Here is a 57,671-nt window from a genome sequence, read left to right on the forward strand (position 1 = left end):
GGTAGGTGATGGTGTTGAACGGCACCAGCGGGTTGGGGTACGTCGCCACCACCTCGAGCACGTCGTAGCCGGCGGTCGAACCGCTGCCCATCCGGACGCCGACCAGATACCGCCCGGGTACGTCGGGACGTAGCCGCACCGTCGCCTGCCGGCCGGAGCCGTTGGTGGCGCCCAGCCGGGCCTTGCTCAACAGCGGGCGGCTGAGCAGGGTCCAGCGGACGGCCGAGCTCGACGACGCCGACCGCCCGGTGCCGGCCGGCCGCGAGCGGGACGTGTCGAGGGTGAGGGTGGCCCCGACGTGCACCCGCTCGTCCTGGACCCGCGCGGCAACCACCGGTCGACGGCCGTCCAGCTGGAACGTGCGGGCGACCACCCCGACCCGGCCGTCTCGGGTCAGCACCCGGACCCAGACTCGGTTCGAGCCCTGGCGCAGCGACCCGAGCTGGGCCAGGTTCCAGCGCACGGTCCGCGCGGTCCCGTCGCGGTCCGGGACCGTGACGGAGGCGCCGTTCACGGTGGCGGCGCTCGTCTGGATTCCGGTGGCCGGCAGCCGCAGCCGGGCGACCGCCGCCGGAGCGTCGCCGTGGCCAACCGTCACCGATCCCGAGAGCACGCCCGATGCGCGGTAGCCGAGATAGAAGGTGCGCGCGGCCACCGCGGGCCGCGCCCGGCCGCGAATGGATGCCTCCACCCAGAGCTGGTTCTCCCCCAGCTTCAGCGCTGCCGCCCGGTCGAGGACGTACGTTCCCCGCCGGCCGGTGACGGGGTGTCCGTTCAGCCGGACCACCAGCGACGTGACGTGGCCGTCCACCCGGACCCGGACCGGCAGCCGAACCGCGCGGGCCTGGCGCTTGGTCGGCCGGACGATCGCCGCCTCGTCGGCGAACCCGTCGATCCGGACCAGCCGATCCCGGCTGGACGTCGCCGGTGCGGACGGTGTCGCCGGTGCGGACGGTGTCGCCGGTGCTGCGGGAGCCGCGGGAGCGGACACCGCGAGCGGCGGCGCGCCGAGCGCGGGCAGGAAGCCGGCGACCAGGGCCGCGACCACCACCGCGGCCGACCGCCGACGGCGCCCACCCGCGCGGCGGGTGTCCGGAGTGGGATGAACCGGTCGACGCATGACAGCTCCTCACCCGATCGCCATGGTCTGCCCGTCGCCGCGGTGACGCTGCTCACGCCCGGCACGACCGGCACGACCGCGATGATCGAATCGGATCCAGCTGACGAGCACCTGACGGCGCCGTCTCCGGACGCTGACGGTTTGCTGATGGGCGCCCCGCCCCGATCTCGGATCCCCTCTGCGACCTCGGATCCCATCTGCGACGTCGGATCCCCTCTACGACCTCGGATCCCCTGTGCGACGTCGGATCCCCTGTGCGACGTCGGATCCGCTGTAGGGGATCCGATTCGGTCCAGGGGATCCGAGATCGGAGCGTGGGATCCGAGATCGAGGCCGGGAGATTCGAGATCGGCGCCCGGCGGCCTAGGGTGGCCCGGTGACGACGGTCGGGCGCGCGGTGGCGGCGACGCTGTTGCTGGCGACACTGACCGCCTGCGACGCGACGGCGGCCGGCCCGACACCGACGAGCGAGCCCACCGTCGGATCCCGGAGCAGCTACGTCCCCGGTGACCCGACCGCGTCGCCCACGGTTTCGGAGCCGCAGACGACGTCGGCGCGGCCCGATCCGACCCCGACCCGCTCGACCACGCCCACCCCCGCCCCGACCGCGACGAGGACGCCGACGCCGGTCACGCGGCCGGTGATCGTCATCGATCCAGGTCACAGCGGTCGCTCGATCCGCAGCCGCACGACCAACGGCCTGCTGGATTTCGACTACCCGAACCAGCCAGAGATGACCGAGGTCTTCGATATCAGCAGCTGCGTGGCAGACGGGCTGCGGGCGGACGGCTACCGGGTGATCCTGACCAAGCGGCGGGCCAGCGACAGCGTCAGCCTGACCGAGCGGGCCGAGATCGCGAACCGGGCAAAGGCGGACCTCGCGATCAGCGTGCACGACGACCACGGCCAGGGCCCGGCGTTCCAGGCGACGTACAGCCAGCGCGGGGTGTCGAGCAACGGGCACTATCCGACCATGTATCGCGGCACCGGAGCCCGACGTACGGTCTTCGACCAGCCGAAGGTCGCGAAGGCGAGCGACCGAGCCGCGAAGATCATCGCCCGGGAGCGCGCCGCGGCCCAGGGTCGCCCGGTCGGCGTACGCCAGAACTCGTTCGACGGCCGCGCTCCGCTCGAGCCGGGCAACCTGGCCCTCGTCGAGCTCCTCGCCGACGTGCCCTGGGTCTACAACGAGATGGGCGCGCTGACCGGGGGTAGCACCACGAAGCGGCTGAGTCTGGCCGCCGAGACCGGCTATGCCAAGGGCCTGCTGGACGGCGTCGAGGCGGCCGTCCCGATCCCGGGCCGGTCCGGTTCGACCTCCGCCGCCGATATTCGCTCCTGCCTGACCGCCCGCCGCTGACTCGGCGGGGCCGCGGGCTCGGCCGACCCACTATCAACCGGCTCGCCGGCTGTCGCCGAGCAGACAGCTCACCTGTGCTCCACAGCACACTCCGAGCACGCCCGTCCGAGGAGATTTGGGCGCGAAAGTTCGTCCTGCATCTTGGTTGGGAGGCCGACATGGACGACATCGCGGGGACCGAATGTCAGACGGCGACGGAGGGGTACGAAGCACCGGCCGAGTGCGACTGGGACGCCTTGGTCGCGGAGTTCCAGCCCTTGATCAGCTCGGTCTGCCGCCACTTCAGGCTCGGACCCGAGGATTCCGCCGACATCAGCCAGGAGGTGTGGCTGAAGGCGTTCACCCACATCCACACGCTGCGTGATCCTCACGCGCTGCCGGGCTGGCTCAAGACGACGGCATACCACGCCGCCTGCTCGCTCGTGGACCACAAGCGCCGGACGACCCTGCTCGCGGATCCGGACGTGCTGGAGACCTCGAGCTGGACGGCCGTCGACGCGGAGGTGGACGCGGACCTGTTGCACCACGAGCGGGTTGCTGCCGTGCGGACCGGCCTGGCCGAGCTGCCGGAGCGCAGCCAGGAACTGGTCAGCCTGCTGGTCGCCGATCCGCCGATCCGGTACGAGGAGATCAGCGTGCTGATGGACATGCCGGTCGGCAGCATCGGTCCGACCCGTGCCCGATGCCTGTCCAAGCTGGCCGGTACGGCGCCTGTCCGGGCGCTGCTGGAGAGTGCGGCCTGAGCGGTGCGTGACTGCCCCGATCGGACGCATCCGATGCTGGTAGGCGGATCCCGGTTCACACCTCTCGATCGCCCAGAAACGGAATCAAGGCACGGATGAAGTCACGGTCGGCGGAGCGCGCCGCGTCACGGTACGCAACGTCGAACTCGTCCAGAGCAGCGTGTACCACTTGACGAAGGGTGCTTCGCGCGAAATCGATGCTCCCATAATGTTCGAAGAGCCGAAAGACCCAATTGACGTCCTGCTCGGTGCGCTGCTCGCGTGAGACGGAGAAGACGGAGCCGAGCTTTTCGCGCTCATCGGCTGAGCATTCGCGCAGGGCGTGGACCAGCATGAGCGTTCGCTTGCCCTCCCAGATATCGCCGAGAATCTCCTTGCCGTACTGATTCCGATCGCCGACGAGGTTCAGAACGTCGTCCTGGATCTGGAATGCAGCACCGAGCAGAAAACCGAATAGGTTGAAGCGGTCCGCATCGATGGTTCCAGCCGTGCCGATCAGCGCCCCGATCCGGCAAGGGTGGATCGATGTATACCAGCAGGTCTTCTTCAGTACCAACCGCAGGTAGTCGTCCTCGGTCAGGTCGAACACGTTGTCGCGCGTCCAGCCGAGCTCGAGCGCCTGACCCTCGACCGATTGCAGCACTAGGTGCTGCGCCTCGTGGAAGATTCGGTAGGCGAGATCTGCTCCCAGGACAGGAATATTCTCGGTCAGCGAACTGATGCTGATGGCATTCATGGCGTCGCCGACATTCAGTGCGATCGGGACGCCTTCCTCGACGTACAGCGTGCCGCGGTTGCGCCGGTACAGGCTCCCGTCCTCGATGTCGTCGTGGACAAGGAAAGCGTTGTGCAGCAGCTCGATCGCCGTTGCCGACGGCAACGCTTGCTCGATCGAACCACCAAAGGCACGACAGGTAGCGATGCACAACGCCGGCCGCAAGCCCTTGCCTACATGAGAAAGCTGGCTTGAGATCAGGTCGTACAGGTAGCGTCGTGGCTCGCGGGTGGGAAGCTGTCCGAGCAGAGCTCGATAGGTCACGTCCCGGTACTGCGCGAGCTGCCGCTCGACCGCCGGGGTATCGGCATGAACAGTCACGTCAGGGCTCGACGAATCGCACGCTGCCCGGCGCGATGCGTGACACTTGCGGCTTCGGCAGGTCCCGGCCCGTTGACGAGAGTGCTTCGAGGGTGGACGTCGCAAGCGACGACACCGGGCTGCCGGTTGCACGAGTTAACGCGGCGAACGCTCGAAGCAGATCGAACGACGGCGCTCCCGGTTCGGACGTCAATCGTTGCAGCAGGTCGGACCGGCTCTCACCCGTTCTGAGATAGGTCAGCAGATCCTCCACGTGGGTAGCGGAACTGACTGCGTTGACGATCGAATCCTCGAGCGCCCTCGATCCCGAATAGAGGGCAGCAAGGGCAGATAGGCCGAGTCGGACCCCGGTGTCGTCCCACGGTAGACCCCGCAGGTAACGCGCTCGATCGTTGGCGCGCCAGGGCTCCAGCAGTTCCGGCTCGTGAAGGTTCCAGAGCCGGCACGGCGACGCGTCCGACCCGGAGTGCTCGAGAATGCCGTTGACCGCGCGTCGGGCCGCCTCGTTCGCAGCCTCCATCGTGGCGAGATCAGTGACTGTCTGCACATAGTCGGCGGCCAGAAACAAATTGGGGATCGCCGTCACTGGTTGTGGCCGGAGCCGCCACGTATCGACCAGGTTGACGAACATCGGCTCGGCATTGCTCTTGAGCAGTGGATCGACGTCGAGATCCAAATACCAATGAACCAGGTCTTGGTAGTCGAGAACCCTCGCACCCTGCACGTTCAGACTACGCGCTAGTTGGTCCCAGACCTCGTCCCGGATCTCGGCTCGGGTGCACTCCCGGGCCGGCTTCCCGTTCAAGCCGGGCGCATCCCAGTCAGAGATGACAACCGAGATCACACCACGGATGTTTCCGTCGCCGAACCGGCTGAGGTCCACATCGGACCAGAACTGTGCCTGCGAAACTGATGTCAGGGCCCACGGTGAGTCGACGTAGAGCTGGTGCCCGCGGCCGATCGGGACATCGACATCAAGGTAGAACTGGATGCCGTTCATCCAGGCCGTGTTCTTGCTGAGCTGGAAGATGTCGGCCAGCCGCGGATCGGCGCGCACCACCTGGTCGGTGACGATCGTCGCCATGACATCAATCGGCAGCGCCGACACGTAGTAGTCGGCATGAAGCTCGGTGATCACGCCATCGTGCTCGACGGTCACGCCGCCGACGACGCCACCGTCCATCTCGATCGAGTGCACACGGGTGTTGAGCTGGTAATCCACGCCTCGCTCGCGGAGATATGCAAGCCAGGGGTCGATCCACACATCGTTGGTCGGGCCGTTCAGCACGCGGTCGGTGCTGATGGCGGGCTCCGACAGGTTGAACAGGAGCTGGACACCCAGGTCACCGATGGTCTTGGTGCTCGCGACCCTCGCCTGGGCTGCAACGAGCGAGCGGGTGGGTCCGATACCGAAGAACTTCTGATACGCCTCGGATCGATCCGCTGCACCGATGAAGTCCCACCAGCCGATCTTCTCGTACTCATCGAGACGGCGTTCGGAGCAACTGGTGAGGATCTGCCAAATGCGTTCGCCGAAGAAGGCAAAGTCCTCGGGCGAGATCCCGAGCTCGGTACCGTACAAAGACTCGAGATCGGTGACCAGGGTGAACAGTTCGGGCACGGTCGACGGCGTCGTCGTCGGCAGTTTCAGTGCGCGCCGCCCGAACCGCGCGAAGATGGTTCCGGTGGTGTCCACCAGGTTCTCTGCGACGGAGCGCGAGCCTCGATACGGCGTCCGCGCCATCGTGTCGATGATGTGCTTGTAGAAGCGCGGAAAGAAGCGGAAGCCGTGCTCACCGGGCAGATCTCGTCGCGTCGGCGCGGTGAGCCTGCCGAGATAAACCGCGCCGACGTTCTGTACGGGAACGGTGCTCGGGACGACCACGCTGCGCGCCTTGCCACCCGGCACGTCCCGCCGCTCCAGGACGCGAACCGAAAACCCGCGCTCGACCAACTCGTGCGCGGCACTCATACCACCGATCCCGCCGCCGAGCACGATCACCGTCTTAGGCACCGCGAACTCCCGCGCTCAATGGACTGCGTACAGATCGTAGGCGTAGAGGTACTCGTACAGTCGTGCCTCGCCGATACCAAGGCACTGCAGACGGTTGAGCCAGCCATACCTCGGCTCGGAACTCACCATCCTGATCGCGGACCGCACCGGCAGCGTCGGACGCCATTTCCTGACCGGAAGCCACGACCGCCAGTCTTCTCCGAAGTCGACCGTCGCAGAGGCGTGCTCCGCGATCAAGATTCGATCATGCGTCTCGATCGTCACGGTGACGGTCAGGATGCCGATACCATCCGGACGGACAGCGGTCTGATGCACCCCTCCTGGAACGACGCTGGCATGGAGCGCGGGTCCATCCACGGTCCCGCTCACCGGGGGCCAGTTGATGATGAAACCGGCCGGTGTCTCGCCGAAGAGCTCCGGTTCTCTCGCGAGCTCAACCCTCACGTGTGCCAGATGCTCCAGCCTGGCCGCGAACTCGGGCCGCCGTTCGGCTGTGCGCTCGGCCGGTCGGCTCGCAGGTACTGCCGCGCTCTCTTGGCTGAGGCGAAACCTAGTGGGAAATGCGCTGGCGGTTTCCGGATCCGGGGCACGGCGGCCATTGCACGACACGATCGGCATATACTCCACAGAATCCCCCGACCAGAATGTCGGAAACGTGGCGCGGAAGTATTGTGTCTGCTGCTGGAAGTCGTTGGCGACCAAAAGTGCGGAGATCGACTGGCCGACCTGCCCATCGACGCGGTAGCGCACGCTCACCGCATTGGACGGATTGGCGGGACGGACGCCCACCGTCACCGAAACACCCTGGCGTTGCTCCAGTGTCCCATCCGGTGCCGGCGCGTCCGGCGTCGCGTACCAAATCTTCAGCCCGTTGTGGGTAAGTCGGACCATGCCAACAATCCTCGTCGACGTCAGTTCCTGAACGCCATCGTCACGATGGCGGCTCGGTCCTTGATGCGGAGAGCGAAACGTTCTACGACGGCGAAGATGTAGTGCCCTCTCGCATCCACCTGCCTGAATTCGGGCGTGGCTTCAACTACCATAGCAATGTCTATGGGGCCGCCTGCCAGTGACAACAGAAGCCCCCGCAAGGGCCATTGCTGCGCCGTCTCGGGCCCCACCCCGACAGGAGCTATGTCGATGGCGCTGGAGTGAAGTATCTCGCGTCCGATCAGCGGCTCGATCCGGTCACGTGGAAACGCCCCGCTATTGAGTGGCGTATTGACGGCCACGAACGGCCCGCGCCCGAAGATACAGACATGTGGCGCGACGTATCCGTTTCGGTCGAGGGTCGCGATCGCATTGACGATCGTCGTCGTCAGCTCTCGGTCCGACATTCCACCCACCGGCCGCGGAGCGAGCGACAGGTTCCCGTCGTAATCAGCCAGATCGTCGGCCGTCACGACTTCAGCGCCCTCAAGCAGCCCTAGTGCGCCCGGATTCCGCGCCAGCAGACTTGCCTTCTGACGTACGGGAACCACACCCGTGGCCGGAGGCTCTACGCCGCTCAACGACAACCATCGCGAATTTGAGTACGCGACATCTGGGCGAAAGGGCATATCTACTGTCCACTCCCTTTCGATCGCACTCTGTTGGGCAAGATAGCGATCCAACCTGGCGCTTGGCGCGGGCTGAGGGCCTCCCCGCGGATACTGCCCATTGAAGATGTACCAATCCTCGAGTTGAGCCACCTGCGTAGCCCTTCGCCGGAATTCCAACAAGGCACTCGACAGATCCTCCTCTATGACCTGCTGGCGGGTGAGATCGACGGTCATCGAAATCTCGAGCACAGACGCGGTCGCTCGATCGTCAAGCGTGCCGCTAGAATCCAATACCTCGCTTGGGACCACCAGGGTGCTCGGTGGAAGCGGCCCGTAGACGGGAAGGAACGAACCGGCCACTCGTGCACTCTGCCAGGCTCGCAGCACTTCTTGGCGGACCCGATTCCACTGCGCCTCGGTCCAGCCGACTTGGGCGTTTCGATCGTCCATCATTCACCTCTGCCGAGAAGAGTCGAGTAGGGCTCGTTGATATTCGAAGAATCAGGCTGAGTCAGCAACTTCTTTGCCTCGATTAGGTCAGGTGCATCGTGTCCCTCGGTAAACCATCCGTAGATGGGAGCCAGCAGTTCACGCGCCTCGCGCTCGCGGCCTTGGGTTAGCCACAGCCGGCATAGGAAGACGGCAGCGCGCAGTTCGAGCGATCGCGCACCCTGGCGGCGCGCAACGTCCAGTGCTCGACGGTAGCTGCCTTCTGCCGAACGGATTCCTTCTGGATTCACTGCTTTCGATGCGGCTAGTAGGCCTTGGCCGCGCAGGCGGTGGATCTCGGCCTCCCAGACGCGTTCGCCGGTGCGGTCGGCGGCCGCTTCGGCGTCGTCGAGGAGCGCCAACGCGTCGCTGACGGCATCCGAATGCAGGCATGCCTCGGCGATCAGGCAGAGCCAGTACGGCCTGACCAGCTCGGCGCCAGTCGCGAGCTGGTCGGCCAGTCCGCGGCGCAACTGTGCTAGCCCCTCGTCGAGCCGCCCCTCTCGGGTGAGCACCCAGCCCTTGAAGATGGCGGCCATCGCGCCGGTGAACGCCAGCCCATGCTGATCGGAGAGGGTGTAGGCCTCGTCGGCCAGCGAGCGAGTCGCCGCCGCGTCACCTCGATACTGGCGCATGAAGGCAGCTACGTCGAGACCGAAGGCGACGCTGTAGGGGTGCTCGACCCGCGTCCGAAGTGTCGCGAGGGTTGCCTGGGTGAGTCGCAGCGACTGGTCGGGGTAGCCGATCATCCATAGCACCTGCGCGAGTGCACCGCTCGCGGAGGTCCCCAAGTTGTCGCCGTAGATAAAGGCGTGGGAGCCATAGCGGTCGTGGTCATAAAGCTCGATGACCCGCTCGAGGTGGATCCGCGCGTGCTCGAACTGGCCCAGAAAGAAGCGCGACCAGCCAGCTTCCATGTTGCCTTGTAGTAGCAGCCAGTCGTCGTTGGCAGTGGCGCCGAGCTGGAGGACCTGTTCGCCCAAGGTGAGGGCGCTCGTGTGCTGGGCACGCACGATGTAGTAGCTCCACAACCCGTGCAGGACGGGCGCCAGCTGCGGCGTATCGCCGAGTTCTCGGCAGAGTTCTCGCGCGCGCTGATAACAGGCCTCGACCTCCGGCGCGGCATATCCCCGGAGTGCCATATAGGCCGGGCCCAGCGCCAGGCGGAACTGCAGCTCCACCCCGGACCGCTGCGGGCCATCCGGTAGCTCGGCGAGCAGGTCGAGGCCGGTCGTCAGGTGCGCGATCGCCTCGACGTAGGCCGATGCACGCGATGCACGTTCGCCGGCGTGCAGCCAGCACGGCACCGACTCGGCAACCATGCCGGCCTGCGTGTAGTGACGGGCCAGCAGCTCGGGCGCGGTGTCGACCGAACCCGGGAACTGTTCGGACAAGGCCTGCGCGATGTGCCGGTGATACTGCCGCCGTGTCGATCGCAGCAGAGAGGTATAGGCCGCATCCTGGATCAGGGCGTGCTTGAAGGTGTAGGTCTCGCCGTGCTGATCGCGGTCGACGAACAGCACCCCGGCGTCGACCAGCCGCGCCAGGTTCTGGCTCAACGCTCCGGAGTCCATACTCACGGTTTCCTCGGAAACCGCGGCAAGCAGTTCGTACGAGAAGTGCCGGCCGATGACCGCCCCCAGCTGCGCGACACCTTTGGCGTCGCCCAGTCGATCGAGTCGTGCCGTCAGCGAGTCGGCCAGCGTTGCCGGGATGGCCAGCTCCGGCAACGGGCGAGCCGAACGGCGTTGTCCGTTCCCACGGATGAGGCCCTGCTCGACCAGCAGCTTGGTCAACTCTTCGAGGTAGAGCGGCACTCCATCAGCCTTGCCCACCAGCTGACCAAGCTGCTCCGCGGGCACCGGCATGCCGGCGACCTCCGTAACGATCCTCGCCGACGCGTCGGTGCCAAGGCGGTTGAGGTTCAACCGCCCGAACCGCGGGTCGGACCAGGGAGGCACAAACTCCGGGCGGAAGCTGAACACCACCAGCTGACGAGTCTGCGGCACGCGTTCGATCAATTGCGTCAGGACATCCATCGACGAGGGATCTGCCCAGTGCAGGTCCTCGACCACCACGAGAACGGGCTGATGTGCGGCGCGGATCAGGATCATCCTGACCAACGCCTCGATCGTCAACTGCCGCTGGCGCTCCGCCGGCGCCTCGGGCTGAACGTATCGAGCCTCGAACGGCACTCCCAACAACGTAGCCAGAATCGGCACCACGCTCGGCGCCTCGAAACCGTACTGGGCCAGCAGGCCGTCGAGCTTGTCGAGACGCTGGTCGACGCTGTCGTCCGGCCCGAACTCCAAGAAGCGCTCCAGGAGCTGGATGATCGGGTAGAACGCCGTGTTCGCAAAGTAGGGCGAGCAGGCCAGGCGGATGAGGTACGCGTCCGGCGACTGCGCCACGTGCTGCTGCAGTGCCCAGATCAGGCGGGACTTCCCGATGCCCGGCTCGCCCGCCACCAGCGCGACGCCGCCACGACCCGCCCGGGCATTCGCCCAACGCTCGGTCAGATCTCCGAGCTCCCCGTCGCGCCCTTGCATCGGGGAAAGTCCGCGCTGCGCAGCCACGTCGAGCCGAGAGCGCGCGCCACTCTCGTGCATCACCTGATAGACGGCCATCGGCTGTGAGAGGCCACGGATGGACCGAAAGCCCAGTTCGCGGCAGTCGAAGTAGCCGGCGATCAGTCCATACGTCGCTGCGCTGATCACGACCGCGTCCGGCGCGGCCAGCCCCTGCAATCGTGCGGCGACACTCGGCGTCACACCGAAAGCCGCCAAGCCCTCCAACCCCTGGTCGGCGCGCACCGCACCGGCGACGACCACGCCAGTATCGATGCCGACCCGGACGTGGAGGGACGGGTCGCGTTCACTCTGAATCTGCCCGTTGAGCCTGCCGATGGCCTCGACGATCCCCAGTCCGCTGCGAACAGCTCGTTGGACGTCATCCTCGTGCGCGGACGGAAATCCGAAATACACCATGATCCCGTCGCCCGGCAGATTCTGGACGTGCCCCTCGAAGCGACGGACAACGGACGTGCAGGCGCGCCGATAAGCCTCCATAGTTTCCTGGAGTTCTTCCGGATCCAGCCGCTCGGCGAGCTCGACAGACTTGACGATGTCGCAGAACAGGCAGGTGATCTGCCGCCTCTCAGCCGCAGCGCGCGACGCGGCAGGCGGGTGCTTCGCCGCCGTCTCCGCCGGCGCGAAGGGAGACCCACATTCGCAGCAATACTTGGCCGCCGCGGGATTCTCGCCGTCACAGCTTGGGCAACGCTTCATTCCCACCTCCCCCCGTTTCGCCGGATTGACCGGTGGTCGTTACTCAAGGTGCACCGACCGGGAACATGAGCAGCGCGCGCAAGCCGAGAGGCTCGGTAGCCTCGAGTAGCGTGCGGTAAAGGCCCGGTTGCGCGTCGCCGGGCACGTCGAGGCCGATCACGAGGTTCAACACGCCACCAGCCGGAACGTGAACTCGTCCGGGGAGGAGCCGCAGGCAGCTTGCCGGAATCACGCCGTCGGGATCGGCGACGAGATCGCTCCACCCGAAACCGATCTGAGCGAGTTCGGGTCCGTCGTTCCGCAGACCAGTGCGAATCTCTGCCGTGCTGCCGGGAGGCACACTGCGTACCGCTCGCAGCACGGGCAACGGTACCGTCTCCGACGGGCTGCGCCCAGCAGCATGGTCCAGCCACGGGCTGTTTCGTGGCGCTGCCGATCCGGCAATCTCTCGAGAGGGCGGTGCGATGAGGTCGAGCACCGCGTTACGCAGCCCGACGAACTCGGACTCCAGTCTGCGGGTCATCTCGGAGGTGGCAACACCCCCACGATGCGCTGACCACCCCTGACTGGCGGCGTTGATATTTGCAAGTGCGCCGTTCGCAATTTCGTCTCGCAAAATAGACGCAGCCCGCTCTGCGAGTGCGCGCCGGCCGCTATCGAGCCCTGCTGCCTGTGATCCGGCGTTCATCTCAGCTCCCGTGAAAGGCAGCAAATTCACTACGAAACTACCGAACCACTCGATTGTGTTCAAGACCAAGAAACGCGTCACGCTGCGTGATCAACATGTGGTTTGTTCTCGACAACTGAAACAGTTTCGCTGGGTAGTTTTTGCGGCGTCGACGAAGGCTCAGGCGCTCGCCCTACGGGCCAGTCCGTCCCGGTCGCGGATCACGATCGCCCGGGCGTCGAGCTGGATCAGGCCCCGGCCCGCGAAGTCCTGCAGCACCCGGTTGACTGCGGCCCGGGAGCCGCCAACCATCTGCGCCAGCTCGGTCTGGGTCAGTCCCAGCTCGACCTCGTGGCGGCCACCGGGCCGCTCCCGGTCGTGCTGCAGCAGCAGCTTCGCCAGCCGGGCGCCGAGATCGAGGTAGACCAGGTCAGTGGCCCGGTCGGTCACCTGACGGACCAGGCGGCCCATCGAGACCAGCAGCGCGTCGAGCAACTCGGGACTGTGCTGCATCAGCTCCAGCAGCTGCGGCCGGCTGACCAGGATGGCCGTCGACGGTGCGAGGGCGACGACCGACGCGGAGCGCGGGCCCTGGTCGATCACGGCGAGCTGCCCGACCTCGGCGTACGGGGTCAGGGTCGCGAGCACCATCTCGTCGCCGCGGACAGTCGTGGCGGTGACCTTCACCTGACCTTCGGCGACGACGGCCAAGTAGTCGCCGGAGTCGCCCTGATACCAGAGGAACTGACCACGACGATAGCTGCGTGATCGGCACGCGGCGCCCAGTTCGGCGAGCTCGCCGGCGCCGAGTCCACCGAAGATCGCCGTCTGTCCCAGTGCGACGGCGATACTGTTCGGGTGCACGGGACGAAGGCTAGTCTCGGGCGGGCGCACTAGGATCACAGGCATGGTCACCGGTGCCGAGTTGAGCTTGCCGACGCATCTGGCCGACGCCACCATTGACGACTCGAGCCTGCGACGGTTCCTGTTCGGACTGCCGGGGGTGGACCCGGTCGGTATCGAGCAGCGGGCGGCGACGCTGGCGACCCGGTCGATCAAGAAGGCGTCCAAGCTGGCGGCAATCGACCTGGCCATCTCGATGGTGGACCTGACCACGCTAGAGGGCGCCGACACCCCGGGCAAGGTCCGCAACCTGTGCCGCAAGGCGCTGCTGCCCGATCCGGACCGCCCCGACACCCCACGAACGGCCGCCGTCTGCGTCTATCCCGACCTGGCCGGAGTGGCGGTGGCCGAGCTGGCGGGGTCCGGGGTGAAGGTCGCCTCGGTCGCCACCGCGTTCCCGTCCGGCCGGGCCAGCCTGGAGGTGAAGCTGGCCGACGTCCGGCTGGCCGTGGATTCCGGAGCCGACGAGGTGGACATGGTGATCGACCGGGGCGCGTTCCTCGCCGGTCGCTACGGTCTCGTCTTCGATCAGATCCAGGCGGTCAAGGCGGCCTGCGGCGACGCGCGGCTGAAGGTGATCTTGGAGACCGGGGAGCTGGCGACCTACGACAACGTGCGGCGGGCGTCCTGGCTGGCCCTGCTGGCCGGTGGCGACTTCATCAAGACCTCCACCGGCAAGGTCTCCCCCGCCGCGACGCTGCCGGTGACCCACGTGATGCTGCAGGCGGTGAAGGATTGGCGGGCGCAGACGGGCCAGCAGCGCGCGGTCAAGCCGGCCGGTGGGATCCGTACGACGAAGGACGCGATCCGATTTCTGGTGGCGGTGCACGAGGTCGCCGGCCCGGAGTGGCTCGACCCGTTCTGGTTCCGCTTCGGCGCGTCGTCGGTGCTGAACGACCTGGTCATGCAGCGCCGGACGCAGACCGACGGGCACTACTCCGGCCCCGACTACGTGACAACGGACTGAAGGGTTGTCGATCATGACGCTGACCACGCCCGATCTCGGCTGGGAGTACGCCCCGGCGCCTGAGTCGCGCGCCATCGCCCGGGTGAAGGATCGCTATCTGCCGTTCGTCGGTGGGGAGTTCGTCGAGGGACGCGGCGGCGATCTGGACAGCGTCGATCCCGGCACCGGCGAGGTGCTGGCGACCGTGTCGACCTCCAGCGCCGCGGACGTGGACGCGGCGATCGACACCGCCCGGACGGCGTACGACAACGTCTGGTCGAAGCTGTCCGGCGCCCAGCGCGGGACGTACCTGTTCCGGATTGCCCGCGGCATCGCCGAACGGTCCCGCGAACTCGCCGTGATCGAAACGCTGGACAACGGCAAGCCGATCAAGGAGACCCGCGACTTCGACGTGCCGACCGCGGCACAGCACTTCTTCTACCACGCCGGCTGGGCCGACAAGCTGCAGCACCTGGGCCTCGGTCCGGAGCCTCGCCCGCTGGGCGTCGCAGGCCAGGTGATCCCCTGGAACTTCCCTTTGCTGATGGCAGCCTGGAAGATCGCGCCGGCGCTCGCCGCCGGCAACACCGTGGTGATCAAGCCGGCCGAGACCACGCCGTTGTCGATCTTGGTGCTGGCCGAGATCATCGCCGACGCCGACCTGCCGCCCGGGGTGGTCAACATCGTCACCGGCGCGGGCGACATCGGATCCCACCTGGTCACCCACCCGGGCGTGGACAAGGTGGCGTTCACCGGCTCCACCGCGGTCGGTCGCCGGATCCAGTCCGAGCTGGCCGGCACCGGCCGAAAGCTCACCCTCGAGCTCGGCGGCAAGGGTGCCAACATCGTCTTCGAGGATGCACCGGTCGACCAGGCGGTCGAGGGGATCGTGAACGGCATCTTCTTCAACCAGGGCCAGGTCTGCTGCGCCGGCTCGCGGCTGATCGTGCAGGAGTCCATCGCGGACGAGTTCGTCGACCGGCTGAAGGACCGGGTGGAGACCCTGCGAGTCGGTGACCCGATGGACAAGAACACCGACGTCGGGGCGATCAACTCCGCCCGTCAGCTGGAGCGGATCAACGCCCTGGTCGAGGCCGGTGTGGAGGAGGGCGCGGAGCCCTGGACCTCGTCCTGCCCGCTGCCGGATCGCGGCTACTTCGTGGCACCGACGATCTTCACCCGGGCGACCCAGTCGATGCGGGTCTCCCGGGAGGAGATCTTCGGCCCGGTGCTGACCTCGATGACGTTCCGGACCCCCGACGAGGCGGTGACCAAGGCCAACAACACGGCGTACGGCCTGTCCGCCGGGGTGTGGACCGAGAAGGGCTCACGGGCCATGGGGATGGCGGCGGCGCTGCGGGCCGGCGTGATCTGGGAGAACACGTTCAACCGGTTCGACCCGACCGCCAGTTTCGGCGGCTACCGGGAGTCCGGCTTCGGCCGGGAGGGCGGGCCGGCCGGGCTGGCGGCCTATCTCGACGCGGACGACGAGCCGACGGCGGGCGACGAATGAGCCCGGCGCGCGCAAGCCGGGTGCCGGTGACCAAGACCTACAAGCTGTACGTCGGCGGCGCATTCCCGCGCTCGGAGTCGGGTCGGACCTATCCGATCCACGGGGCCGATGGCGGCTTCGTGGCCAACGCCGCCCAGGGCTCGCGCAAGGACGCCCGGGACGCCGTGGTCGCCGCCCGGAAGGGCTTCGGCGCCTGGTCGAAGGCGACGCCGTACAACCGCGGTCAGGTGATCTATCGGATCGCAGAGATGCTGGAGGGCCGCCGGGCCGAGTTCGACGATCTGCTGCGGCTCGGCCCGACGCCGGCCCGAGCCGACGAGGTCGATCTGGCCGTCGACCGGCTGGTGCACTATGCCGGTTGGACGGACAAGCTGGCGGCGGTGTTCGGCGGCGCGAACCCGGTGTCGGGGCCGTACTTCTCCTACTCCGCACCGGATCCGACCGGAGTCGTCGCCGCCGTCGCTCCCGCCGGGGCGCCGCTGCTGGGGCTGGTCGGCGTCATCGCGCCGATCATCGCCGGCGGCAACTCGTGCGTGCTGGTCGCAGCCCAGCCGGATGCGTGCGTCGCGATCACGTTCGGTGAGGTGCTGGCCACCTCGGACGTGCCCGCCGGCGTGGTCAACCTGCTGACCGGCAGTGCGGCCGAGATCGCCCCGCACCTGGCCGCCCACGGCGACGTGAACGCGCTGGACCTGACCGGTGCGGAGCCGGAGCTTCGGGCCGATCTCGAGCGCGCGGCCGCCGAGACGGTCAAGCGGGTCTATGCACCGAAGGGCAGCCCCGACTTTGCGGCGACCCCCGGCACGGCCCGGTTGCGCGCGTTCCTGGAGATCAAGACCGTCTGGCACCCCACCGGCGCGCTCTCGCTGGCCGGCGGCTCGGCGTACTGACCGCGCGGGGCGGGCGCTTCGTGGCCCAGGTCGTCCTGCTGGCCGGGCCGTCCGGCAGCGGCAAGTCCCGGGTGGCCCGGCTGTCGGGCTGCCCGCAGCTGGCGCTGGACGACTTCTACTACGACGGCGATCATCCGGGTCTGCCGCACGCTCTCGGCATCGTGGACTGGGACGATCCGGGCAGCTGGGACGCGGACGCGGCGATGGCAGCGATCGTCGCGCTGTGCGAGTCGGGCCGGGCGGAGGTGCCGACGTACGACATCTCGACCAGTCGCCGGACCGGCAGCCGGCGGCTCGAGCTGGACGGCGCGCCTTGCTTCGTGGCCGAAGGGCTGTTCGCGCCGGACGTCGTCGCCCGCTGCCGGGCGGCCGGCGTGCTGGGCGAGGCTCTGTATCTGGACCGGCCGAGGACGCTGACCCTGCTGCTTCGCTTCGTCCGGGACGTCCGCGAACACCGCAAGCCACTCGGCGTCCTGATCCGTCGCGGGCTCGCCCTGTGGCGCGCCGAACCACAGGTCCGGGCCGATGCGCTGGCGGCCGGCTGCCGGCCGGTCAGCCTGCGGGAAGCCCTCCGGATCGTCGCCGCGAGGATGCAAACTAGTTCCTCGTGACGAGCGCACCCCCACACCGCCGGATCGCCTACCAGGGCGAGCCCGGCGCCAACTCCCACATCGTCTGCCGGGAGAACTACCCCTCACTGGAGGCGGTCGCCTGCGCATCGTTCGAGGACGTGTTCGCCGCCGTGGACTCAGGCGACGCCGAGCTGGCCATGATTCCGATCGACAACTCGTTGGCCGGTCGTGTCGCGGACATCCACCACTTCCTGCCGACCTCGAACCTGCACATCATCGCCGAGCACTTCCTGCGGATCCGGTTCCACTTGATGGGCGTGCCCGGAACCACGCTGGAGACGATCAAGACCGTGCACAGTCACGTGCACGCGCTCGGCCAGTGTCGCAAGATCATCTCCCGGCACGGCTGGATCCCGGTGATCGCCGGCGACACCGCCGGCGCGGCCCGGGAGATCTCGGAGTGGAGAGACGTCACCCAGGCGGCCATCGCGCCACCACTGGCCGAGGAGATCTACGGCCTCGAGGTGCTCGCGCGCGACGTCGAGGACGAGGACCACAACACGACCCGCTTCGTGGTGCTGTCACCGGAGCCGATCCAGGCGCCGGCGGGCAACGGGCCGGTGGTGACCAGCTTCGTGTTCAACGTCCGCAACCTGCCGGCTGCGCTCTACAAGGCGCTCGGCGGGTTCGCGACCAACGGCATCAACATGACCAAGCTGGAGTCGTACATGGTGGGTGGTGAATTCACCGCCACCCAATTCCTCGCCGAGGTCGACGGTCATCCAGACGACATCGGGTTGGCCCGCGCACTGGAGGAGCTCGCCTTCTTCACCACCGACGTCAAGATCATGGGCGTCTATCCGGCCGACCCCTTCCGGCAGACCGTCGGTGCGTAGGCCGGTGCCCGACCGTCTCCACGTGGGCCGACCTGCTGGTCCGTGTGTCGCAATGGTCTCTTTCCTATGATGAGCCGGTGACCTTCGACACCCCGATCGGCGAGGCCGTGGTCGACACAGTCGACCCGCAGTTCGTCGAGCTGGCCGTCGAGGTGTTCGCCATGCTCGCCGACCCGACCCGGGTCAAGATCATCCTCGCCCTCGCTGGCGGTGAGCTGTCGGTCAACACCCTGGCCACCGCGGTCGACAAGGCTCCCGCCGCGGTGTCGCAGCACCTCGCCAAACTCCGGATGGCGCGCATCCTGGTGAGCAGGCACGAAGGCACCAAGGTGTTCTACCGGCTGGCCAACGAACACGCCTCCCAGCTCGTCACCGACGCCATCCACCAGGCCGAACACAGCCTCGGCCAGCCCCGCCACCACACGATCGACCACTCCGGCCACTAGTCCGGGGCCGATTCGCCCGTCGAATCCATACCTTGCGGTGGCGGACGCCGACGCTTAATATCTGCGTATAAGCGCAGATAAGCAGGTGGACACCATCGAAGGAATCCGATGATCAGACGCCGGCCCGGCGCCGGCCACCCGGACGACCATGGTCAGCACGCGCACGAGCACAAGCACCCGGCCGGGATCAAGGGCTTCGTCTACGGCCTGTTCGTGCCGCACAGCCACGACGCCGCCGACTCGATCGACGACGCGGTGGAGGCCAGCCGGGACGGCGTACGGGCGCTCAAGATCGGCCTGCTGATCCTGGCCGCGACCGCCGCCCTGCAGATCATGGTCGTGCTGATCTCGGGTTCGGTGGCACTGCTGGCAGACACCATCCACAACTTCTCCGACGCGTTGACCGCCGTGCCGTTGTGGGTGGCGTTCGTTCTCGGCCGGCGGGTCGCGACCCGCCGCTACACCTACGGTTACGGCCGGGTCGAGGACCTGGCGGGTCTGTTCATCGTGGGCATGATCGTCCTCTCCGCGATCCTCGCGGACTACGAGTCGGTGCGCCGGTTCTTCGAGCCACAACCGGTGGAGAACCTGGCGTGGGTGTTCGTTGCCGGATTGATCGGGTTCGCCGGCAACGAGCTGGTCGCGGTCTATCGGATCCGCGTCGGCCGTCGAATCGGTTCCGCCGCCCTCGTCGCCGACGGCGTCCATGCCCGCACCGACGGTTTCACTTCGCTGGCCGTGGTGGTCGGTGTCATCGGTGTCTGGGCCGGGTTCCCGCTCGCCGACCCGTTGGTCGGGCTGCTGATCAGCATCGCGATCGTCGTTCTGTTGGTCGGGACCGCTCGCGACATCGGGCGACGGCTGCTCGACGGTGTCGACCCCGCCCTGGTCGATCGGGCCGAGCAGATCCTGGCGACCGTCCCCGGTGTCGAGCACGTGACCGACACCCGGCTCCGTTGGCTCGGTCACCGGCTCAGTGTCGAAGCCACCCTGACCACGGATCCGGACATGCGGGTCGCCGACTTCCACCAGATCGAACACGCCGCCGCAGAGCAGATCCGGCAATGGATGAGCAGCATCAGCGTCGTCCGGATCGTGCCCGACGTGCACCGATTCACCGTTTCGTGAATACAGCTCCGGATGTATCGTCAGACCGTGATCGTCTCCTCGCCGACCGATGCGTTGTCCCGATTCGGTCACGCCCTGTCAGACCCGACCCGCACCCGCGTCCTGCTCGCGCTTCACGAGGGGCCGGCGTACCCCGCTGATCTGGCCGCGACGATCGGCGTGACTCGGCAGGCGATGTCCAACCACCTGGCCTGCCTGCGCGGCTGCGGTCTCGTGGTCGCCGTGCCCGAGGGCCGCCGTGCACGCTACGCGCTGACCGATCCTCGCCTCGGCCACGCCCTGAGCGATTTGCTCGACGTGGTTCTGGTGGTCGACCCTGCCTGCTGCGGCGGAGAGGTCGATGCGGCCACCGCACGCCCCCGGGCCGCCGGCCGATGACATTGCTGTCGCTGGGCCCCTCCCCTGCGCGACGGGCTCTCCTGGCACGCCGAATCCGTCTGCTGGTTGCCGCGACGATCACCTACAACGTGATCGAGGGCGTGGTCGCGCTGACCGCCGGCGCCAAGGCCTCCTCCTCGGCGCTGATCGGATTCGGGCTCGACTCCATCATCGAAGTGTCGTCGGCAGCCGCCGTGGCCTGGCAATTCGCCGGGCCGGACCCGCGCGCCCGCGAACAGGTCGCCTTGAAGATCATCGCCGGTTCGTTCTTCGGACTTGCGATCATCGTGACCATCGACGCGGTGCGCACCCTTGCCGGGTCCGCCGAAACCGCCCCTTCCGCCGTCGGGCTGATCCTGGCCGCTCTCAGCCTGGCCATCATGCCGCTGCTGTCGTGGGCGCAGCGCCGCGCCGGCCGCGAACTCGGATCCGCCTCCGCCGTCGCCGATTCCAAACAGACTCTGCTCTGCACCTACTTGTCGGCCGTTCTGCTGATCGGTCTCGGTCTGAACGCCCTGTTCGGCTGGTCCTGGGCGGATCCGGTCGCAGCCATGATCATTGCGGCCGTCGCCGTCAAGGAAGGCGTCGACGCCTGGCGCGGCGACGCCTGCTGCGCCCCTGGAAACGCACGCGAGATCAGCGATCACACAGGCTGCAGCGACGACTGCGCATGCTCAACGCGGCCGGAGTAGACGGTCGAAGGCTTCGCTCCCGTCCCCGACGACGAGACCGGTCGGTACGATCACCGCAATGATCCGGTCGGCACCCTGACGGAGTGCCCGACGGGCCGGCCGCGTTCGAGAGGGTTCCGCCGATGACCGCTGTGGCAAAGCCCACCCCGGGGCTGGCCCGTCCGCCCGCCGGTCAGCTGGCCGAGATCATCGGGAGCCGGATCCGTGACGACCGGTGGCCCGATCGTTTCGCCACGGCCGGATTCCTCTATGCGCTGTTCGTGATCGTCGGCGTCTTCATCCCACCGCTGCACCGCTACCTCGCTCACGAGAACGACATCATCTCCGTCCTCACCATCCCGGTGGTGCCCAACCTCGTCTATGCCGCGCTGCTGATCCTGGTCGCCGTCGCGCTACGTCGCCGGCTCCGCGCCGCGTGGTGGGCGCTGATGATCTGGTGGCTCGTGCTGCCCCAGCTCGCGCGCATCCTGGCCATGATCGTCCAGATCCGGCCGGCCGTGGTGATCGGATTCGTGCTGATGTCCGTCGTCACGGTGATCGCCTGGCGGGTCCGCAAGCAGTTCTCGGCCCGCGGCGTGCGCGGCAACCTCTGGGCGGCCGCGACCTGCTTCGTCGTCGGCGGGATCGTCACGCTGACCCTGGGCACCTGGCTGACCCAGCGGTTCGGGGAGACCACCGGCGTCGCGGCCTCGGTCGGTCATGTGCTCGGCGAGATGCTGGGTGACGTCGGCCGGCTCGTCAGCGCCGACAAGGTGACCTCCCCGCTGTGGGTGCGTTTCCTGATCAGCGTGATCGGCGCGGCGGTGATCATCTGGTCGACGTACCTGCTGTTCCGGGCGCCGCGCTCGACCCGCACCCTGGACGCGGCCGACGAGGCCCGGGTGCGGACCCTGCTCCGGCGCTACGGCGACGAGGACTCACTCGGCTACTTCGCCACCCGGCGCGACAAGTCGGTGGTCTGGAGCAACGGCGACCCCGCCACCGCGCCCGCCGGCGTGTCCTATCGGGTCGTCGGATCGGTCAGCCTGGCCAGCGGGAACCCGGTCGGCGATCCGCTGCACTGGCCGACCGCGATCGAGCGGTGGCGTGCCCAGGCCCGGGCCAACGGCTGGTCGCTCGCGGTGATGGGCGCCGGCGAGAACGGCGCGGCGGCCTATACGGCGGCCGGCCTGGAGGCATACGAGATCGGTGACGAGGCGATCCTCGACCTGAGAACGTTCTCGCTGAACGGACCCGGCATGAAGGCGGTCCGGCAGTCGGTGAGCCGGCTGCAGCGGCGCGGCTACACCACCCACGTCAACCGGCACTCCACCATCGATCCGATCCACTTCCGGTTGCTCACCGATGCCGCCGCCCAGTGGCGCGGTGACGGCGGCGACGAGCGCGGCTTCTCGATGGCCCTCGGCCGGCTCGGCGATCCACTCGACGGCGACTGCCTGATGGTCGAGGTGCACGACGCCGACGGGCGCGTCCGCGGCTTCCTCAGCTTCGCCCCCTGGGGACGGACCGGGGTCTCGCTCGATCTGATGCGACGCGACCCGACCGCAGACAACGGCCTGGTCGAGCTGATGGTGGCCGGGCTGGCCGACCGCGCCGCGACCTTCGGAATCGGTCGGGTGTCGCTGAACTTCGCCATGTTCCGGGAGGCGTTCGAGCGCGGTGCCGAGATCGGGGCCGGCCCGCTGGCCCGGCTGTGGCGGCAGGCGCTGGTGCTGGCCAGCCGCAACTGGCAGCTCGAGTCGCTGTATCGGTCCAACGCCAAGTACCAGCCGGCCTGGCAGCCACGGTTCATCTGCTTCGAGTACATCTCCGACCTGCCCCGGGTCGGCACGGCCGCCGGTAGCGCCGAAGGCTTCCTCACCGCGCCGTCGTTGTCGCTGCTGCACCGGCACGGCCGCGAGGCGAGTGCCGGCGCACTCGAGCGGTCCGGCGAGGAGTACGCGGCGCAGGTCACGGCCTTCATCCCCAGCGAGCCGGACGCGGTCGCGGCGGCCCTGTCCACCACGCACCTGCCGGACCAGATGAGGGTCCGGCGCGACAAGGTGGACCGGCTGCGGGCGCGCGGGGTCGATCCCTATCCGGTCGGTTCGCCCCGGACCCACACGCTGGCCCGGGTCCGGTCCGAGGCCGGTGTGCTCCCTCCGGACACCCGGACCGGACGTACGGTCTCGGTCACCGGCCGGGTCATGCTCAAGCGCAAGCTGGGCAAGCTCGGCTTCGGCACGCTCCGCGACGGCAGCGGCGATCTCCAGGTGATGATCGAACAGGACCGGGTCGAACAGCCGACGTACGACCTGTGGCTGCACGACATCGACCTCGGCGACCACGTCGGGGTGACCGGCGAGGTGATCACCACCCGGCGCGGCGAGCTGTCGATCGCGGTGGATGCCCTGCAGCTGAACAGCAAGTCGCTGCGGCCGCTGCCGGACAAGCACAAGGGCCTGACCGATCCCGAGGCCCGGGTCAGAGCCCGCTACGTCGACCTGATCGTCCGGCCGGAGGCGCGCGACATCGCCTACGCCCGCTCGACCGTGGTCCGCAGCATCCGGGAGTCGCTGCACCGGCGCGGTTTCACCGAGGTCGAGACGCCGATCCTGCAGCTGATCCACGGCGGCGCGAACGCTCGGCCGTTCGAGACCCACATCAACGCGTACGACCTGGATCTGTATCTCCGAATCGCGACCGAGCTGCACCTCAAGCGGTTGGTCGTCGGCGGGATCGAGAAGGTGTTCGAGCTCGGCCGGCAGTTCCGCAACGAGGGCGCGGACTTCAAGCACAATCCGGAGTTCACCTCGATGGAGGTCTACGAGACCTACGGCGACTACAACACCATGCGGGTGCTGACCCAGGAGCTGATCCAGGAGGCGGCGATCGCCGTCTACGGATCGCCGATCGCCCGCCGCGCGGACGAGAACGGCGCCGTGGTCGAGTACGACCTGTCCGGCGACTGGCCGGTGAAGACCATCTGCGAGGCCGTGTCGGAGAAGCTCGGCGAGGAGATCACCGCCGACACCCCGCTGGACGTGCTGCTCCGGCATGCCGAGGCGATCGAGCTGGAGCTCGACCCGGACGCCGGCTGGGGAGCGGTGCTGGAGGAGATCTACGGCGAGCTGTGCGAGTCGACCACCACGACGCCGGTCTTCTACACCGACTTCCCCAAGGAGAACGCGCCGTTGACCCGGCAGCACCGGGGCGATCCCCGGCTGGCGGAGAAGTGGGATCTGGTGATCTTCGCCGCCGAGCAGGGCACGGCCTACTCCGAGCTGATCGACCCGCTCGACCAGCGGGCTCGGCTCACGGCGCAGTCGTTGCTCGCCGCCGCCGGAAACCCCGAGGCCATGCAGGTCGACGAGGACTTCCTGACCGCGCTGGAGTACGCCATGCCGCCCACCGGGGGGATGGGGATGGGCGTCGACCGGCTGGTGATGAACCTGACCGGGCTCAGCATCCGCGACACCATCCTGTTCCCGCTGGTGCGGCCGTCCTGAATCGCCCCCTCAGCACGCACCACCCCGAAAACCCCGCCACGGCCGGAAAATGGTGCGCCGCCCAGCGCCCGGCGGCCCGAAAACCCCGCCACGGCCGGAAAATGGGCTGCCACCCAGCGCCCGGGAGGCCGAAAACCCCGGCCACGCCCGGACTCTGGACCCGCCGGGCTCCGGACCCCCGAAATCCCGCCATGGCGGGAAAATGGGCCCCCTCCGGCGCCTAGCGGGCCCGAAATTCCCGCCACGGCTGGAATTCGCTGTGAGGCCACTCGATCGAGGCCGGGCCGAAGCCGTGACCGACCGGGATCGGAACCGTCGGGAGTACGGCCAGATCAGCTGTCGGCGACGGTCAGCGCGAGTGCCTCGTCGTACGTCGCCTCGACCAGGTGGGCGTCGATCGGGGCGAGGTGGCGGCGGCCGGCGAACAGGATGCCGACCGCGGTCAGCAGGCCGGCGCATCCGACCCAGTACGGCGCGGCGGAGCCGAGCGCTGCGGCGATGACCCCGGCCAGCGCCGGCGCGATCGACCCGCCGACGAAGCGCACACCGGAATAGGTCGACGAGGCCACCGCGCGCGGCAGGTCGGTCGCCTCCATCACCGACTCGGTCAGCACGGTGTTCATGACACCGAGGAACAGACCGCCGATCACGATCCCGACGATCAGCACCCACAGGCTCTCGACGTTGGTGGCGAGCACCGCCATCAGCACCGCGAGCAGGGTGAGCATGGCGTACAGCGTCCGGCGGCGACCGAACCGGTGGGTCAGCCGGGGCGCGACGAAGACCGAGGTCAGCGCCAGCGCGATGCCCCAGGCGCAGAAGACCAGGCCGAGCTGGTGCGCGCCGAAGGTGCTGAAGCCGGCGGCGTGGGCCGCGTCCTCGAGCGGGAACGGGCTCCACGCGAGCAGGCTGAAGAAGCCGAAGTTGTAGAACAGCGCGGTCAGCCCGAGGGTGAGCAGGGCCGGGTGCCGCAGCGCGCGGAAGGTCGCGGTGAGCTTCACCGGGGTCGGCTTCTCGGTCGGCTTCCCCAGCAGGACGAGCAGCGCGACCAAGGCGATCGCCATCAGCACGGCGGTGCCGAAGAAGGGTCCGCGCCAGGAGATGCCGCCGAGAGCGCCGCCGAGCAGCGGGCCGATGGCGATGCCGAGACCGAGCGCGGCCTCGTACAAGATGATGGCGCTGTCCGCGCCCCCGGCGGCTGCACCGACGATGGTCGCCAGCGCGGTGGAGATGAACAACGCGTTGCCGAGACCCCAGCCGGCCCGGAAGCCGATGATCATGCCGACGCTGTCCGAGGCCCCGGCCAGTGCGGCGAAGACCACGATCAGCGCGAGGCCGGCGAGCAGGGTTCGCTTCGCCCCGATCCGGCTGGAGACGAAGCTGGTGAAGAACATCGCCAGCCCGGTGACCAGCAGATAGCTGGTGAACAGCAGCATCGTCTGCGCTTCGGTCGCGCCGAGGTCGTGGCTGATGGCGGGCAGGATCGGGTCGACCAGGCCGATACCCATGAACGCGATCACGCAGGCGAACGCGACCGCCCAGACGGCTCGCGGCTGACGCAGGATGCTTGCCTTCTCGGTCGGGACGGAGTCGGTGGTGGTTGAGTGCATGGACACTTTCCGGGAGAATTAATTAGCCTTGCTATGTAACTATAGCACTCTTCCGCCCGGTTTGCACCATCGCGGGCCGCCGGAGCGCGGCGGTGTGCAGCAGCCAGCTCAGGGAGATCCCGATCAGGTACGCGGCGGCGTGGCCGAGATTGGTGAAGTCGCGAAACCAGATGACCAGCACCGCGATCACGGCCAGGGTGGCCAGCCCGTAGACCGTCCGCCACGACGGCGGCACCCGGAACAGGAGTGCTCCGATCGCGGCGAACATGCCGTAGCTGACGCCGACGTCCGGCTTGACCACCACGCTGAAGCCGACGATGTGCCGGTGCAGAGCGGTGATCTCGAGCATCATCACGACCAGCGTCGCGCCGACGTGACCGAAGACGATCACCAGGATCGTGGACACTCGCCCGAGCCAGCGCTGCACCTCGCCGTAACAGATCAGCACGGGCACGATGAGGATCAGTCCGGTCGCCGGCGACACGACGAACGCGCTGAGGAAGAGCACGGCGAACGGATGGGCGGCCATGTTCGCGAGGTTGGTGCTGCTCTGCTCGACCAGTGCCGCCAGCCGGTGCGGCGGCTGGATCGCGATCATCAGGCTGATCACGACGACCATGGTCGAATACAGGATGGCGACGTCGCGACCGTGTGCCCACGGCCGGAACGGCACCGGCCACTGCCGGCGCAGCCAGGTCAGCAGGGCGGCCGTACGTCCACTGCCCGGCCCGGGTTCATTGATCACCTCTGCATTGTCGGCCCGCGCCTGTTCCAATCCGTCACAGGCCGGTGTTAGCGTCGCAAGGTCGCCCGGATCGGGGGCTCGACGCCACGGGAGAGGAGTCGTTCGTGCGCATGCGCAGACTGGTGACAGGATTCGTCGCCGTCGGACTGGGATGGGCGCTGCTGCAGCCACCAGCCGACGCGACCCCGAGCGCGGACCACGGGGCCTCGGCCACCGGCGCGATCGGCACATCGACTGGGCGCCTGACGCCGCGCAGCCACTTCACCATGAAGCCGGACGGGTCGAGCGGGCTCACGGCCGGTGGTGAGGGCATCCCCAACATCGACTCGGTGAAGAAGACGATCTACACCTACTACGGCGATCCCGGCACCGGTATCGCGAACAAGGAGAACTCGCCCTACATCGCCGAGATGGACGCGATCGTCCGGCATGAGCTGCGGAAGCTGCCGAGCGAGTACAAGAAGGCCAAGGCGCGGCACCAGCGGCCGGCGCTGGTGTTCGACACCGACGACACCACGCTGATGACGTACGACATGGAAGTCGCCGACATGCACTTCAACTTCGACCCGGCCGAGCAGGACGTCTGGGTCCAGGGCCAGAAGTTCCCGGCGACGCCGGGCATGGTCGACCTGGTCGACAAGGCGAAGAAGATGGGCTTCACGATCTTCGGGCTGACCGGACGCAACGACAACCAGAAGGCCGCGACGCTGGGCAACCTGGCGAAGGTCGGCTACGACCCGGGGGCGTTCGTCGACAAGCGGTTCTACACGAAGTGGGTGTCGGGAGCCAAGCCGCCGTCGTACATCACCTGTGCCACGTCCAGTTGCACGACGGTGGAATACAAGGCCGGCACCCGCAAGCACATCGAGAAGCTCGGCTACCGCATCGTCGCCAACTACGGCGACCAGTGGTCCGACCTGATGGGTGGTCACGCGGATCGTTCGGTGAAGCTGCCCAACCCCACCTACTACCTGCCGAGCGCGAACCTGCCGGGTCTGAGCCAGCCGAAGCTCGCGCCGCGGAACCACTTCACGATGGCGCCGGACGGCTCCAGCGGGCTGACCGAGAGCGGCGAGGGGATTCCCAACATCGACTCGGTGAAGAAGACGATCTATGCCTACTACGGCGACCCCGGGACCGGCATCGCGAACAAGGAGACCTCGCCCTACATCTCGGAGCTGGCAAAGATCACCAAGAAGCAGAAGGCGGAGCTGAAGAAGCGCTACGCGCAGGCCATCAGGCGGGGCGAGAAGCCGGCGCTGGTGTTCGACACCGACGACACCACCCTGATGACCTACGACATGGAAGTCGCCGACATGCACTTCAACTTCGACCCGGCCGAGCAGGACGTCTGGGTCCAAGGCCAGAAGTTCCCCGCCACCCCGAGCATGGTCGGCTATGTCAACGAGGCGAAGAAGATGGGCTTCACGATCTTCGGGCTGACCGGACGCAACGACAACCAGAAGGCGGCCACGCTCGGCAATCTGGCGAAGGTCGGGTACGCGAACGGCACCTTCGTCGCCGACCGGTTCTTCACCAAGTGGACGGGGACGGGGTCCAGCCAGCAGCCCGGCTACATCACCTGCGCGACCGCGAAGTGCACCACGATCGAATACAAGTCCCAGACCCGCAAGCACATCGAGCACGACCTCGGCTACACGATCGTGGCCAACTACGGCGACCAGTACTCCGACCTGATCGGCGGCTACGCCGACCGCACCGTCAAGCTGCCGAACCCGACCTACTACCTGCCGTAGCCTCCACCGCACAGTGCCCTGAGCCTGTCGAAGGGCCGCCTCGAATGCGCTTCGACAAGCTCAGCGCCCCATCCATTGCACGTGCCCTGAGCCTGTCGAAGGGCCGCCGCGGACGCGCTTCGACAAGCTCAGCGCATGAAGACCGGGTCAGGTCGCGATGCTGGCCCAGTCGGGGCCGGTGACCCCGAGGGACTCGTCCAGCTTGGTGAACAGCGGGGTCGGCTTCGCGAGCGGCCGGCCGACCTCGATCGGAGTGCTCGCCCAGCGCGCCTGTTCGCCGGCGTAGTCGCCCATCAGCACCGGATAGTCCGGAGCATCGTCCTCGCCGACCGTGCGGATCTCCGGTTGGGCCGCCCACACCCCGGTGCCGCCGAGCGCCTCGTGCACCTTCTGCGCGGCGTGCGGCAGGAACGGGGTGAGCAGCGTGTTCGTGTCCGAGACGACCTGCAGCGCAGTGTGCAGCACCGTGTCCCGGCGGGCCGTGTCGTCCTTCAGTTTCCACGGCTCGGTGTCGGAAAGGTACTTGTTGGCCGCGCCGGCTAGCCGCATCGCCTCCGAGATCGCCTGCTTGAACTTGTTCTGCCCGAGCAGCGAGCCCACCGTGTCGAACGAGGCCCGCGAGGTGGACAGCAGTTCGTGGTCGATGTCGCGCAGCTCGGTCGGTGCCGGGATCGCGCCGTTGTTCTTGTGCGCCATCGAGATCGAGCGGTTGACCAGATTGCCCCACTCGTTCGCCAGCTCGAAGTTGGTCCGCCGGACGAACTCCTCCCAGGTGAAGTCGGTGTCGGTCGTCTCCGGACCGGCCACCGCGATGAAATAGCGCAGCGCGTCCGGTCCGAACTCGCGGAGGAAGTCGCCGACATAGATCACCTTGCCGCGGCTGGTGGAGAACTTGGATCCGCTCATGGTGAGGAACTCGCTGGAGACCAGCTCGTCGGGCAGCCGGAGTTCCCCCATCGGGCCGGTCCGGCCGCCGTGGTCGCCCTCCCCGTTGTGACCGAGCAGGATGCCGGGCCAGATCACCGAGTGGAAGACGATGTTGTCCTTGCCCATGAAGTAGTAGCCACGGGCGTCCGGATTGATCCACCACTGCTGCCAGGCGTCCGGATCGCCGGTTCGCGCCGCCCACTCCACCGAGGCGGACAGATAGCCGATCACCGCGTCGAACCAGACGTACAACCGCTTCATCGGCTGGTCCCGCCAACCGTCGAGCGGCACCGGCACACCCCAGTCCAGATCGCGGGTGATGGCCCGCGGGCGCAGATCCTCCAGCAGGTTCTGGGAGAACTTGAGCACGTTCGGCCGCCAGTCGGTCCGCGAGGCGAGCCACTTGCCGAGGGAGCCGGCCAGCGCCGGCAGATCGAGGAAGAAGTGCTCGGTCTCGACGAAGACCGGCGTCTCGCCGTTGACCCGGGACCTGGGATTGATCAGGTCGACCGGGTCGAGCTGGTTGCCGCAGTTGTCGCACTGGTCACCGCGCGCCCCGTCGTAGCCGCAGATCGGGCAGGTGCCCTCGATGTAGCGGTCCGGCAGCGTCCGCCCGGTCGACGGGCTGATCGCACCCATCGCCGTCTTCGGCACGACGTACCCGTTCTCGAACAGGCCCAGGAACAGCTGCTGGACCACCCGGTAGTGGTTGCGGGTGGTGGTTCTGGTGAACAGGTCGTAGGACAGGCCGAGCCCCTGCAGGTCCTCGACGATGACCCGGTTGTACTTGTCGGCGAGCTGGCGGGTGGGTAGCCCTTCCTTCTCCGCCTGGACCAGAATCGGAGTGCCGTGCTCGTCGGTGCCGGACACCATCAAGACGTCGTGACCGCTCATCCGCATGAAACGGGAGAAGACGTCGGACGGGACCCCGAAACCGGAGACGTGACCGATGTGGCGCGGGCCATTGGCATATGGCCAGGCCACGGCGGTCAGCACGCGAGAACTCATGGGCCCAACCCTAGACGGTGGGCACAGCCCGCGGCGTCGGTCCGATTCGTCAGCGTTCCCGGCGGACGAGGAACACGGGATAGCGATCTGCCACGGCGGCGAACTCCGCCACCGGGGCACCGCGCAGCACCGGGACGTGCGGGCGGGCGCCGGGCGCAAGGTCCAGGTAGCGCCGCAGGATCGGACCCCGGTCGGACACCGGAACCTCGGTCAGCACCACCGGTTCGCGGTGGTTGTGTACGAGCGTCGCGTGCCCGTCGGCGGCCCGCACGTTGCGGACCCAGTTCACGTCCTCGCCGAGCATGGACACCACATAGCGCCGGGCCTGGTACAGCACCAGCACCAGCGGCACGTCGATGATCCGGCCCGACCGCCGTCCGCGCACCTCCAGGGTGATCGCGGTCGGCGGGGTGAGCACACCGCTGGCGAAGTGCCGCGCCGTGATCGCGTTCAGCGCCCGGGCGAGCGGCCGCGGGCGCCGGTCCGGATAGAGCCAACGAAGGCACGCATACCAGCTCCGGCGTACCCAGTCGCCGGCCCGCACGGACGTGGTGTCGCTCATCGCGGCATCCAGCCAAGCACGCCGACGGCGCGCCCACCAGGGACGACCCGCCATCCGAACCGGGCCGAAGGTCCCGATCGGGACCGCGGATCGGAGTGCGGGCTCGACCTGGGGATCAGCCCGGCGTCGCGGCTCCCGCCTGCGGAGTCACCTCGTTCAGGAGGAACACCTCGCCCGCGACCCCGCTGACCGCGGCCATCCGGCCAAACGGCGTGTCGAACGGAGCGACCACCACCGCCCCGCCCAGCTCGACCACAGTCGCGATCGTGCCGTCCAGGTCGTCGACGGCGAAGTACGTCCGCCAGTGCGGTGGCACCCCCTCCCCCACCTCCGCCGCGGTTCCGATCCCGCCGACCGTCCGCCCGTCGAGCTCGACCGTGGAGTAGGAGAACCGTTCGTCGCCGATCTCGGTGTAGGTGTAGCCGAACACGGTCGCATAGAACTCCTTGCCGGCCAGGTAGTCGCCCGTCATCGCCTCGTTCCAGGCCAGCGAGCCCTGCTCGTTGTAGCGGTTGACGCCGGTGTGCTGACCCGACTGCCACAGCCCGAACAGGCAGCCGGTCGGGTCCACCGCGAACGCCATCGTGCCGAAGTCGCCGATCTTCATCGGCGGAGCGAAGACCGTCCCACCGGCCGCGGCGACCCGGGCCGCGGCCGCCTCGGCATCCTCCACCGCGACGTACGTCGTCCAGGCCGGCGGCGGGCCGTCCGGACCCTGCACCGGTCCGATCCCGGCCACCGGCTCGCCGTCCACGCTGGCGACCGCGTAGTAGCCGAACTCCTCACCGCTCTCGCTGAACTCCCAGCCGAAGACCCCGGTGTAGAACGCCTTCGCCGCGGCGAAGTCCGGCGCCATCAGATCGACCCATGCCGGCGTGCCCTCCGGCCACGCCTCTTTCTTGACTGGCATGTCACTTCCTCCCCGACCGCCCGTGCGGTCCTGATCGGAGGCTACGACCCGGCACCGACAGTCCACGAGATGCCGCCGGGTCGTCGTCTGCGCGCCGAGATCCGGTCCGAACGGGCAGCGACGACTGCCCGTTCGGTTGCCCGTTGGTTCATGGCCGGCCTCTCCCGGCGCTGGCACGCTCGATCACGGTGCCGGCGGAGAGGATCGGGGATGTACGTCAGCGCGACCGACCGGCGGTACCCGGCCGATCCCGCTCGCCCGGTCCGCCCGCCGCCGCCCCGCGCGGAGAGCACCGGCGCCGCCCTGCTCCACCTCCAGCGCTCGGCCGGAAACGCGGCCGTGGCTCGGCTCGTCGTGCAGCGGTGCGGCGGCGAGGTGCACGACGGCTGCCCCTGCCAGGACGGGAAGGACGACGACGCCGAGGGCCCGGTCCAACGATCGGTCGGACCGGCCGCTGATCGTCCGGCGGCGACGACGTGGCCCGCAGCCGTCCAGCGCGTGCCGGGCAGCTACGACGCCGCGGAGCAGAAGAAGCTGATCACCGAGGCACTGCGCGACAAGGACATCGGCAAGGTCAAGTCGATCGACGACGGCGCGTACACCCTCGCCGACGACAGCCAGGCGATCGATCTGATCATGATCCTGCTCAATCAGGGATGGGTCGGCCCCCGGGACGAGAACGCGATCTACCAGATCTGGAAGAGCCGCGGCAAGGGTGTGCTCGACCTGGCCACCAAGTACACGTACGTGTGGAACATGTGCCTGTCCAGGGACGTGACCACCATCTGGGACCTGCCGGACCTCGCACCGGTCAAGAACGAGTTCAAGCAGGCGGTGGCGGCACGGGCTCGGGGCTATCTCGACGCCAACACCAAGACCGTGGCCACCGAACAGGCGCGCTACGGACTGGACGACGGCAGCGCGGCACCCACCGACCAGCAGGGCCGCGAGCGGGAGCGCCTGATGGTCGCGGCCGGCGAAGTCCAGAAGGCCCGCGATGCGATCAAGACGATGGACCGGATGCTGGTCGGCTACAACCACGTGACGGGCACGCCGACGGCGTCGCGGACCCAGCGCTGCGCGGCGATGTTCAATCCCGAGATGCCACCACCGCTGCCCGGCCATGCTCCGACGCCGGCGGCCGAGGACGCCGTGCTGCCGTCCTGGGACGACACCCACAAGAACTACGAGCGAGCGAATGCACTGATCCAGCACCACACCCGGCAGTACCCAGCGCTGGTGGCGCTGCGCGAGGACACCGAGCTCAACGACGTGGCCAAGCTCGGGGTGTCCTCGGAGCTCCCGGCCAATCAACTGACCTCGATGCAAATCGTGAAGCAGGCGCTCGCCACGACCAAGGCGAACATCGACAAGACCTATCCGCTGCTCTCCGACGCGAAGAAGGAGTTCGCGCTGGAGCTGCAGCCGATCCACGAGCAGCTGTTCCTCTCCGATCCGACCTGGCAGCAGCCTTTCCGCCGGCTGGTGGCACAGCGGGCAGTGAAGGAGCACGACAACGTCGAGTTCTGGAACACGATGGCCTTGCCGGCGGTCGGGATGGCGCTGATCGTGGTCGCCGAGATCGCCTCCGGCGGGTTGGCGACGTTCTTCTTCGCGGCCGCGGCGGCGGGCAGCATCGCGCAGGCCGCCGAGAGCTGGGACAAGTACTTCACCCTGAAGGCGGCATCGGAGACCCATCTCAGCGCCGAGACCGAGCTGCTGACCCGGGACCGGGCCAGCGAGCAGTTGCTCACCGCCGCGCTGGACACGGTGATGGCGTTCGTCGACGCCTACAGTGCGGCCAAGGGCGGTATCGACGCGGTTGCGAAGGCGCGCAACGCCGAGGCGAAGCTGGGATCGGCGTTGGGAAAGGAGGCGACCGTCGCCGCGGCAGAGGCGAAGGCGTCCCGGGTCGGGGTAGGCGCGGGCCACGAGGTCGCGGCGACCCGACGTGGAATCGAGCGCTGCAGCCCGGAACCGTGCCCGCTGATCGGGACCTTCTGGGAGAACACGCTGGAGCGCCATCCCGACGTCAAGGGCCGGCTGGAGAAGGACGCGGCGCTCGCCCGGACCGACCCGGTCTACGCGGCCCGCGACGCGGCCGCCGCCGACCAGTCGCTGCAGAACATCACCCAGCTCGAGGTGGAACTGTGGGCCGCCGCGATGCCCACGGCCATGACCCGCGGGGAGGTGAAGTTCACCAGGATCAAGCGGCTACCCGAGGCGCGCGCGGACATCGCCAACAAGACCCTCACCGCCGAGGACCTGGCAGTGGTCGAGAAGAACGTCGCGGAGATGAAGGCAGACGGGCGGCTGGCAGCCGACTACGTCTTCACGCCGAAGGCCGCCGTCGGTGCGGTGGTCCCGCTGGACCAGGCCGTCAAGGCAATGGAGATCATCGGGGTCAAGATGAGTGCCAACTCGGCGGTCGCCGAGTGCTGGCGGATCGCGGCGGAGGCCGCCCGGGGCGGTGCCGAGCTGACCGCGGAGAACTATGTGAAGTTCTACGATTCCGCCCGCGGCCGGTTCTGGCGGCTGCTCGGCAAGGACGAGCATGCGGCGGCGAAGAAGTTCTTCACCGACCACGGCTTCACCATCGACGGCTCGGGTGCGGCGTATCTCGATGTCGGCGGCGTGCACGCGCAGGAAGTGAGCCTGGGCCTGGACCACATGCTGCCCAAGGCGACCGGCGACAACTATGCACACGCCCTCGACGCCGAGCACCTCCAGTTCCTGATGCAGGCGGACAACACCAAGCTCAGCCACCTGGAGAAGGGCAAGCCGTCGTTGCGACGCTGATCACGGGTGGGCGGTCCAGTTGCCGTGCTCGCCGGCCGCTCCGGCCGGTGCACGGTCGGCGCCGACCTACTCGTGCGAGCCGTGCGCGAGGCGTCGCCGCCGCGCGATCAGCATCGTGGCGGCGCCGGCGAGCAGCAACAGGCCGCCGACGACGACAGTTGCCGGCCCGACGGGCGATCCGGTGGACGCCAGCGAGTCGTTGTCATTGCCTCCCGACGTGGATGTCGACGTGGATGTCGGCTCCGATGTGCTGGTCGACGTAGCGGTCGGTGATGGCGATGGCGACTCTGCCGGCGCGGCGGTCACGGTGACCGATGTCGGATCGCCCTGCCCGCCGTCCTTGTCGGTCGCGGTGAAGGCGGCGGCGTAGTCGCCCGCGGCGGCGTAGGTATGCGTCACCGGCGGATCGGCGGGACCGGTCAGCGACTCGACCGGCGACCCGTCACCCCAGTCGACGGTGTAGGTGAAGTCCGCCGACATGTCGGCAGACGAGGGGTCGTCGGCGCCGACCTTGATCGTGAACGGCACGCCGACGGTCGCGGCCAACGAGCCGGTCAACACGGAGTTAGGCGCCGTGTTGGTGACGAAGATCGTGCTCACCGCGGTCTCCTGCACCGATCCCGAAGTCACCCGCAGCGCGATCCGGTACGGCGTCGGCGTGTTCAGGCCGTCGTTGATCCCGAACGACTCGAGCTCGGCCCAGGTGAGCGTGGGCGAGGGGCCGGAGGCGTCGCCGAAGGTGCCGTCGTCGTTCAGGTCCCAGTCGTAGGTGTCCGCGCCGGGCGAGGACCCGGTGCCGTCGAGCGTGACACCCTGGCCCTCGGCGATGTCGTACGGCCCGCCGGCGGCGACCAGAAGCACGACGGTCTGGCTGACCGTGTTCGACGTGCTGTCCTGATACGAGTCGCTGCCGCTGTATTCCGCGACGACCGCGTGCGACCCCGCCCACAGCGCACTCGTCGTGTACATCGCGCGTCCGTTCGCGTCAAGGGCTGCGCCGGCCTCGACCACCGTTCCGTCGATGCTGAACGCCACCGTGCCGGTCGGCGTCGAACCCGGACCGGTCACCGTCGCGGTGAACGTGACGGGCTGGCCGAAGTTCGACGGCGAGCCGCTGGACGTCAGCACGACGCTGCTGGCTGCGGTGTTCACCCGCTGCACCAGGTCGGCGCTGACGCTGGGGGCGTAGTCGGTCGTCCCGACGTACCGCGCGGAGACGGTGTGCGCGCCACCAGCCAGCTGGGTCGAGGTGATGGACGCCGTGCCGTCGGCCGCGACCGGATAGGTTCCGGTGCCGAACGGCAGGCCGTCGACGACGAAGCCGACCTGGCCCTCGGTCACCGGCGCACCGCCGGCCACGCGGGTGACGGTGGCGGTGAAGGTGAGGTCGTCGCCGAATGTCGACGGGTTCGAGGATGAGGCCAGCGCGACCGCGGTCTCCACCTGGCCGACGGTGATGGAGCCGTCGGCCGACGTACCGGTGAAGACGTCGGTGCCGGTGTAGGTGCCGGTGATGGTGTGCGTACCGACCGGAAGACCCGACGTGTTCACCGTCGCCACGCCGGCGGTCAACGGCACGGGTGCCCCGAGCGGATCCCCGTCGACCGTGAACTGAACGGTGCCGCCGGTCGGGGTGGGCGTGCCGCTCACCGTCAGCGTGATCGGGACGGAGTCGCCGACGGTCGAGGTCGCGGGGAGCGTCAGCTGCCCGGTCGTAGCGACCTTCTCGACGTGCTGGTCGAGGGGCTGAGCCTGGCTCTCGGCGTAGGTCGTCGTGCCGGAGTAGGCGGCCGTGACCGCGTAGGTGCCCGCGGTAGCGAAGGTATGGTCGAGCACCGCCGTCCCGCCTGCCGTGAGCGCGACGGGCGCGCCCACCGGCGTGCCGTCGATGCTGAACTGGACCGTGCCGTCAGCAACCGGAACCGCGCCCGCGAGCACGCTGGCGGTGATGCTCACCTGCTGGCCGGGAATCGACGGATCGGTCGACGAGGACAGCATCGCCGTCGTCTCCACCAGCTCGACGACCTGGGGCAGGCTCGCGGGATCGCCGCTGTCGAGCGCGTCCGTGCCCGAGTACGCGGCGCCGATCGAATGAGTACCGGCAGCCAGAGCATTTGTGGTCAACGTGGCAACCCCGCTGCCGTTCAGTGGAACGGGCGCACCGAAGTTCGATCCGTCGATGGTGAACTGCACCGATCCGCCGGTCGCGGGGGCGCCGCCCGCCGTTACGGTGGCGGTGAAGGTCACGTCGGCACCGACCGTCGATGGATTGCGATCCGACGTCAGCGATGTCGATGTGCCGGTCTTGTTCACCACCTGAGTGACGCTCTTGTCACTGATGGAGTAGCGGTCGGTGCCGAGGTACGCGGCCGTGATGGCGTGGCTGCCCGCGGCCAGGGTGTCGATGGTCAGCGTCGCGGTGCCGTCGGCGTCCAGGTTGACCGGGCCGCCGAGCGGGGTCGCGCCGTCGCTGAACTGGACCTGGCCGGCGTCGACCGGAGCCGTGCCGGCCGTCACCCTGGCGGTGAACGTGATCGGCTGACCCACCAACGACGGGTTGTCACTCACGGTCAGGGCGGTGGCGGTCTCGACCTTCGTCACCTGCTGATTCAGATCGCCGTCGCTGGTCGCCAGGGTGGCGGTGCCGCTGTACGTCGCGGTGATCGGATGCGTCCCGGCGGTCAACGAGGTTGTGCTGACGGTGGCGATGCCACCCGCGGCGATCGGGACCGCCGACCCGAGGTCCGTGCCGCCGTCGGCGAACTGGACGGTGCCGGCCGTGACGGGGTCGCCGTCCACGTCGGTCACTGTCGCGGTGAAGACGACCTCGTCGCCCACGTGCGATGGGTTGAGGCTGGAGGTGAGCGCGGTCGTGGTCGGGATCAGGTTCACGACCTGATCGAGGTCGGCGTGGCTCTCGCCGAGCGTGCTGGTGCCGAGGTACGTCGCCCGGATCGGATGCGTGCCGACACTCAGGTTCGAGCTCGTGTAGGGCGCCACACCACTGGCCGACACGGGCACCGGAGCACCGAGGTCGGTGCCGTTGTCACTGAACTGCACCGACCCGGTGGTCACCGGGCTGCCGCCGGACGTCACGGTCGAGGTGAAGGTGACGGCCTCACCGACCGATGATGGATTCTTCGACGAGGTGAGCGAGGTCGCCGTCGGGCTCTGCGAGGTGATCGTCAGGCACCAGCCGTTCGCGATCGACCCGGCGTCGGCAGAGGCGTCGTCGAACACCCACAGGCTCCAGGTCCCGTTGGCGCTGGCCCCGTTGAAGGTCGAGAGCGTGGTCGCGCTGCTCGGCGCCGGCGCGGGCGCTGGGAAGCTGTCGACTTGCCCGTCCGGATCGTTGTCCGTGGGCTTGAAGGTGCCGCTGACCAGCGGATTCGGTAGTCCGCTCGCGGCGGCGTCGTCGAACGTCAGGTTCAGGTTGCTGACTGCCGGGCTGATGTTGTTCTGCGCCGGGTCGCTGAGCAGCAGGAGATTCTTGGCCGGAGTCGGCCCGGACAGCATGATGTCCAGGTCCGTCGGAGACGCATGCGAGAGCCCCTTCAGGGTCGCCGTGATCTTGGTGACCTGGCCGCTGAGCCCACTGACGAAGATGTTCGAGGGATAGGGAACCGCCTTGCCTTGGCTGGGTATGTCGATCGGGCCGGTATTGCAGTAGGTCTGGCCGGTGACCACGGTCTTGTTGTCGACCCGCTGGTCGACCGAGCCGTTGCTGCCCAGGAAGCCGGTCGCGCCGCTGTACGTCGCGACGATCGTGTGCGTTCCCTCGGTCAACGCAGAGGTCGTGACTCGAGCTGTCCCGCTGCCGTTCAGTGGCACCGGAGCGCCGAGGTTCGTGCTCCCGTCGGCGAACTGGACGGTGCCGGACGTCACCGCGCTGCCACCCGCGCTGACGGTCGCCGTGAACGTCACGGCGTCGCCGGTGAAGCTCGTGCTATCCGACGAGGCGACCGTTGTCGTCGTCGACACGGCCGCGGTCTCGGTGGTGAGCGACAGGCTCCAGCCTCCGGCGATGCTGCCGAGGTCGCCGCTGGTGTCGTCGACGACGTACAACGACCAGGTGCCGTTCGGGTTGCTGCCGGTGAAGGCGCCGGCCAGCGTGGTCTGACTGGACGGCGCCGGGGCGGGTGCCGGGAACGTGTCAGAGCTACTGCCCTGGTTGGTGGGCTTGTAGGTGCCGGTCGGAAGGACGACCTGACGAGGAACCGGCCCCGTGGCGCTGTCGGAGAACGTGAGATCGACGTTGCTGGCGGTCACCAATTGAGCATTGGGAAACGTCGGCGGACTGGGATCGCCGACATCGGAGACGACGATGAGGTTCTTTCCATCCGGCGCCACCAGCAGAACATCGATGTCGTTGAAGGCCGAATGGGTCACGTTGTGCAGGATGACGGTGACATTGGTGACCAAGCCCGTCATCCCGGAAACGGAGACATTCGACGGACACGGGCTGGCCTGCCCGATCTGGTTCGCCGATCCGGTCGCCGGGACGGCGATCGAGGTGGTGTTGGAGAACGTGTTCGTGCCGTCCGCCGCGGCGCTCGGGCTCCCGAGCACGATCCAGCCGAGTGCCAGCACGAACGCGGTCAGGAGTGCCAGAAGGCCGCGACGGCGCGGCAACTCTGCGCGACCGGTCGCCCTCATCGGCACACTCCCCCCGCGGAGCCGCTCGCCCGAGTGGAGGAATCAGGGGGTAGCGCGGTCTCCGCCGTCACGGCACACTATGTCGAGTTCCGGCCGAAATGGCTAGGTCTCGGGCCCGTCATTCCGTACCGCGACACCTCAATTCCCGTACTACGTAGGAGGCAGGTCGTGGACCCGTTCATCGGCGAGCTCAGGCTCTTCGGCTTCAATTTCGCCCCGCGCGGCTGGGCGCTGTGTCAGGGACAGCTGATGTCGATCAGCCAGAACACCGCATTGTTCTCGCTGCTCGGCACCATCTACGGCGGCAACGGCCAGACCACGTTCGCGCTGCCGGACCTGCGCGGACGTACCGCATTGAGCTTCGGCCAGGGATCGGGCCTGTCCAACTACGACCAGGGCCAGGTCGGCGGCACCGAGCAGGTGACCCTGATCGCGAACCAGCTGCCGCCGCACAACCACACGGTGGCCGCTTCGTCCGCGGCAACCGGCAAGAATCCGGCGAACTCGTTCCCGGCCTACAACGCCGACTCGTCGAACTACGGGTCGAGCGCTGACCTGACGATGAACCCGGCCATGGTGGGCGGCGGCGGCAGCTCGCAGCCGGTCGCCATCGCACCGCCCTACCTGGTGCTCAATTGGTGCATCGCCCTGGAGGGCATCTTCCCCTCCCGCAACTGAGTCACGCGCGCAACAACTCCCCGCGAGTTGTCAGGTTCTCAGCGAGCTATGGCTCGCTGAGAACCTGACAACTCGTCAGAAGGAGGTGATTCGCTCGACCAGGCGTCGCTTGAGGTCCCACGGAGCGAAGGCGCTCTTGGCTGCGTTCACGGCGAAGCGGCGGCAGTCCTCGACGCCCAGATCGAACTGCTCGGCGACCAGTCCCAGCTCCCGGCTGAGGTTGGTGCCGCTCATCAGCTGGTTGTCGGAGTTCACCGTGACCCGGAACCCGAGCGCGTCCAGCCGGGCGATCGGATGCTCGGCCAGCGACGGCACCGCCGCGGTCTGGACATTCGACGAGGGGCACATCTCGAGCGCGATCTGCTGATCGCGGACGTACGCGGCGAAGTCGCCGACGACCTCGTGCCCGTCGTCGGCGACGGTGACGTCGTCGGCGATGGCAACCCCGTGCCCGATCCGGTTGGCGTCGCAGAGACATACCGCGCCCCAGATCGAGCGCAGGTCGTCCGCCTCCCCGGCGTGGATGGTGTAGAACGCGCTGGCCTGGCGGAGCAGCTGGAAGGAGGCCAGGAAGCGCTCCGGCGGGAAGCCCTTCTCGGCTCCGGCGATGTCGAAGCCGGCCACGCTGTCATTGCGATACCGCACGGCCAGCTCGGCGATCTCCGTCGTCGGCTCCGGGACGTGCCGCATCGCGGTGACGAGCTGGCGGACCACGATCTCGTGGCCGCGCTCGGCCGCAGCGCTCATGCCCTCGGCCAGCCCGTCGCGCACCGCCTCGACGGCCTGCGCGACGGTGAGGCCGGCGCGGGTGTGCTGCTCGGGTGCCCAGCGCGCCTCGCCGTAGATCACCCCGTCGGCGGCGAGGTCCTCGACGAACTCCCGAGCGACGCGGCGAAGATCTTGCGCGCGCTGCATCACGGCAATCGTCTGGTCGAAGGTGACCAGGTAATCCACCAGCGAGCCGGAGTTGCAGGAGTCCACGAACCAGGTCCGCAGCGCGTCGGGATCGGTGGCCGGCAGCTCGTGACCGATCTCGCCGGCGATCTCGACGATCGTGGTCGGCCGCAGTCCACCGTCGAGATGATCATGGAGGCAGACCTTCGGCAGTGCGCGCAGCAGTTCGGGATCGAGGCTCATGAGTTACCATCCTGCCGCTCCCGCGCACGCCGGAGATGCTCGGGGCCGAACGCCATCGGCAGCACCTCCGCCATCGCGCGGGTGCCGTCCACGGTATCCACGAGAAGATCCGGTCCGCCGTGCTCCCAGAGCAGCTGCCGGCAGCGCCCGCACGGCATCAGCGGTTCGCCCCGGCCGTCGACACAGGCGAAGGCGACCAGCCGACCGCCACCGCTCGCGTACAGGCTGGACACCAGGCCGCACTCCGCGCACAGCGTGATCCCGTACGAGGCGTTCTCTACGTTGCAGCCGACCACGATCCGCCCGTCGTCGGTCAGTGCCGCCGCGCCCACCGGGTAGTGCGAATACGGCACATACGCGCTCGTCGAGACCTCACGGGCAGCCCGGCGCAGCGCCTCCCAATCGACCACGGCACTCACTTTCCTGGGATCGGGACGGCGGTCACGGCTTCTCGTACGGGATACCGTCCGCGGCCGGCGCCCGAACCCTGCCGACCAGGCCGGCCACGGCGATGATCGTCGCGATGTAGGGCAGGATCAACAAGAACTGGCTGGGCATCGGCGTGCTCAGGGTCTGCAGCTGTGAAGCCATCTGGGTGACGAAACCGAAGAACAGTGCCATCACCGCGGCATACACCGGGTGCCACCGGCCCATGATCAACGCGGCCAGCGCGATGAAGCCGTTGCCGACGGTGAACTCCTTGGAGAACGAGCCGGTCGAGGCCAGGGTGAAGTAGGCGCCACCGAGCCCGGCGAACACACCGCCGGCCAGCACGGCGGACCAGCGGATCGCCCGGACGCTGATGCCGACCGTGTCGGCCGCCTCGGGATGCTCGCCGACCGACCGGATCCGCAGCCCCCAGATGCTCTTGAACAAGATCAGCCAGACCACCACGACCGAGATCGCCGCCAGATAGGCGAGGATGGTCTGCTCGAACAGCACCCGGCCGAAGAACGGGATCTTCGACAAACCCGGGATGGCGATCGTCTCCAGCACCGGGGCCGAGTTGTACTTGTCGGCGGCGGGCTGTACCAGCTGGTCGAACAGGAAGCCGGTGATGCCGACCGCGAGCAGGTTCAGCACGACGCCGAGCACGACCTGGTTGACCAGGTACGTGATCGCGAACAGGGCGAGCAGGGCGGCCATCACCACCCCGGCGATGACGGCGGCGATCAGCGCGGCCGTGACCGACTGGGTGACGCTGCCGACCACCGCTGCGGCGAACGCCGCGGTCAGGAACTGGCCCTCGATCGACACGTTCACCACGCCGGAGCGTTCGCACAGCACGCCGCAGAGCGCACCCAGGACCAGCGGCGTGGCCAGCGACAGCGTGCCGGCGAACTGGTTCGCGACCGGGAACGGCAGGTCGCGCCCGGCCGCGGCCCAGGTCAGAAAGCCGATCACGACGGCGAGCCCGGCCACGACGGCCGCGATCACCGGCCAGAACCGCCGCATCCGACCCGACAGGAACGCCGCCCCGCAGAGCAGGCAGGCCACCGCGGCGATCGCGACCGTCGGAACTCCGGGAACCGTGATCGTCGGCAGCTGGACCGGGTCGAACGCGTCGGACAAGGCGAAGCGGGCCGAGCCGGTGGTGGACACCAGCAGGATCAGCAGCAGTACGCCGACGACAGCGATCAGGATGCCGGTCGAGCGCCGCTGCCGGCGCTTCTCCACCGATTCGACGTACGTGGGCTGGGCCCGTTCGACGGACCGCTCCGGGGCTCCGGACTCGGTGGCGCGCACGCTCATCCCAGGCCTCCTTCCATCGCCGGGACGGACGTACTCGGTTTCGTCTTGCGCGCCTTGAGGAACGGCACCAGGGTCGAGACCAGGGCGGGGGCGGCGACGAACAGCACGATCAGCGCCTGCAGCACCGTGGTGAGCGTCAGCGGGGTCTGGGCCTCGCTCTGCATCGCCAGGCCGCCCGCGTGCAGGCCGCCGAACAGCAGCCCGGCCAGCACGATGCCGAGCGGTTTTGACCGGCCCAGCAGGGCGACGGTGATCGCGTCGAAGCCGATGGAGCCGACCAGGCCGAGCGACAGCGGCACCGGCGTGCCGTCGACGCTCGGCGCCAGCGCCGCCTGCACCCCGGCCAGGCCGGCGAGCCCGCCGGCCAGCAGCATGGTGATCACGGTCGTCCGGGCCACGCTCATGCCGGCGGTCGCGGCGGCGTGCGGGTTCGCACCGACGGCCCGGATCGCGAATCCGGTGGTGGATCGCTCGAGCACCCACCAGTAGCCGACGGCGGCGGCGATCGCCAGCAGGAAGCCGAAGTGCAGCCGCGATCCCTCGATCCGCGCCAGGGTTGCGTTCCAGTCCACGATCGGCGAGATCGGGTCGGTCCGGCCGGGCCGCTGGAACGCGGCGGTTGTCAGCAGGTAGGCCAGCATGCCCGCCGCCACGTAGTTCAGCATGATCGTGACGATCACCTCGTGCGCACCGGTCCGGGCCTTGAGCCAGCCGACAATGCCGCCCCACAGAGCGCCACCCGCGATGCCGGCGGCGACGGCGACCGCCGCGTGGATCACCGGCGGCAGGTGGAACGTGAAGCCGACGTACGCGGCGAGGATGGCACCCCAGATCGCCTGGCCCTGGGCGCCGATGTTGAACAGCCCGGCCCGGAACGCGAGGCCGACGCCGAGGCCGGCACAGATCAGCGGCGCGGCCTGCGCGGTGGTCTCGGTGATCGGCTCCCAGCCGCCGATCGCGCCCTTGATCAGCGCCGAGTACGCGCTGGACACCTTCTCCCACGACGCCTGAATGGCATCGCCCGGGCGGGCGAAGAAGTAGGAGTACGTCTGCCGCACCTCGGTATCGGAGACGATCATCAAGATCGCGCCGACCAGGAATGCCAGCACGAACGCAGCGATCGTCGTCGCCACGTCCTGCCACAGCTTGGGCGAAGACCAGCGCTCCCGCAGCATCGCCGCGTACGACCGCTTCTGCTGCGGATCGGCGGTCCGGCTCATCGCGCGTCCTCCCCCGCTGCGTCGCTCTCGACGCGCTCTCGGGCGGCCGCCAGCTCGGCGGCCTCCTCCTCGGCGGCCGATGTCGTCGTCGCAGCCGCCATCGCCTCGTCCGTCGGCACCCCGGCCATCATCAGACCAAGCACCTCGCGGGAGGTGTCCGGACCGACGATGCCCACGATCTTCCCGCGGTACATCACCGCGATCCGGTCGGCCAGAGCCGAGACCTCGTCCAGCTCGGTGGACACGATCAGCACCGCGGTGCCGCGGTCGCGCTCGGCCACCAGCCGCTGGTGCAGGAACTCGATCGCGCCCACGTCGACACCGCGGGTGGGCTGGCTGGCGATCAGCACCGACAGCGGCCGGGACAGCTCGCGGGCGAGGACGACCTTCTGTTGGTTGCCGCCGGACAGCGATGACACCGGGGTCTCGATGGACTGCGTGCGGATGTCGAACTCCTCGACCAGGCGGTCCGCGGTCGAGCGGATGGTGCCGAGGTCCAGCGCGATGCCCTTGGCGTACGGCCTTTCGGCGAACGTGTTCAGGACCAGGTTCTCCGCCACGCTGAACGACCCGACGAAGCCATCGTGCTTGCGGTCCTCCGGGACGAATCCCAGTCCGGCGTCGATGGTCTGCTTCGGCGTCGCGTTCGTGATCACCCGACCGTCGAGCCGCACCTCGCCGGACGTCACCGGGGTGACACCGAGCAGGGCCTCCGCCAGCTCGGTCTGCCCGTTGCCCTGGACACCCGCGACACAGAGGATCTCACCGCCACGGACATCGAGGTCGATGCCGTCGACGACGATCGCGCCGCTCGGACCGGCGACCGAGACGTCCTGCAGCGTCAGCCGGGGCTCGGCCGAGACCTCGGTCTGCTCCTTGGCCACGGTCAGGCTCACGGCACGGCCGACCATCAGCTCGGCGAGCTCGGCCTCGGAGTCGGTCGGCTGTGCCGTGCCGACCACCTTGCCGCGCCGGATCACGGTGATCTTGTCCGCGATCGCGCGGACCTCGCGCAGCTTGTGGGTGATGAAGACGATCGCCTTGCCCTCGTCGCGGAGCGAGCGCATCACCGCGATCAGCTCGTCGATCTCCTGCGGGGTCAGCACGGCAGTCGGCTCGTCGAAGATCAGGTACGTCGCGTCGTTGGCCAGTGCCTTCAAGATCTCGACCCGCTGCTGCACCCCCACGGGCAGATCCTCGACCACCATGTCGGGGTCGACCGCGAGGCCGTACCGGTCGCTGAGCTCGCGCACCAGCCGCCGGGCCGAGCGCATGTCAAGCACCCCTGCACCACCGGGCTCGCGACCGAGCACCATGTTCTCGGCGACGGTGAACACGTCGACGAGCATGAAGTGCTGGTGCACCATGCCGATGCCGGCCGCCATCGCCTCCTTCGGGTTGCGCGAGGTGTGCGGCCGTCCGTCGACGGTGATCGTCCCCTCGTCCGGCTGCAGCAGCCCGTAGAGCACGTTCATCAGGGTCGACTTGCCCGCGCCGTTCTCGCCGAGCAGACAATGGATCTCGCCGGGCAGGATGTCCAGGTCGATCCGATCGTTGGCGACCAGCGATCCGAACCGCTTGGTGATCCCGCGCAGGCGCAGTCCCGAGTGTTCGGCGTCGGTGGGCACCGTCTCGCTGATGACCTCAGTCACAGCCCGATCCTCTCATCGTGCCACTGGCAACGCCCTTCGACAGGCTCAGGGCACGCACACCGCCCTTCGACAAGCTCAGGGCGCGTACCCGTTCGGCCGGTCCGAGGGCCCGGATCTCGACCTGCACCGACGCTGCGCGGCCGTGGAGCGGAGGGTGAAACGCGCTTTCGTTTCACCCTCCGCGACGAACGAGCCGGCCTCAGCGCAGCGGAGCGCTGGAGCGAGGCTTGCCGAGCGCTAGCATTCAGCTCGTCGGCTGCGACTTCGACGTGATCTTGATCTTGCCGGAGACGATGTCGCCCTTGAGCGCGTCCAGCTCCGACTTCAGCTCGGCCGGGACCTTGGCGTCGAAGTCGTGGAACGGAGCCAGACCGGTGCCGTTGTTCTCCAGCGTGCCGATGAAGGGCTCGTTGGAGAAGCTGCCGTCCTTCGACGCCTTGATCGCATCGGTCACCGCGACGTCCATCGCCTTGTAGACGCTGCTCATGATCTGCGAGCAGTACTGCTCCGCACTGACACAGCCGTCGGTGTCGACCCAGATCGCGTTCACCTTGCCGTTGCTGGCCTTGGCCGCCTGCAGGCCACCGATGCCGGCCGGCCCGGCGACGGGGAAGATGATGTCCGCACCCTGGCTGATCAGACCCTGGGCGACCCGCTGGCCACCCTTGGTGTCCTCGAAGTCACCGGTGAACTGGCCGTCCTGCTTGGCCGCGTCCCAGCCGAGGACGGCGACGTTCTTGCCCTTCTGCTGGTTGTAGTAGTCCACGCCCTGGGCGAAGCCGTCCATGAAGATGGTCACGGTCGGGATCTTGGCCCCGCCGAACGTACCGACCTTGCCGGTCTGGCTCATCCCGGCGGCCAGGTAGCCGGCCAGGAAGCTGGACTCGGCGGTGTTGAAGACCAGCGGCTTGAGGTTCTTCACCGCCGGGAACTTCTCGGTGTCGTTGTAGTCCACGATCGCGAAGTCGATGTCGGGGCTCTTCTTCGCGGCCGCCAGCGTCGCGTCGCCGAGCAGGAAGCCGACCGTGACGATGATGTTGCACTTCGCGTCCACCATCGACTGGATGTTCTTGGCGTAGTCGGCGTTGGCGGAGGACTCCACCTGGCCGGTCTGGATGCCGAGCTGCTCCTTGGCGTCGGTGAGGCCCTTGTAGGACGTCTGGTTGAAGGACTTGTCGTCGAAGCCGCCGGAGTCGGAGACCATGCACGCCTTGAAGTCGGAAGCCCCTCCACTGGCGGCGCTGCTCGGGGCCGCGCTGGCCCCCGGGCTCTCGGTCGTGCTGCCGGGCGGCTGTGCACAGCTGGACAGAGTCAGGGCGAGGGCGCTGAGCGCCACACCCGCCGCGACGATGAGCTTCTTCACGTCGTCCTCCTGGGCTGCTTCGGTGATTTCTTCGGCCCGGACCGCCTCTGGCGGTGGTTTCTTTCCCCCGGGTCCGGGTGGCACTCTAGCCCGCCCAGCCCCCAGTTGAACCCGTCTGCGACCAGATTGGGGCCGTGGAAACCTGATTGTGACGTGCGGGCTTTCTCAGCAACCGCCCGTCCGACCCGTCGCGCGCCGACGTCGGATCCCTCCGCTCGATTCGGATCCCGTGCAAAGGATCCGAACCGACCGGGGGGATCCGAACTGACCGGAGGGATCCGAACCGACCTGAGCGATCCGAAGACCTCAGGAGGATCCGCTCGTGCTGGCGAGCTCGGTCAGCACCTTCAGCCCGGTGCCGATGCACTTCTCGTCGACGTCGAAGGTCGACTGGTGGATGTCCGGCGCGGACCGCGCGCCGGCCGGCCGGACGCCGAGCCGGGCGAGCGCCCCCGGCACCTGCTGCAGCATCCAGGAGAAGTCTTCGCCGCCGAGCGACTGCTCGGTGGTGCCGACGCTGCCCCGCCCGAGGACGGCCTTGGCCGCCGCCGAGAACCGCTCGACCCCGCTGGCGTGGTTGACCGCCGGCGGCACACCGGCGGTGATCGAGACATGAATCCCGACGCCGTACGGTGCCACGACCTGGGTCGCCAGCGAGGTGATGATCTGCTGCGCGTCGCGCCAGCCGTGCACGCTCAGCGCCCGTAGGGTCCCCTCGATCTCGCCGCTGGCGGGGATGGCGTTGGTCACGTTGCCGGCGTGGATCCGTCCCCAGACCAGCGAGACCCCGCTGCGCGGGTCGACCCGGCGGGTCAGGAGCAGCGGCATGGTGGTGGCCAGTGCGCCGAGTGCGCCGACCAGGTCGCCGGTGAGGTGCGGTCGCGAGGTGTGGCCGCCGGAGCTGGACAGCCGGATCAGCACGCTGTCCACGGCCGAGGTGATCGCGCCGGTGCGCAGCGCGATCCGGCCCACCTCCGTCCGCGGGTCGCAGTGCATGGCGTACACCTCCGACAGCCCCTCCAGCGCGCCGCCGTCGATGGCGTCCAGCGCTCCACCCGGGCTCGTCTCCTCGGCCGGTTGGAAGATCAGCCGGACCCCGTGGTCCAGCAGGCCCTGCTCGCGCAGCTGGGTCAGGATCAGTCCCACCCCGAGCACGATGGCGGTGTGCACGTCGTGGCCGCAGGCATGACACACCCCCGGGATCACCGACCGGTAGGGAACGTCGTTGGCCTCCTGGATCGGCAATGCGTCGATGTCGGCGCGGAGCCCGACCAGGGGCGGCTCGGTGCTGCCGTCGGGCAGGATGTCGCACAGCGCCCCGGTGCCGACCTCGAGCAGCTTCGGCGCCAACCCGGCCGCCGTGAGCGTGTCGATGATCAGTTGGGTCGTCCGGTGCTCGGCATGGCCGACCTCGGGGTGGGCATGGATGTCGCGACGGATGGCCACCAGCCGGTCGTTCAACCGCTCCGCCGCGCGGGTGATCATCTGCCGTCGGTGCACGGGCGTTAGTTTGGCACGTGGCCGACCGGCGTCGGGACCGTCGCGGGACCGCGGTTCAGTCGGTGAGCCAGTGCACCGCGCTGCGCGCGGCCTCCTCCGCCTCGACCTGGGTCGGATAGCGGTGCTCGGCGAAGTAGGCGACGTCGTACCAGGCGCCCATGTCCTCCGGATCGCGCCGGAACTCCTCGAAGCCGTACGTCCCGTCCGGCCGGGCGAACACGTCGACGCAGCGGTTGTGCTCCTGGGTCTCGTAACTCGCCAGGATGGTCCAGGTCGGATCGAGATGGGTCACGCTCGAACCTTAACCGCGCCCGGATCTCGTGCGGACGTGCAGTGGTGCATTCTGTGCGAACGCCGGGATTTCGCGTCTCGCACTCGCGCGCTGAGGCGCATCGATCGGGGGTTGTGTTCGGGGGTTGACGCACGATCGGGATCAATACGGTGCACCGACGCCGCAGCAATTCATCCACAGCCGATCCACCGGCCAGATCACCCGTCCAGGAGACAGTTCAGTGCCCAGTTTCACCAAGATCCGCCGCGCTGCGGTCGCCGTCGTCGCCAGCCTCGCGGTTCTCGGCGGTACTGCTGCCGCGGTTGCTGCGCCGGAGGTCGCGTCGGCCTCGACCACCAGCCATCACAAGCATCACGCCACGCGCGCCGAGAAGCAGGCCGTCGGCATGGCGAAGGACTACCTCAAGCACATGCCGTTCTCGAAGAAGGGGCTCATCGAGCAGCTCCAGTACGAGGGCTTCACGCACAGCCAGGCTGTCTATGGCGTCAACCATGTCAAGGTCAACTGGAACACCCAGGCGACCAAGATGGCCAAGTCGTACCTGAAGTACATGCACTTCTCACGCTCCGGTCTGATCCAGCAGCTGGAGTACGAGGGCTTCACCCACTCCCAGGCGGTCTACGGCGTCAACCACGCCGGTCTCTGACCGGCACGCAGCGACCCCCGGGCAGTACGCTCGGGGGTCGCTGCTTTTCACCGACGCATGCAGACCCGATGGCGAATCTCCACCGACGCCTGTCCCGCCGGCGCGGACGCGATGTGCTTGGCTGGTGGGGCGGGACTCGAGAGCGTCCGGAACAGAGGCACCAGTCGTGAATGACCGAGCAGGCACGGGCGACGGCCTCGGGTCGGACCCGGTCCGCGCTGCGACAGACCCGATCGCGGGAGAACTGGTCAGCAAGGCTTTCGACTAGGACGGCGGACGGCCGGCTACGCCCTCCCTTGATCGACGCCCGGCGGGCCCCCTGCCGACAGGTTCACCGCGCGACCCTGCCACCGGCCGGGCCGCGCCCAGACGACGTTGCCGACCTCGAGGGCTGCGCCGCAGTTGTCGCAGAACTCGACCCTGTCCGTGCTGTGTCCGCAGGTTCGGCAGGAGACCGTGAAGACCGGCTCCTCTGTCGACGAAGGTCGGTGGGCGTGCGACCAGGCGGCGTACGCGTGCAGGATGGGCAGCGCGTCAGCCGCGGCGCCGGTCGGGACGTACTCCTGACGCGGCCGATCCCCCTGGGAATAGGGACGCTGGACCAGCAGCCCGTCGGCGACCATCGCCGCCAGCCGGGCGGCGAGGATGTTGTCGGACGCGCCGACCCTCCGCTTGAACTCGTCGAAGCGCCGCGCCCCGGACAGTGCCTCGCGCAGGATCAGCAGGGTCCAGGGATCCCCGACGACGTTGATCCCGCGCGCGATGGGACACGGCTGGTCGCTCCAGTCCGAGCGTTGCGGCATCGAATCCTCCCAGTTTGCTTGCTTGAAGAAAGCTTAGCTCGTACGATGTCGCCATGCTAGCTTTCGTCAAGAAAGTGAATGAAGCCGCAGCCGGGCCCGATCAGTGGTCCGTACGTCGACGGCTCGTCGTGGCCGGCACCCTGCTCGGCGCACTGGCGGTCGGTGCCGCGGCCGGCGCGGGCAGCCCGCTGTTCGTGTACGAGCAGAGCCGTTGGCAGTTCCCCGACTGGATGCTGACCGCTCTGTTCGCCGTGTACGCGCTCTCGCTGCTGGGCACGCTGGTGGTGGCCGGTTCCCTGTCGGACCACGTCGGCCGCCGGCCGGTGCTGACCGGCGCCCTGCTGGTGATGCTGGCGGCGTCCGTGCTGTATCTCAGCGCCGACGACGCCGTGTCGTTGCTGGCCGCCCGAGCGCTCCACGGTGTGGCGACCGGCGCCGCGCTGAGCACCTTCACCGCCTTCGTCGCGGAGTCGGTGCCGCCTGCGAGTCGCGGCACCTATACCCAGCTGGCCGGGACGGTGCCCATCAGCGGACTCGCGCTCGGCGTGCTGGTCGGTGGACTCGCGGTGTCGAGCGGCGACGCCCCGGTCCACACCGTCTTCATCCCGTTGTTGGTGGTGTACCTGCTCGCGATCGTGGCGACGCTGGCCACCCCGGAGACCGTGAGCCGCGCTCCCGGCGCGCTTCGCTCGCTCGTTCCTCGGGTGGTGGTGCCGGCGCCGCTGCGAGCGGACTTCCGGCGGTTCATCCCGCTGGTCGCCGCCACTTGGATGACCACCGGGCTCTTCCTCGGGCTCGTCCCCGCGCTCAACAGATCGGTGTTCGGCATCACGTCGGGCGTGACCAGCGCGCTGATCGTCTTCCTGCAGCCGGCGGCGGCAGCAGTTACCGGCATCGTCGCGAGCCGGATCGCGGCGGGCCGGGCAGCACTCCTCGGAGCGTCCGGCGTGACCGTCGGTGCGCTGGCCGTGATGGCCGGAGTCGCGGGTCACCAGCTGCCACTGTTGATCATCGGCGCCGTGCTGGGTGGGTTCGGCAACGGGGCCGGATTCGCCGCGGTGCTGCGGTTGCTGAGTCCGCGGGCCGCGCTGCACGAACGAGCCGGACTGGTGGCGGCGATGTTCGTCGTGGCCTATCTCAGCTTCGGCGTGCCGGTGCTGATCTCCGGTGCCGCTCTCGGTCCGTGGGGTTTCGGATCGACGGTCGCCGTCTACTGCCTGGTGCTCGCCGTGCTGGGCGGCATCTCCGTGGTTCTGCTGCGAACCGGCGATCGCCGGAGCCGGGCCGTCCAGCCGACCCCTGCCAGCCAGCCGGTTGCCGTTGGCCGACCCTGTGGCGGACAGACCGGATGACCACCGCCCAGGTCAGGACGAGCGGTTCGCGACCGGGCGGTTCAGCGAGCGGCGAGGGCGGTGGCGAGACCGGTGCCGGCGTCGCTGACGCTGCTTGCGGTGGCGCCGACGCTGAGGACGGCCACGGCGATGCTTCGTTCGGGGATCCGGACGGTCTTGGCTTGCCAGGTCGACCAGCTTCCGCCGTGGCTGACGACGCGGCCGTGACTCGTCGGCGTGATCCGGACACCCCAGGCGTAGTCCACTGGTGATCCGTCCGTCAGCTGGGTGGTCGTCTCGGCGAGGCGGTGGACCTCGGCGCCGAACGCTCGAGCGTTGCACGCCTCCAGCCATCGCAGCAGGTCGTCGATCGAGACCCACAACGCGCCGTCGCCGATCGTTCCGGGCGGGTTTCGGCAGCCCGGAACCTCGACGGGCGGGCCGCCCAGGCGGGTGTGGTTCATCGTCAGCGGGCCGAAGAGCGTCGTCGCCGCAAGGTCGGCGATCGGCCGGTCCAGGCTCCGCGACAGGCACTCGGCGAGCAGCACGTAGCCGGTGTTGTTGTAGGAGTACCTGGTTCCGGGCGCGGCCCGCGCGGTGGGCCGGAAGCGCTGGAAGCGCTCGATGACGTCGGTGTTGCTACTGGGGTCACCGTCACTGAACTCGACGACGTCGGCCAGTCCCGAGGTGTGGTGGATGAGGTGCTGGACCTGCACGAAACCGGTTTGGGCCGACAGCTCCGGCAGCCATCGGGAGACCCTGTCGATGGGCTGGAGGGCGCCGTCGATCACCGCGCGGGCGAGGAGGATGCCGATCATCTGCTTGGTCACCGATGCGCCGTAGAACTCCGACGCAGGATGTACGCGGGTGCCGGCATAGCCGCCGCGACAGACGACCTCCGATACGCCTCGAACCGCTGCACCGATGGCCACGGCGTCGGCGTCGAGGTCGGCGAGCGTCGAGGCCAAGACTTCCGTCAGGTCGAGATCGGCCACCCACGCATCATCCCAATGGCGCGTGGGCGGCCGGGCGTGGATAGTCCCGGGCGTGGATAGTCCCGGGCGTGGATAGTCCCGGGCGTGGATAGTCCCGGGCGTGGATAGTGATGGTGTGGAGATCCAACTCGCGATGGTCGTGCTGGAAGTTCGAGACCTCGACGCCTCGGTCAGGTTCTATCGGCAGCTGGGCCTGGACGTTCCTGACCCGATCGGCGATCGGCCGCTGACGGTTCATCGCATGGGTAGCGGTGTCAGCCTCCTGCTGACGACATCATTCGCATCGCGGTACGACCCGGCGTTCGAGCGTCCGATCAGCGGATACCAGCAGCTGCTGGAGTTCTACGTCGGCGAGGACGCGGCGGTGCGGTCCGTCTGGGCGAGCCTGATCGACGCCGGCTATCGCGGGCGGATGCCCCCGACCAAGACGAGCGGACCCTTCGCCGCCATGATCGACGACCCGGACGGGAACGTCGTTCTGATCACATCGGACGAGGCGGCCCGGCCGGGTTGATCGCCACCGGCGGTGATCGGCGGGCCGGCTCGATCGTGCGACGTCGTCCGCGGTCTACGTCGTCGCCGGCGTCACGGCCAGCCCATCGAGGAGTACGTCGGTCATGCGCTTTGCACGATCGTTGCTGACGGCGGGCCGGGTGTCGACGGGCGGTGCGTCGGCGAGGCGGCTGAGGGCGTGGATGAGGTCCTCGGCTCGGATGTCGGGGCGGATGGTCCCGTTCGCGGCGCCCGCGTCGAGGATCGCCTGAACTCTCGGCGCGAGCACGCCGAGGAACTGCGCCGGCAGCGGCGCGTACGCGGGGTCCCCCGAGTGGAGCGCGCTCGCGAAACCCTGCTTGGTCGCGACGAACCGAGCGAGGCTGTCCGCCCAGAGCCGGATTGCCTCGGCGGGCGGATACTCGGCGGAGAGCCGATCCGCCTCGGCCGCCGTCGCGTCCAGCTCGCGGCGGAACACCGCGATGATCAGGTCGGAGCGCTGCGGATAGTTGCGATAGATCGTTCCCACCCCGACGCCGGCCCGGGCGGCGATGTCGCGCATCGGGGCATCCACACCGGAGTCGGCGAAGGCGGCCTTCGCGGCCTGGAGCACCGCCTCGGTGTTGCGCACGGCATCGGCCCGTTTGCGCCGAGGGAGGCCGCCCGGCGGCTCCGGTGAGCCCATCAGCACCCCCTCGATGACAAACGGAACGATGATCCGTATATTAGCGGAAGGCTGTTCCGCTTTGCTCAGCCTAGCCGTCCTGCTCGATGGGAGAAACCATGCACTACCGCCCGCTCGGCCGAACCGGCATCCAGATCTCGCCGTTCGCGCTCGGCGCGATGATGTTCAGCTCGTTCGGCACCAGCGATCAGGCCGAGGTGAATCGGATGGTGGGGCGCGCCCTCGACGCCGGTGTCAACCTCGTGGACACCGCCGATGCCTACGGTGACTCCGAGGAGATCCTCGGCCGCGCGCTCCAGGGGCGCCGCGACCAGGTCGTGCTCGCGTCCAAGTTCGCGCGCCCGATCGGCGACGCCGTGAACCACCGGGGCGGGTCGCGCCGCTGGATCATGACGGCGGTCGAGAACTCGCTGCGCCGGCTGCGGACCGACCACCTCGACCTGTACCAGATGCACCGGCCGGATCCGGGAACCGACATCGAGGAGACCCTGTCCGCCCTCAGCGACCTCGTGCACAGCGGAAAGGTGCGGGCGATCGGATCGTCCGACATGCCCGCTTCGGAGATGGTCGAGGCGCAATGGGTCGCCGAACGCCGCGGGCTCGAGCGTTTCCGCACCGAGCAGCCGCACTACTCGCTGCTCGACCGGACGATCGAGCGCGAGGTCCTGCCGGTCGCCCAGCGCTACGGCATGGGAACGGTCATCTGGAGCCCGCTCGCCAGTGGCATGCTGACCGGACGCGTACGCCGTGGGCGGGAGACCGATCTGCGCCGCAATCGGCTGTTCGCGGCCCTGCACGACGAGCGTCGGATCGACGCGGTCGAGGAGTTCATCGCCCTCGCCGGGGACACCGGGATGTCGCTGACCCACCTGGCGCTCGCCTTCGTGATCGCGCACCCGGGCGTGACCGCCGCACTCATCGGCCCCCGCACGATGGAGCAGCTCGACGACCTTCTCGCCGCGGCGGAGGTGGCGCTCCCGGACGAGGTGCTGGACCGGATCGACGCCATCGTCCCTCCCGGCACAGGGGTCGGCCGGATGGACCAGGAATACAACACGGCTCCGATCGTCGATGCGCGGTTGCGGCGACGGCCGGTGCCGGAACGGTCGGCGGCGTAGGTTCATGACCTCGGATCCCGACACCGCCGCACGATTCGGCTCGAGCCTCGCGTGCGGGTTCGGCAACCGACTAGGCCGAGTCCGTCGATCCGCTCGGCGCCGACCGATCCGCTGCTGACGGCTCCAGCTGACGCCTCAGCGCGGCAATATCCATGCTGGTCCAGTGCTCGATCAGCTTGCCGTCCCTCACCCGGAAGATGTCGATGAACTCCCACTCCACCTTGTTCCCGCTCGCCGGATGTCCCCACAACTCGCCGCGATGGGTTCCGCGGAATGTCTTGCGGGTGGCGACGAGATCACGTTCGGCGAGTTGCTCGTTGATCTCCATCGTCGCGTCCGGAAACCCCTCGAGCAGCTGGCCGTAGAAGCTCTGGAACCCCGCTGCGGGCCCATCCCGGTCTGCGGCGATCGGCCGTCCCTCGGGGGCATAGTGGTTGGCGAAGTCCGGATGGAAGATCTCATCCGCGAAGCCGAGATCATGCCGGTTCTGGCACACCTCGACGAACCGGGCGACGACCTGCTTGTTGTCTTCACTCGACATTGCGCACACCATCCCCTTCGACGCCGGCCGGGCACCACGACCAGATTGCTCGGTCGGCGTCGATCTGTCACCCCACGGGGCGAGCGACGTGAGTGAACGGGCGCTACTCGGCGCCGGCCGCGTCGGATACGTCGGCGACGCCCTCCTCGGGCAGCAGCTGCCGGCGGTCGAGGACGTACAGCAGCACGAAGGCGGGGCCGACCAGGACCGCCAAGACGACGACGGCCACGGTGAGGGCGGCGAGGGTTCCCGACGGCGCGGCGGCATCGGTGACGGTGACGCTTTCCGGCAGCAGGTACGGCCATTGGGCGAGGCCCCAGCTGACGATCACGCCCGCGACGGCGAGCACGGCCAGCAACCGTGCCCCGCGGGCCGCGCCGCGGAACAGCAGCATCAGCGCGCCGAGGCCGCACAGGATGCTCAGGACGACGGGCACCAGCGCCCGCGAGGTCAACCCGGCGAACACGTACGGCGCTCCCGCGTGGACCGCGACCAGCCCGGCGGCCGAGACGACGGCGGCGACGACCGCGGCCGCCACGGCCCGGCGCCGGAAGTAGTCCGCGAGATCGGCGTCGCCGGCCGCGCGGGCGTCCCAGACCAGGTAGACGGCGGCCAGGTAGGCCGCCAGCACGACGGCGAGCACGCCGGTGCAGAGTGACACGGGGTTCAACCAGCTGTGCACGGGATCGCCCGCCTTGCCGCCGGCCGGGACCCGCCCGGACGCGATCCCGCCGGCCACCGCTCCCATGCAGAACGGGACCAGGATCGACGAGCAGGCGAACGCTGCACCGAAGATCCGGCGATAACGAAGCGTCGCCACGGTCTTGCGGAACGCGAAGCTCGCGCCGCGCATCACGATGCCCAGGGCCGCGATGGTCAACGGAACGAACATGGTCAGCATGATCGACTGGTAGGCCTCGCTGAAGGCGGTCCAGGTGAGCACGAAGATGAAGATCAACCAGACGTGGTTGGCCTCCCAGACGGGCCCGATCGAATGCTCGATCAGTGCCCGAGGTCGCGCGCCGCGCGCGGCGCCGCCGGCGGTGAGGTCCCAGAAGCCGGAACCGAAGTCGGCTCCGCCGAAGACGGCGTAGAGCACGAGGGCGAGCAGCAGGACCGCCGCGACGAGGGTGCTCATGCCGTCGGCTCCGGCGCCGGCGCGTCGTCCTCGGTCTGCTCGGGTGGGCCGTAGGGCGTGTCGACGAAACCGCCGGCGCGACGGAAGCGACGACTCATCGAGCGCAGGATCACGATGGTGGTGACGGCCAACGTGAGATAGAGCAGGACGATCGCGACGAAGGTCATCCAGACGCCCTGGTTGGCCGTGGCCGCGTCCTCGACCCGCATCACGTTGTAGACGATCCACGGCTGGCGGCCCACCTCGGTCACGATCCAGCCGGCTTCCATCGCGACGATCGCCATCACGCCGGCAGCGGCCGCCAGGAGCAGGAACGCCTTGCTCTGCGGCATCCTGCGGCGGAAGACCCAGCTGATCGCGTACCAGAGGGCGAGCAGGAACAGCAGCGTGCCGAAGCCGACCATGAGGTCCCAGCACAGGTGGACGATGTTCGTTGCGCGGATCGTCGGCCGGTCCGACGCCGGCACGGTGTCGAGACCCTGGACGACGGTTGCCGGGCCCGTGCTCGGGTCCGACAGCCACGAGGCCAGGCCGGGGATCGGGATGCCGCCGACCACCTGACCCTCCGAGTTCAGGTGGCCCAGCAGGGTCTCGGGCACGTCGGAGCTGGTGGTCGGCACCATCTCGATCACGGCGAACTTCACCGGCTGGTTGTCGTAGACCCAGCGGGCGAGGGCGTCACCGACACCCATCTGCACCGGAGCCGCGATCGCCGCCACCGTGAACGGGATCAGGAAGCCGAGCAGGTGGTAGCGATCCCGGCGACCGCGCAGCAGGGCGGTGGCATACACCGACGAGATCAAGAAGCCGCCGACCAGGTACGCGGCCACCACCATGTGTGCGGCCTGCAGCGGCATGGACTTGTTGAAGATCACGCCGATCGGATCGACGGCGACGACCGCCCCGGCCGAGTTCAGCGTGTAGCCGCCCGGAGCGTTCATCCAGGCGTTCGCCGCGACGACCGAAACCGAGCCGAACACGCCCGCGATCACGATCGGCATCCCGGTCCAGAAGTGTGCCCAGGGCTTCAGCCGACGCCAGCCGAAGATGTAGATCGCGACGAAGATCGCCTCGGTGAAGAAGAAAATGCCCTCGAACGCGAACGGCACGCCGAACGCCTCACCCCAGGCCCCCATGAATTGCGGCCACAGCAGGCCGAACTCGAAGCTGAGCACGGTACCGGTA

The 57,671-nt window shown here is 68.5% G+C and carries 47 protein-coding genes (2 of these 47 only partly in view); 19 read left to right on the top strand and 28 right to left on the bottom strand.

Translation table 11 applies throughout. The features are described from left to right. Positions 1-1,120, bottom strand: partial view of a hypothetical protein gene (locus ABD747_RS16210; protein WP_344806386.1) — the 5' end (the start) only. The gene continues 2,348 nt to the left of window position 1, outside the view; the window shows 1,120 of its 3,468 coding nt (coding positions 1-1,120); the start codon lies at positions 1,118-1,120; its stop codon lies beyond the left edge, outside the window. 376 nt (positions 1,121-1,496) lie between these two features. Between ABD747_RS16210 and ABD747_RS16215 the strand changes: the two genes are divergently transcribed. After that, positions 1,497-2,480 carry an N-acetylmuramoyl-L-alanine amidase family protein gene (locus ABD747_RS16215; protein ID WP_344806388.1) on the top strand — a complete coding sequence of 328 codons (984 nt, stop codon included), beginning with the start codon at positions 1,497-1,499 and terminating at the stop codon, positions 2,478-2,480. Positions 2,481-2,638: 158 nt separating this feature from the next. Then, positions 2,639-3,223: an RNA polymerase sigma factor gene (locus tag ABD747_RS16220; RefSeq protein WP_344806390.1), complete on the top strand. Its 585-nt coding sequence runs from the start codon at positions 2,639-2,641 to the stop codon at positions 3,221-3,223. Between the two features lie 55 nt (positions 3,224-3,278). On the opposite strand, the gene ABD747_RS16225 is transcribed toward ABD747_RS16220, so the two are convergent. From ABD747_RS16225 to ABD747_RS16255, 7 genes are all read right to left on the bottom strand, one after another. Beyond that, positions 3,279-4,319, bottom strand: coding sequence for a polyprenyl synthetase family protein (locus ABD747_RS16225; protein WP_344806392.1), 1,041 nt, complete (start codon positions 4,317-4,319; stop codon positions 3,279-3,281). 1 nt (position 4,320) lies between these two features. Next, positions 4,321-6,333, bottom strand: a complete 2,013-nt coding sequence (locus ABD747_RS16230; protein ID WP_344806394.1) for a hydroxysqualene dehydroxylase — start codon at positions 6,331-6,333, stop codon at positions 4,321-4,323. A 15-nt stretch (positions 6,334-6,348) separates the two neighbouring features. After that, entirely contained in the window at positions 6,349-7,224 is an 876-nt protein-coding gene (locus ABD747_RS16235; RefSeq protein ID WP_344806396.1) for a DUF3237 family protein, read from the bottom strand. Positions 7,225-7,244: 20 nt separating this feature from the next. Continuing rightward, positions 7,245-8,234, bottom strand: a complete 990-nt coding sequence (locus ABD747_RS16240; RefSeq protein ID WP_344806398.1) for a hypothetical protein — start codon at positions 8,232-8,234, stop codon at positions 7,245-7,247. 89 nt (positions 8,235-8,323) lie between these two features. Beyond that, positions 8,324-11,650 carry an AAA family ATPase gene (locus ABD747_RS16245; RefSeq protein WP_344806400.1) on the bottom strand — a complete coding sequence of 1,109 codons (3,327 nt, stop codon included), beginning with the start codon at positions 11,648-11,650 and terminating at the stop codon, positions 8,324-8,326. A gap of 43 nt (positions 11,651-11,693) precedes the next feature. Further along, entirely contained in the window at positions 11,694-12,419 is a 726-nt protein-coding gene (locus ABD747_RS16250) for a hypothetical protein (protein WP_344806402.1), read from the bottom strand. A gap of 78 nt (positions 12,420-12,497) precedes the next feature. Continuing rightward, positions 12,498-13,181 (bottom strand): Crp/Fnr family transcriptional regulator, encoded by a 684-nt coding sequence (locus tag ABD747_RS16255; protein WP_344806404.1) that lies wholly within the window; start codon positions 13,179-13,181, stop codon positions 12,498-12,500. A gap of 43 nt (positions 13,182-13,224) precedes the next feature. Between ABD747_RS16255 and deoC the strand changes: the two genes are divergently transcribed. The 10 genes from deoC to lysX all read left to right on the top strand — a co-directional run bounded on the left by deoC (position 13,225) and on the right by lysX (position 24,169). Further along, a complete protein-coding gene (gene deoC, locus ABD747_RS16260; RefSeq protein ID WP_344806406.1) occupies positions 13,225-14,187 on the top strand; it encodes a deoxyribose-phosphate aldolase in 963 nt (320 codons plus the stop codon). Positions 14,188-14,200: 13 nt separating this feature from the next. Beyond that, positions 14,201-15,679: an aldehyde dehydrogenase family protein gene (locus ABD747_RS16265; protein ID WP_344806408.1), complete on the top strand. Its 1,479-nt coding sequence runs from the start codon at positions 14,201-14,203 to the stop codon at positions 15,677-15,679. After that, positions 15,676-16,569, top strand: coding sequence for an aldehyde dehydrogenase family protein (locus ABD747_RS16270; protein ID WP_344806410.1), 894 nt, complete (start codon positions 15,676-15,678; stop codon positions 16,567-16,569). Before ABD747_RS16265 ends, ABD747_RS16270 begins: the two co-directional genes overlap by 4 nt. Positions 16,570-16,589: 20 nt before the next feature. Then, positions 16,590-17,180, top strand: coding sequence for an ATP-binding protein (locus tag ABD747_RS16275; protein ID WP_344806412.1), 591 nt, complete (start codon positions 16,590-16,592; stop codon positions 17,178-17,180). Then, a complete protein-coding gene (locus ABD747_RS16280) occupies positions 17,177-18,037 on the top strand; it encodes a prephenate dehydratase (RefSeq protein ID WP_344806414.1) in 861 nt (286 codons plus the stop codon). The genes ABD747_RS16275 and ABD747_RS16280 overlap by 4 nt, the downstream gene beginning before the upstream one ends. A gap of 77 nt (positions 18,038-18,114) precedes the next feature. Then, on the top strand, positions 18,115-18,483 hold the full coding sequence (locus ABD747_RS16285) for an ArsR/SmtB family transcription factor (RefSeq protein WP_344806416.1): 369 nt from the start codon (positions 18,115-18,117) through the stop codon (positions 18,481-18,483). Positions 18,484-18,591: 108 nt separating this feature from the next. Further along, the gene (locus tag ABD747_RS16290) at positions 18,592-19,611 is read left to right on the top strand and encodes a cation diffusion facilitator family transporter (RefSeq protein WP_344806418.1); all 1,020 of its coding nucleotides are present in this window, start codon (positions 18,592-18,594) and stop codon (positions 19,609-19,611) included. Positions 19,612-19,623: 12 nt separating this feature from the next. Then, a complete protein-coding gene (locus ABD747_RS16295; protein ID WP_344806420.1) occupies positions 19,624-19,989 on the top strand; it encodes an ArsR/SmtB family transcription factor in 366 nt (121 codons plus the stop codon). Next, the gene (locus ABD747_RS16300; RefSeq protein WP_344806422.1) at positions 19,986-20,681 is read left to right on the top strand and encodes a cation transporter; all 696 of its coding nucleotides are present in this window, start codon (positions 19,986-19,988) and stop codon (positions 20,679-20,681) included. Before ABD747_RS16295 ends, ABD747_RS16300 begins: the two co-directional genes overlap by 4 nt. Before the next feature lie 122 nt (positions 20,682-20,803). Beyond that, entirely contained in the window at positions 20,804-24,169 is a 3,366-nt protein-coding gene (gene lysX, locus ABD747_RS16305) for a bifunctional lysylphosphatidylglycerol synthetase/lysine--tRNA ligase LysX (protein ID WP_344806424.1), read from the top strand. A 332-nt stretch (positions 24,170-24,501) separates the two neighbouring features. Here lysX and ABD747_RS16310 read toward each other — a convergent pair whose 3' ends face one another. Next, positions 24,502-25,779, bottom strand: a complete 1,278-nt coding sequence (locus ABD747_RS16310; protein WP_425562545.1) for an MFS transporter — start codon at positions 25,777-25,779, stop codon at positions 24,502-24,504. A 31-nt stretch (positions 25,780-25,810) separates the two neighbouring features. Continuing rightward, positions 25,811-26,524 carry a rhomboid-like protein gene (locus ABD747_RS16315; RefSeq protein WP_344806426.1) on the bottom strand — a complete coding sequence of 238 codons (714 nt, stop codon included), beginning with the start codon at positions 26,522-26,524 and terminating at the stop codon, positions 25,811-25,813. Positions 26,525-26,634: 110 nt separating this feature from the next. On the opposite strand from ABD747_RS16315, the gene ABD747_RS16320 reads away from it, so the two are divergent. Next, complete coding sequence (locus ABD747_RS16320) at positions 26,635-28,281, top strand: HAD family acid phosphatase (protein WP_344806702.1); 1,647 nt, start codon at positions 26,635-26,637, stop codon at positions 28,279-28,281. 147 nt (positions 28,282-28,428) lie between these two features. On the opposite strand, the gene metG is transcribed toward ABD747_RS16320, so the two are convergent. The 3 genes from metG to ABD747_RS16335 form a co-directional block, all read right to left on the bottom strand. Further along, a complete protein-coding gene (metG, locus tag ABD747_RS16325; RefSeq protein ID WP_344806428.1) occupies positions 28,429-30,216 on the bottom strand; it encodes a methionine--tRNA ligase in 1,788 nt (595 codons plus the stop codon). Positions 30,217-30,265: 49 nt separating this feature from the next. Then, the gene (locus tag ABD747_RS16330; protein WP_344806430.1) at positions 30,266-30,778 is read right to left on the bottom strand and encodes a hypothetical protein; all 513 of its coding nucleotides are present in this window, start codon (positions 30,776-30,778) and stop codon (positions 30,266-30,268) included. A 115-nt stretch (positions 30,779-30,893) separates the two neighbouring features. After that, positions 30,894-31,688 carry a VOC family protein gene (locus tag ABD747_RS16335; protein WP_344806432.1) on the bottom strand — a complete coding sequence of 265 codons (795 nt, stop codon included), beginning with the start codon at positions 31,686-31,688 and terminating at the stop codon, positions 30,894-30,896. A 210-nt stretch (positions 31,689-31,898) separates the two neighbouring features. Here ABD747_RS16335 and ABD747_RS16340 point away from each other — a divergent pair, with 210 nt between their 5' ends. Continuing rightward, positions 31,899-34,487, top strand: coding sequence for a hypothetical protein (locus ABD747_RS16340; RefSeq protein ID WP_344806434.1), 2,589 nt, complete (start codon positions 31,899-31,901; stop codon positions 34,485-34,487). A 66-nt stretch (positions 34,488-34,553) separates the two neighbouring features. Here ABD747_RS16340 and ABD747_RS16345 read toward each other — a convergent pair whose 3' ends face one another. Next, positions 34,554-39,143, bottom strand: a complete 4,590-nt coding sequence (locus ABD747_RS16345) for a beta strand repeat-containing protein (RefSeq protein WP_344806436.1) — start codon at positions 39,141-39,143, stop codon at positions 34,554-34,556. A gap of 168 nt (positions 39,144-39,311) precedes the next feature. Here ABD747_RS16345 and ABD747_RS16350 point away from each other — a divergent pair, with 168 nt between their 5' ends. Next, positions 39,312-39,821, top strand: coding sequence for a phage tail protein (locus ABD747_RS16350; protein ID WP_344806438.1), 510 nt, complete (start codon positions 39,312-39,314; stop codon positions 39,819-39,821). A gap of 75 nt (positions 39,822-39,896) precedes the next feature. Here the strand turns inward: ABD747_RS16350 and ABD747_RS16355 are convergent, their stop codons facing one another. From ABD747_RS16355 to ABD747_RS16390, 8 genes are all read right to left on the bottom strand, one after another. Next, complete coding sequence (locus ABD747_RS16355) at positions 39,897-40,958, bottom strand: adenosine deaminase (RefSeq protein ID WP_344806440.1); 1,062 nt, start codon at positions 40,956-40,958, stop codon at positions 39,897-39,899. After that, positions 40,955-41,368 (bottom strand): cytidine deaminase, encoded by a 414-nt coding sequence (locus ABD747_RS16360; RefSeq protein ID WP_344806442.1) that lies wholly within the window; start codon positions 41,366-41,368, stop codon positions 40,955-40,957. Before ABD747_RS16360 ends, ABD747_RS16355 begins: the two co-directional genes overlap by 4 nt. A 31-nt stretch (positions 41,369-41,399) precedes the next feature. Next, positions 41,400-42,710, bottom strand: coding sequence for an ABC transporter permease (locus ABD747_RS16365; protein WP_344806444.1), 1,311 nt, complete (start codon positions 42,708-42,710; stop codon positions 41,400-41,402). After that, on the bottom strand, positions 42,707-43,885 hold the full coding sequence (locus ABD747_RS16370) for an ABC transporter permease (RefSeq protein ID WP_344806704.1): 1,179 nt from the start codon (positions 43,883-43,885) through the stop codon (positions 42,707-42,709). Before ABD747_RS16370 ends, ABD747_RS16365 begins: the two co-directional genes overlap by 4 nt. 41 nt (positions 43,886-43,926) lie before the next feature. Beyond that, entirely contained in the window at positions 43,927-45,582 is a 1,656-nt protein-coding gene (locus ABD747_RS16375; RefSeq protein WP_344806446.1) for an ABC transporter ATP-binding protein, read from the bottom strand. 244 nt (positions 45,583-45,826) lie between these two features. Further along, positions 45,827-46,945, bottom strand: coding sequence for a BMP family lipoprotein (locus ABD747_RS16380; RefSeq protein WP_344806448.1), 1,119 nt, complete (start codon positions 46,943-46,945; stop codon positions 45,827-45,829). Positions 46,946-47,251: 306 nt separating this feature from the next. Beyond that, on the bottom strand, positions 47,252-48,445 hold the full coding sequence (locus ABD747_RS16385; RefSeq protein ID WP_344806450.1) for an amidohydrolase: 1,194 nt from the start codon (positions 48,443-48,445) through the stop codon (positions 47,252-47,254). 55 nt (positions 48,446-48,500) lie between these two features. Further along, complete coding sequence (locus ABD747_RS16390; protein ID WP_344806452.1) at positions 48,501-48,737, bottom strand: hypothetical protein; 237 nt, start codon at positions 48,735-48,737, stop codon at positions 48,501-48,503. A gap of 220 nt (positions 48,738-48,957) precedes the next feature. On the opposite strand from ABD747_RS16390, the gene ABD747_RS16395 reads away from it, so the two are divergent. Next, positions 48,958-49,383 (top strand): Ltp family lipoprotein, encoded by a 426-nt coding sequence (locus tag ABD747_RS16395; RefSeq protein ID WP_344806454.1) that lies wholly within the window; start codon positions 48,958-48,960, stop codon positions 49,381-49,383. 284 nt (positions 49,384-49,667) lie between these two features. Here ABD747_RS16395 and ABD747_RS16400 read toward each other — a convergent pair whose 3' ends face one another. After that, entirely contained in the window at positions 49,668-50,186 is a 519-nt protein-coding gene (locus tag ABD747_RS16400; RefSeq protein WP_344806456.1) for a winged helix-turn-helix transcriptional regulator, read from the bottom strand. A 53-nt stretch (positions 50,187-50,239) separates the two neighbouring features. Between ABD747_RS16400 and ABD747_RS16405 the strand changes: the two genes are divergently transcribed. Beyond that, positions 50,240-51,538, top strand: coding sequence for an MFS transporter (locus ABD747_RS16405; RefSeq protein WP_344806458.1), 1,299 nt, complete (start codon positions 50,240-50,242; stop codon positions 51,536-51,538). Positions 51,539-51,579: 41 nt separating this feature from the next. Here the strand turns inward: ABD747_RS16405 and ABD747_RS16410 are convergent, their stop codons facing one another. Next, complete coding sequence (locus tag ABD747_RS16410) at positions 51,580-52,512, bottom strand: serine hydrolase domain-containing protein (protein WP_344806460.1); 933 nt, start codon at positions 52,510-52,512, stop codon at positions 51,580-51,582. 100 nt (positions 52,513-52,612) lie between these two features. Between ABD747_RS16410 and ABD747_RS16415 the strand changes: the two genes are divergently transcribed. Continuing rightward, positions 52,613-53,026, top strand: a complete 414-nt coding sequence (locus ABD747_RS16415; protein WP_344806462.1) for a VOC family protein — start codon at positions 52,613-52,615, stop codon at positions 53,024-53,026. Between the two features lie 54 nt (positions 53,027-53,080). Here ABD747_RS16415 and ABD747_RS16420 read toward each other — a convergent pair whose 3' ends face one another. Next, a complete protein-coding gene (locus tag ABD747_RS16420; protein WP_344806464.1) occupies positions 53,081-53,689 on the bottom strand; it encodes a TetR/AcrR family transcriptional regulator in 609 nt (202 codons plus the stop codon). A 98-nt stretch (positions 53,690-53,787) separates the two neighbouring features. Here ABD747_RS16420 and ABD747_RS16425 point away from each other — a divergent pair, with 98 nt between their 5' ends. Further along, complete coding sequence (locus ABD747_RS16425; protein ID WP_344806466.1) at positions 53,788-54,807, top strand: aldo/keto reductase; 1,020 nt, start codon at positions 53,788-53,790, stop codon at positions 54,805-54,807. Positions 54,808-54,877: 70 nt separating this feature from the next. Here ABD747_RS16425 and ABD747_RS16430 read toward each other — a convergent pair whose 3' ends face one another. The 3 genes from ABD747_RS16430 to ABD747_RS16440 form a co-directional block, all read right to left on the bottom strand. Continuing rightward, complete coding sequence (locus ABD747_RS16430) at positions 54,878-55,348, bottom strand: ester cyclase (protein ID WP_344806468.1); 471 nt, start codon at positions 55,346-55,348, stop codon at positions 54,878-54,880. 103 nt (positions 55,349-55,451) lie between these two features. After that, the gene (locus ABD747_RS16435; protein WP_344806470.1) at positions 55,452-56,486 is read right to left on the bottom strand and encodes a cytochrome d ubiquinol oxidase subunit II; all 1,035 of its coding nucleotides are present in this window, start codon (positions 56,484-56,486) and stop codon (positions 55,452-55,454) included. Next, positions 56,483-57,671 carry the 3' portion of a cytochrome ubiquinol oxidase subunit I gene (locus ABD747_RS16440; RefSeq protein ID WP_344806472.1) on the bottom strand. Its footprint extends 242 nt past the window's final position, so the window shows 1,189 of its 1,431 coding nt (coding positions 243-1,431); the start codon falls outside the window, past its right edge — the gene reads right to left on this strand; it ends in the stop codon at positions 56,483-56,485. Before ABD747_RS16440 ends, ABD747_RS16435 begins: the two co-directional genes overlap by 4 nt.

The organism is Microlunatus ginsengisoli (genome assembly GCF_039537205.1).
GTDB classification, from domain to species: domain Bacteria; phylum Actinomycetota; class Actinomycetes; order Propionibacteriales; family Propionibacteriaceae; genus Microlunatus; species Microlunatus ginsengisoli.

Bases quoted from the DNA above. Each gene is read 5' to 3' on its own strand.
- metG (WP_344806428.1), bottom strand. From the start codon at position 30,216: ATGAGTTCTCGCGTGCTGACCGCCGTGGCCTGGCCATATGCCAATGGC.
- ABD747_RS16235 (WP_344806396.1), bottom strand. From the start codon at position 7,224: ATGGTCCGACTTACCCACAACGGGCTGAAGATTTGGTACGCGACGCCG.
- ABD747_RS16425 (WP_344806466.1), top strand. From the start codon at position 53,788: ATGCACTACCGCCCGCTCGGCCGAACCGGCATCCAGATCTCGCCGTTC.
- ABD747_RS16430 (WP_344806468.1), bottom strand. From the start codon at position 55,348: ATGTCGAGTGAAGACAACAAGCAGGTCGTCGCCCGGTTCGTCGAGGTG.
- ABD747_RS16300 (WP_344806422.1), top strand. From the start codon at position 19,986: ATGACATTGCTGTCGCTGGGCCCCTCCCCTGCGCGACGGGCTCTCCTG.
- ABD747_RS16355 (WP_344806440.1), bottom strand. From the start codon at position 40,958: ATGAGCCTCGATCCCGAACTGCTGCGCGCACTGCCGAAGGTCTGCCTC.
- ABD747_RS16370 (WP_344806704.1), bottom strand. From the start codon at position 43,885: ATGCTGCGGGAGCGCTGGTCTTCGCCCAAGCTGTGGCAGGACGTGGCG.
- ABD747_RS16400 (WP_344806456.1), bottom strand. From the start codon at position 50,186: ATGCCGCAACGCTCGGACTGGAGCGACCAGCCGTGTCCCATCGCGCGC.
- ABD747_RS16265 (WP_344806408.1), top strand. From the start codon at position 14,201: ATGACGCTGACCACGCCCGATCTCGGCTGGGAGTACGCCCCGGCGCCT.
- ABD747_RS16345 (WP_344806436.1), bottom strand. From the start codon at position 39,143: ATGAGGGCGACCGGTCGCGCAGAGTTGCCGCGCCGTCGCGGCCTTCTG.
- lysX (WP_344806424.1), top strand. From the start codon at position 20,804: ATGACCGCTGTGGCAAAGCCCACCCCGGGGCTGGCCCGTCCGCCCGCC.
- ABD747_RS16295 (WP_344806420.1), top strand. From the start codon at position 19,624: ATGTATCGTCAGACCGTGATCGTCTCCTCGCCGACCGATGCGTTGTCC.
- ABD747_RS16320 (WP_344806702.1), top strand. From the start codon at position 26,635: ATGCGCAGACTGGTGACAGGATTCGTCGCCGTCGGACTGGGATGGGCG.
- ABD747_RS16435 (WP_344806470.1), bottom strand. From the start codon at position 56,486: ATGAGCACCCTCGTCGCGGCGGTCCTGCTGCTCGCCCTCGTGCTCTAC.
- ABD747_RS16340 (WP_344806434.1), top strand. From the start codon at position 31,899: ATGTACGTCAGCGCGACCGACCGGCGGTACCCGGCCGATCCCGCTCGC.
- ABD747_RS16335 (WP_344806432.1), bottom strand. From the start codon at position 31,688: ATGCCAGTCAAGAAAGAGGCGTGGCCGGAGGGCACGCCGGCATGGGTC.
- ABD747_RS16245 (WP_344806400.1), bottom strand. From the start codon at position 11,650: ATGAAGCGTTGCCCAAGCTGTGACGGCGAGAATCCCGCGGCGGCCAAG.
- ABD747_RS16310 (WP_425562545.1), bottom strand. From the start codon at position 25,779: ATGCACTCAACCACCACCGACTCCGTCCCGACCGAGAAGGCAAGCATC.
- ABD747_RS16365 (WP_344806444.1), bottom strand. From the start codon at position 42,710: ATGAGCGTGCGCGCCACCGAGTCCGGAGCCCCGGAGCGGTCCGTCGAA.
- ABD747_RS16270 (WP_344806410.1), top strand. From the start codon at position 15,676: ATGAGCCCGGCGCGCGCAAGCCGGGTGCCGGTGACCAAGACCTACAAG.
- ABD747_RS16290 (WP_344806418.1), top strand. From the start codon at position 18,592: ATGATCAGACGCCGGCCCGGCGCCGGCCACCCGGACGACCATGGTCAG.
- ABD747_RS16330 (WP_344806430.1), bottom strand. From the start codon at position 30,778: ATGAGCGACACCACGTCCGTGCGGGCCGGCGACTGGGTACGCCGGAGC.
- deoC (WP_344806406.1), top strand. From the start codon at position 13,225: ATGGTCACCGGTGCCGAGTTGAGCTTGCCGACGCATCTGGCCGACGCC.
- ABD747_RS16220 (WP_344806390.1), top strand. From the start codon at position 2,639: ATGGACGACATCGCGGGGACCGAATGTCAGACGGCGACGGAGGGGTAC.
- ABD747_RS16420 (WP_344806464.1), bottom strand. From the start codon at position 53,689: ATGGGCTCACCGGAGCCGCCGGGCGGCCTCCCTCGGCGCAAACGGGCC.
- ABD747_RS16405 (WP_344806458.1), top strand. From the start codon at position 50,240: ATGCTAGCTTTCGTCAAGAAAGTGAATGAAGCCGCAGCCGGGCCCGAT.